At 55.3% G+C, this 56,839-nt stretch carries 58 protein-coding genes (2 of these 58 only partly in view); 42 read left to right on the top strand and 16 right to left on the bottom strand.

Annotated features, from left to right (window positions below; genetic code table 11):
- The 8 genes from CWR52_RS03865 to mdtH form a co-directional block, all read right to left on the bottom strand.
- Positions 1-429 carry the 5' portion of a cytochrome b gene (locus CWR52_RS03865; protein ID WP_104950887.1) on the bottom strand. The gene continues 138 nt to the left of window position 1, outside the view, so the window shows 429 of its 567 coding nt (coding positions 1-429); it begins with the start codon at positions 427-429; the stop codon falls past the left edge of the window.
- Positions 430-637: 208 nt separating this feature from the next.
- Positions 638-751, bottom strand: a complete 114-nt coding sequence (locus CWR52_RS03860; RefSeq protein WP_032645429.1) for a DUF2770 family protein — start codon at positions 749-751, stop codon at positions 638-640.
- 60 nt (positions 752-811) lie between these two features.
- Complete coding sequence (gene solA, locus CWR52_RS03855) at positions 812-1,930, bottom strand: N-methyl-L-tryptophan oxidase (RefSeq protein ID WP_104948881.1); 1,119 nt, start codon at positions 1,928-1,930, stop codon at positions 812-814.
- A gap of 116 nt (positions 1,931-2,046) precedes the next feature.
- Positions 2,047-2,301: a biofilm formation regulator BssS gene (bssS, locus tag CWR52_RS03850; RefSeq protein WP_003858012.1), complete on the bottom strand. Its 255-nt coding sequence runs from the start codon at positions 2,299-2,301 to the stop codon at positions 2,047-2,049.
- 272 nt (positions 2,302-2,573) lie between these two features.
- The gene (dinI, locus tag CWR52_RS03845) at positions 2,574-2,819 is read right to left on the bottom strand and encodes a DNA damage-inducible protein I (protein WP_104948880.1); all 246 of its coding nucleotides are present in this window, start codon (positions 2,817-2,819) and stop codon (positions 2,574-2,576) included.
- A gap of 74 nt (positions 2,820-2,893) precedes the next feature.
- Positions 2,894-3,940 carry a dihydroorotase gene (gene pyrC, locus CWR52_RS03840; protein WP_104948879.1) on the bottom strand — a complete coding sequence of 349 codons (1,047 nt, stop codon included), beginning with the start codon at positions 3,938-3,940 and terminating at the stop codon, positions 2,894-2,896.
- A 126-nt stretch (positions 3,941-4,066) separates the two neighbouring features.
- Positions 4,067-4,627 (bottom strand): lipoprotein, encoded by a 561-nt coding sequence (locus CWR52_RS03835; protein ID WP_045910186.1) that lies wholly within the window; start codon positions 4,625-4,627, stop codon positions 4,067-4,069.
- A gap of 123 nt (positions 4,628-4,750) precedes the next feature.
- The gene (mdtH, locus tag CWR52_RS03830) at positions 4,751-5,959 is read right to left on the bottom strand and encodes a multidrug efflux MFS transporter MdtH (RefSeq protein WP_063621367.1); all 1,209 of its coding nucleotides are present in this window, start codon (positions 5,957-5,959) and stop codon (positions 4,751-4,753) included.
- Positions 5,960-6,195: 236 nt separating this feature from the next.
- Here mdtH and rimJ point away from each other — a divergent pair, with 236 nt between their 5' ends.
- The 4 genes from rimJ to murJ all read left to right on the top strand — a co-directional run bounded on the left by rimJ (position 6,196) and on the right by murJ (position 10,031).
- A complete protein-coding gene (rimJ, locus tag CWR52_RS03825) occupies positions 6,196-6,780 on the top strand; it encodes a ribosomal protein S5-alanine N-acetyltransferase (RefSeq protein ID WP_008500822.1) in 585 nt (194 codons plus the stop codon).
- A 9-nt stretch (positions 6,781-6,789) separates the two neighbouring features.
- On the top strand, positions 6,790-7,440 hold the full coding sequence (locus CWR52_RS03820) for a YceH family protein (RefSeq protein ID WP_104948878.1): 651 nt from the start codon (positions 6,790-6,792) through the stop codon (positions 7,438-7,440).
- A gap of 2 nt (positions 7,441-7,442) precedes the next feature.
- Positions 7,443-8,366 (top strand): Gfo/Idh/MocA family protein, encoded by a 924-nt coding sequence (locus tag CWR52_RS03815; RefSeq protein WP_104948877.1) that lies wholly within the window; start codon positions 7,443-7,445, stop codon positions 8,364-8,366.
- Between the two features lie 129 nt (positions 8,367-8,495).
- Complete coding sequence (murJ, locus tag CWR52_RS03810; protein WP_048975864.1) at positions 8,496-10,031, top strand: murein biosynthesis integral membrane protein MurJ; 1,536 nt, start codon at positions 8,496-8,498, stop codon at positions 10,029-10,031.
- A gap of 59 nt (positions 10,032-10,090) precedes the next feature.
- Here murJ and flgN read toward each other — a convergent pair whose 3' ends face one another.
- The 3 genes from flgN to flgA all read right to left on the bottom strand — a co-directional run bounded on the left by flgN (position 10,091) and on the right by flgA (position 11,567).
- Positions 10,091-10,516, bottom strand: a complete 426-nt coding sequence (gene flgN / locus CWR52_RS03805) for a flagella biosynthesis chaperone FlgN (protein WP_008500818.1) — start codon at positions 10,514-10,516, stop codon at positions 10,091-10,093.
- A gap of 4 nt (positions 10,517-10,520) precedes the next feature.
- Entirely contained in the window at positions 10,521-10,814 is a 294-nt protein-coding gene (gene flgM / locus CWR52_RS03800) for a flagellar biosynthesis anti-sigma factor FlgM (RefSeq protein ID WP_008500817.1), read from the bottom strand.
- A 93-nt stretch (positions 10,815-10,907) separates the two neighbouring features.
- Positions 10,908-11,567, bottom strand: a complete 660-nt coding sequence (gene flgA, locus CWR52_RS03795) for a flagellar basal body P-ring formation chaperone FlgA (RefSeq protein WP_104948876.1) — start codon at positions 11,565-11,567, stop codon at positions 10,908-10,910.
- Between the two features lie 157 nt (positions 11,568-11,724).
- On the opposite strand from flgA, the gene flgB reads away from it, so the two are divergent.
- From flgB to flgL, 11 genes are all read left to right on the top strand, one after another.
- Positions 11,725-12,141, top strand: a complete 417-nt coding sequence (gene flgB, locus CWR52_RS03785) for a flagellar basal body rod protein FlgB (protein WP_008500815.1) — start codon at positions 11,725-11,727, stop codon at positions 12,139-12,141.
- A gap of 3 nt (positions 12,142-12,144) precedes the next feature.
- Positions 12,145-12,549 (top strand): flagellar basal body rod protein FlgC, encoded by a 405-nt coding sequence (gene flgC, locus CWR52_RS03780; RefSeq protein ID WP_014069769.1) that lies wholly within the window; start codon positions 12,145-12,147, stop codon positions 12,547-12,549.
- 11 nt (positions 12,550-12,560) lie between these two features.
- Positions 12,561-13,271, top strand: a complete 711-nt coding sequence (gene flgD, locus CWR52_RS03775; RefSeq protein ID WP_104948875.1) for a flagellar hook assembly protein FlgD — start codon at positions 12,561-12,563, stop codon at positions 13,269-13,271.
- Positions 13,272-13,297: 26 nt separating this feature from the next.
- Positions 13,298-14,506, top strand: a complete 1,209-nt coding sequence (gene flgE / locus CWR52_RS03770; protein WP_104948874.1) for a flagellar hook protein FlgE — start codon at positions 13,298-13,300, stop codon at positions 14,504-14,506.
- A 20-nt stretch (positions 14,507-14,526) separates the two neighbouring features.
- Entirely contained in the window at positions 14,527-15,282 is a 756-nt protein-coding gene (locus CWR52_RS03765) for a flagellar basal body rod protein FlgF (RefSeq protein WP_104948873.1), read from the top strand.
- An 11-nt stretch (positions 15,283-15,293) separates the two neighbouring features.
- The gene (flgG, locus tag CWR52_RS03760; RefSeq protein WP_008500810.1) at positions 15,294-16,076 is read left to right on the top strand and encodes a flagellar basal-body rod protein FlgG; all 783 of its coding nucleotides are present in this window, start codon (positions 15,294-15,296) and stop codon (positions 16,074-16,076) included.
- A gap of 57 nt (positions 16,077-16,133) precedes the next feature.
- The gene (gene flgH, locus CWR52_RS03755; RefSeq protein WP_008500809.1) at positions 16,134-16,832 is read left to right on the top strand and encodes a flagellar basal body L-ring protein FlgH; all 699 of its coding nucleotides are present in this window, start codon (positions 16,134-16,136) and stop codon (positions 16,830-16,832) included.
- 12 nt (positions 16,833-16,844) lie between these two features.
- Positions 16,845-17,942, top strand: a complete 1,098-nt coding sequence (locus CWR52_RS03750; RefSeq protein ID WP_008500808.1) for a flagellar basal body P-ring protein FlgI — start codon at positions 16,845-16,847, stop codon at positions 17,940-17,942.
- Positions 17,942-18,895 carry a flagellar assembly peptidoglycan hydrolase FlgJ gene (gene flgJ, locus CWR52_RS03745; protein WP_023292791.1) on the top strand — a complete coding sequence of 318 codons (954 nt, stop codon included), beginning with the start codon at positions 17,942-17,944 and terminating at the stop codon, positions 18,893-18,895. Before CWR52_RS03750 ends, flgJ begins: the two co-directional genes overlap by 1 nt.
- Before the next feature lie 75 nt (positions 18,896-18,970).
- Complete coding sequence (flgK, locus tag CWR52_RS03740; RefSeq protein ID WP_104948872.1) at positions 18,971-20,611, top strand: flagellar hook-associated protein FlgK; 1,641 nt, start codon at positions 18,971-18,973, stop codon at positions 20,609-20,611.
- 14 nt (positions 20,612-20,625) lie between these two features.
- A complete protein-coding gene (gene flgL, locus CWR52_RS03735) occupies positions 20,626-21,579 on the top strand; it encodes a flagellar hook-associated protein FlgL (protein ID WP_021240765.1) in 954 nt (317 codons plus the stop codon).
- A gap of 75 nt (positions 21,580-21,654) precedes the next feature.
- Here flgL and CWR52_RS03730 read toward each other — a convergent pair whose 3' ends face one another.
- Positions 21,655-22,869, bottom strand: a complete 1,215-nt coding sequence (locus tag CWR52_RS03730; protein ID WP_045910194.1) for an MFS transporter — start codon at positions 22,867-22,869, stop codon at positions 21,655-21,657.
- A gap of 145 nt (positions 22,870-23,014) precedes the next feature.
- Here CWR52_RS03730 and CWR52_RS03725 point away from each other — a divergent pair, with 145 nt between their 5' ends.
- Positions 23,015-23,917 carry a LysR family transcriptional regulator gene (locus CWR52_RS03725; protein ID WP_409337796.1) on the top strand — a complete coding sequence of 301 codons (903 nt, stop codon included), beginning with the start codon at positions 23,015-23,017 and terminating at the stop codon, positions 23,915-23,917.
- 47 nt (positions 23,918-23,964) lie between these two features.
- Here CWR52_RS03725 and rne read toward each other — a convergent pair whose 3' ends face one another.
- Complete coding sequence (rne, locus tag CWR52_RS03720; RefSeq protein ID WP_104948871.1) at positions 23,965-27,084, bottom strand: ribonuclease E; 3,120 nt, start codon at positions 27,082-27,084, stop codon at positions 23,965-23,967.
- 572 nt (positions 27,085-27,656) lie between these two features.
- Here rne and rluC point away from each other — a divergent pair.
- Positions 27,657-28,604: a 23S rRNA pseudouridine(955/2504/2580) synthase RluC gene (gene rluC / locus CWR52_RS03710; protein WP_167467774.1), complete on the top strand. Its 948-nt coding sequence runs from the start codon at positions 27,657-27,659 to the stop codon at positions 28,602-28,604.
- A 132-nt stretch (positions 28,605-28,736) separates the two neighbouring features.
- On the opposite strand, the gene CWR52_RS03705 is transcribed toward rluC, so the two are convergent.
- Positions 28,737-29,321: a Maf family protein gene (locus CWR52_RS03705; protein WP_104948869.1), complete on the bottom strand. Its 585-nt coding sequence runs from the start codon at positions 29,319-29,321 to the stop codon at positions 28,737-28,739.
- Between the two features lie 140 nt (positions 29,322-29,461).
- Here CWR52_RS03705 and yceD point away from each other — a divergent pair, with 140 nt between their 5' ends.
- From yceD to ptsG, 14 genes are all read left to right on the top strand, one after another.
- Positions 29,462-29,983 carry a 23S rRNA accumulation protein YceD gene (yceD, locus tag CWR52_RS03700; protein WP_014883375.1) on the top strand — a complete coding sequence of 174 codons (522 nt, stop codon included), beginning with the start codon at positions 29,462-29,464 and terminating at the stop codon, positions 29,981-29,983.
- A gap of 16 nt (positions 29,984-29,999) precedes the next feature.
- The gene (gene rpmF / locus CWR52_RS03695) at positions 30,000-30,173 is read left to right on the top strand and encodes a 50S ribosomal protein L32 (RefSeq protein ID WP_003857964.1); all 174 of its coding nucleotides are present in this window, start codon (positions 30,000-30,002) and stop codon (positions 30,171-30,173) included.
- Between the two features lie 80 nt (positions 30,174-30,253).
- Positions 30,254-31,288, top strand: coding sequence for a phosphate acyltransferase PlsX (gene plsX / locus CWR52_RS03690; protein WP_063621375.1), 1,035 nt, complete (start codon positions 30,254-30,256; stop codon positions 31,286-31,288).
- A gap of 6 nt (positions 31,289-31,294) precedes the next feature.
- Entirely contained in the window at positions 31,295-32,248 is a 954-nt protein-coding gene (locus CWR52_RS03685) for a beta-ketoacyl-ACP synthase III (protein ID WP_104948868.1), read from the top strand.
- Positions 32,249-32,263: 15 nt separating this feature from the next.
- Positions 32,264-33,193 (top strand): ACP S-malonyltransferase, encoded by a 930-nt coding sequence (gene fabD, locus CWR52_RS03680; RefSeq protein ID WP_045910200.1) that lies wholly within the window; start codon positions 32,264-32,266, stop codon positions 33,191-33,193.
- A 12-nt stretch (positions 33,194-33,205) separates the two neighbouring features.
- Positions 33,206-33,940, top strand: coding sequence for a 3-oxoacyl-ACP reductase FabG (gene fabG / locus CWR52_RS03675; RefSeq protein WP_008500795.1), 735 nt, complete (start codon positions 33,206-33,208; stop codon positions 33,938-33,940).
- 154 nt (positions 33,941-34,094) lie between these two features.
- Positions 34,095-34,331: an acyl carrier protein gene (gene acpP, locus CWR52_RS03670; RefSeq protein WP_003857954.1), complete on the top strand. Its 237-nt coding sequence runs from the start codon at positions 34,095-34,097 to the stop codon at positions 34,329-34,331.
- A 91-nt stretch (positions 34,332-34,422) separates the two neighbouring features.
- Entirely contained in the window at positions 34,423-35,664 is a 1,242-nt protein-coding gene (gene fabF / locus CWR52_RS03665) for a beta-ketoacyl-ACP synthase II (RefSeq protein ID WP_045910201.1), read from the top strand.
- A gap of 120 nt (positions 35,665-35,784) precedes the next feature.
- Complete coding sequence (gene pabC / locus CWR52_RS03660) at positions 35,785-36,594, top strand: aminodeoxychorismate lyase (RefSeq protein ID WP_104948867.1); 810 nt, start codon at positions 35,785-35,787, stop codon at positions 36,592-36,594.
- A gap of 2 nt (positions 36,595-36,596) precedes the next feature.
- Complete coding sequence (gene yceG, locus CWR52_RS03655; protein WP_104948866.1) at positions 36,597-37,619, top strand: cell division protein YceG; 1,023 nt, start codon at positions 36,597-36,599, stop codon at positions 37,617-37,619.
- Positions 37,609-38,250 carry a dTMP kinase gene (gene tmk / locus CWR52_RS03650; protein ID WP_045910204.1) on the top strand — a complete coding sequence of 214 codons (642 nt, stop codon included), beginning with the start codon at positions 37,609-37,611 and terminating at the stop codon, positions 38,248-38,250. Before yceG ends, tmk begins: the two co-directional genes overlap by 11 nt.
- Positions 38,247-39,251, top strand: coding sequence for a DNA polymerase III subunit delta' (holB, locus tag CWR52_RS03645; protein ID WP_104948865.1), 1,005 nt, complete (start codon positions 38,247-38,249; stop codon positions 39,249-39,251). Before tmk ends, holB begins: the two co-directional genes overlap by 4 nt.
- A gap of 10 nt (positions 39,252-39,261) precedes the next feature.
- Positions 39,262-40,056 carry a metal-dependent hydrolase gene (locus tag CWR52_RS03640; protein ID WP_045910206.1) on the top strand — a complete coding sequence of 265 codons (795 nt, stop codon included), beginning with the start codon at positions 39,262-39,264 and terminating at the stop codon, positions 40,054-40,056.
- 297 nt (positions 40,057-40,353) lie between these two features.
- Complete coding sequence (gene ptsG, locus CWR52_RS03635; protein ID WP_008500788.1) at positions 40,354-41,787, top strand: PTS glucose transporter subunit IIBC; 1,434 nt, start codon at positions 40,354-40,356, stop codon at positions 41,785-41,787.
- A 142-nt stretch (positions 41,788-41,929) separates the two neighbouring features.
- Here the strand turns inward: ptsG and fhuE are convergent, their stop codons facing one another.
- Complete coding sequence (gene fhuE / locus CWR52_RS03625; protein WP_104948864.1) at positions 41,930-44,119, bottom strand: ferric-rhodotorulic acid/ferric-coprogen receptor FhuE; 2,190 nt, start codon at positions 44,117-44,119, stop codon at positions 41,930-41,932.
- A gap of 350 nt (positions 44,120-44,469) precedes the next feature.
- Here fhuE and hinT point away from each other — a divergent pair, with 350 nt between their 5' ends.
- The 8 genes from hinT (at position 44,470) to CWR52_RS03585 (ending at position 50,559) form a co-directional block, all read left to right on the top strand.
- Entirely contained in the window at positions 44,470-44,829 is a 360-nt protein-coding gene (gene hinT, locus CWR52_RS03620; protein WP_008500786.1) for a purine nucleoside phosphoramidase, read from the top strand.
- 1 nt (position 44,830) lies between these two features.
- Complete coding sequence (locus CWR52_RS03615) at positions 44,831-45,205, top strand: YcfL family protein (RefSeq protein WP_045910208.1); 375 nt, start codon at positions 44,831-44,833, stop codon at positions 45,203-45,205.
- Positions 45,206-45,215: 10 nt separating this feature from the next.
- Positions 45,216-45,863, top strand: a complete 648-nt coding sequence (gene lpoB / locus CWR52_RS03610) for a penicillin-binding protein activator LpoB (protein ID WP_114149323.1) — start codon at positions 45,216-45,218, stop codon at positions 45,861-45,863.
- Positions 45,844-46,668 carry a thiamine kinase gene (gene thiK, locus CWR52_RS03605; RefSeq protein ID WP_104948863.1) on the top strand — a complete coding sequence of 275 codons (825 nt, stop codon included), beginning with the start codon at positions 45,844-45,846 and terminating at the stop codon, positions 46,666-46,668. The genes lpoB and thiK overlap by 20 nt, the downstream gene beginning before the upstream one ends.
- Positions 46,669-46,679: 11 nt before the next feature.
- Positions 46,680-47,705: a beta-N-acetylhexosaminidase gene (nagZ, locus tag CWR52_RS03600; RefSeq protein ID WP_104950885.1), complete on the top strand. Its 1,026-nt coding sequence runs from the start codon at positions 46,680-46,682 to the stop codon at positions 47,703-47,705.
- Between the two features lie 34 nt (positions 47,706-47,739).
- Positions 47,740-48,282: an alpha/beta hydrolase YcfP gene (gene ycfP, locus CWR52_RS03595; protein WP_008500781.1), complete on the top strand. Its 543-nt coding sequence runs from the start codon at positions 47,740-47,742 to the stop codon at positions 48,280-48,282.
- Positions 48,283-48,521: 239 nt separating this feature from the next.
- On the top strand, positions 48,522-49,826 hold the full coding sequence (locus tag CWR52_RS03590) for an NAD(P)/FAD-dependent oxidoreductase (protein ID WP_008500780.1): 1,305 nt from the start codon (positions 48,522-48,524) through the stop codon (positions 49,824-49,826).
- Positions 49,827-50,019: 193 nt separating this feature from the next.
- On the top strand, positions 50,020-50,559 hold the full coding sequence (locus tag CWR52_RS03585) for a glycine zipper 2TM domain-containing protein (RefSeq protein ID WP_008500779.1): 540 nt from the start codon (positions 50,020-50,022) through the stop codon (positions 50,557-50,559).
- 59 nt (positions 50,560-50,618) lie between these two features.
- Here the strand turns inward: CWR52_RS03585 and comR are convergent, their stop codons facing one another.
- The gene (gene comR, locus CWR52_RS03580; RefSeq protein WP_032657993.1) at positions 50,619-51,254 is read right to left on the bottom strand and encodes a TetR family copper-responsive transcriptional repressor ComR; all 636 of its coding nucleotides are present in this window, start codon (positions 51,252-51,254) and stop codon (positions 50,619-50,621) included.
- A gap of 244 nt (positions 51,255-51,498) precedes the next feature.
- On the opposite strand from comR, the gene bhsA reads away from it, so the two are divergent.
- The 3 genes from bhsA to CWR52_RS03560 form a co-directional block, all read left to right on the top strand.
- A complete protein-coding gene (gene bhsA / locus CWR52_RS03575; RefSeq protein ID WP_023616599.1) occupies positions 51,499-51,756 on the top strand; it encodes a multiple stress resistance protein BhsA in 258 nt (85 codons plus the stop codon).
- Positions 51,757-52,576: 820 nt separating this feature from the next.
- Positions 52,577-55,090 (top strand): type VI secretion system Vgr family protein, encoded by a 2,514-nt coding sequence (locus CWR52_RS03565; protein WP_104948862.1) that lies wholly within the window; start codon positions 52,577-52,579, stop codon positions 55,088-55,090.
- Positions 55,087-56,839 carry the 5' portion of a T6SS effector phospholipase Tle3 domain-containing protein gene (locus CWR52_RS03560; RefSeq protein WP_104948861.1) on the top strand. Its footprint extends 386 nt past the window's final position, so the window shows 1,753 of its 2,139 coding nt (coding positions 1-1,753); it begins with the start codon at positions 55,087-55,089; the stop codon falls past the right edge of the window. Before CWR52_RS03565 ends, CWR52_RS03560 begins: the two co-directional genes overlap by 4 nt.

The raw sequence follows: 56,839 nt of genomic DNA, 5'->3' as shown, positions 1-56,839 counted from the left end.
GACCCCCGCCGTGTCGGCCTGCGCCCCGGCATCGCTCAGTGTTGCCGGAACGTCGAACAGGCCGAAGACGTTAATCGGCTTACCGTCAGCCGTCGAAATGAGATAGCCGCTAATCAGGATGCCAAACAGCAGTGCATAGAGGGCAATATGCGCGGCGACGGCACTGAGGCGGGTAAATTTACTGTGGGTCTTTGGCGCAGCGGGCGGCGGAGAAATATGTCGCCAGATCACGCGGAAAACCAGCCCCAGCATCAGCAGGACACCAATGCTTTTATGCAACTCCGGCGCCTGGTGATACCAGCCATCGTAATAGCTGAGTGTGACCATCCAGAGCCCAAGTCCAAACATACCGTAGACGGCAAGAGCAAATATCCAGTGCAAACCTATGGATATTATTCCGTAGCGCCGGGAGGAGTTACGCAATTGCATCAGAATGTCCATTTTTCAAATTAACCGGAAAGTAAAAATGAACGGGAAGGCGGGATATTGCAACTGAAATAATTGTCTATTGATTTTTATTTTATTTATTTCAGCAATTTTGAAAAGGATCGCTGGCGCTAATTCAATCTCTTCGTGCAAGCGAAATGGTGAGTTTCAATAAAGATAAATTAACGTCAATTATTGTCAGTAAGGCTTTTCAGTAAAATACAATGTAAACAAAATCAATAATGGCCAACAGCGCCCACAATAAGAGATAGAGCATAAAATGCTCGCGAATATTATTCATCAGAAAGCTAACGATCCTGCGCATAACGCCCCGTAATGCAGTGTGAATGAAACGGGCCCCGGGACGTCCGGTGCCCGTGGCGAATTATCCGTTAAAACGCGAGAGGGAGAAGGGCGTCAGATCAAACTGCGGTGCAATACCCTGGGCAAACTGCGCGGCGATTTCACCCAGCACGGAAGCAAACTTAAAGCCGTGGCCGCTCAGGCCGGTGATGAGCAGCGTGTTGTCATGCCCAGGCAGCGTATCAATGATAAAGTCTTCATCCGGCGTGTTGTCGTAGGTACAGGCCGCGCCATACAGCAAGCCGCCGACGCCCGGAAGAATAGTGCGCAGGAACGAGAAGGCTTCCGAACCATCCTGAGGAAAGGCGCCGAAAGGCTTACGCTCTTCAGGGGAGGTGATAGCCTGGCCCCCGTTGTGTTTACCGATTTTCAGCGCGTCTTTTTCTGACGGGAAGCCGTAGAACTGGTCGCCGTTGGGTAATTCGCCGGTGAAGGCCGGGAATTTATTCTGGACGCTGTAACGACCATCCGACTGGAACCAGGAGAAGACCTTGCGCACCGGCTGGATCGGCAGATCGGGCAGCAGGCGGGTAACCCAGGTTCCCGCGCTGACCAGCAGGCGATCCGCGGAATATTCACCGTCAAGGGTCGTTACCGTGACGCCATTATCGTCATGGGTGATGGCATCCACCGGACAGTTGAACAGCTGCGCGCAGCCTGCCTTCTCGGCAAGCTCGATCCAGGTCTTGATCGCCGTTTCACAATGCAGCACACCAGAGTGGGCTTCAAAGAGGCCAATATAATCGTCCGGGACGGTAATTTCGGGCCAGCGTGCGCTAATGCCCGTCGCGTCCAGCTTCTCAACGTCCAGATTAAACGCTTTCGCGCTGCGTTCGACGCCGGCGAGAAATTCAGAATGGGCCGGGCCCAGGTTGATAACGCCGGTACGTTCGAAAATGCGGTCTTCAGTCTGTTTCGCCAGTTCGTCCCACAGCGTCTGGGCGCGAAGCACCAGCGGAACATAGCGCTCGCCTTCGCCATAGGCATGGCGGATGAGGCGGGTATCGCCATGATGGCTGCCCTCCGCATGAGGCGGAAGATGGCTATCGATCATCAGGACCTTGAGGCCCGCCTGCGTCGCGTAATAACCGGCGGCAGAACCCACGGATCCGCTGCCAATAATGATTAAGTCGTATCTCATATGCATCTCGTAAACTGATGTTTTGTTAGCAGAGTAATTAACAACGCGGGGTTAGACAAGGGAGAAATAAATAAGGCACCGCGAGGGTGCCTGTTGAGTGAAAAGTGGGCATAAGCTTAGTGCCGTTTATACTCATTTTCCTGATAGTCGCCAGATTCTATTTTTGCAATACCTGCCTCTAAAATAGAAATAAACTGACGGGCGACGTCTGTTGTTAACCACAGCGTCTGTCCAACTTCCGCTTCGTCACGGTTAAGTTGATTTGGGGTCTGGTAGTGCAAACGCAGCATCAGCGCATCGTAGCTATCTACGGTACTGATATCCCAGCCAACGAGTGGGTGGGTCTGGATGACTTCACTATTCTTTTCCATTATAACCCCCTTAATGCGTGTTAGAAGACAACGGCTTTGAGGTTCAATGCATGTTTTTCTGAAAGCAACTTCAGTATACCAAGTAATAAGGGTTCCGAAGGGAAAAATAAACAGGTGGCAACACATTTTTCTGCTTTTTAGGATTGTTCGAACAATAAAACACCATCTCGTTCACGATTTTTAAAGAAGATGCCGAATTAATTTGAACTTACGGGATTTTAGGCAAAAAAAAGCCGGGGCGACCCGGCAAAAAACACAATGAGGGAGCAGTGTTAATCCGTGATGAACCAGTCGTCAGCGCTTTCCCATGTTTCCTGCAGGATTTCGCTGATGCGATCTTTATCTTCTTTTGCGGCACCAATAACGGAAAGGTTGTTTGCCGCGGCGTAACGCACCGTGACGGCACCTGCGTTGTCAGGAAAGGTATTGTTAATACGACGGGATAATTCGCCTGCCAGGGCATCAAGCGCGCCGGCAGGCAGAACGGTAGTTTTGGCTATGGTGATTTCAATACGCATAAATGCCCCCTGTGTAATATACTGTTCATTTATACAGGTATATTATCAGTTTGACAACAAGGGGCATTGATTTTTTAACGTTTTACCGTCCAGCTTACGGTTTCACCCGCCAGGAATGGGATCAGCGTGTCATCCGTCAGGGCAATGGACTCCTCAACGTGGCTCGCTTTACGCTCCAGTTCGATGAAGGTGTCATTGACCGGCAGGCCGTAGAAGCGCGGGCCGTTAAGAGAGCAGAATGCTTCGAAATGTTCCAGCGCGTTCATCTCTTCAAATACGGTTGCGTAGCTGGTAAGCGCCGTTGGGGCGTTGAAGCAGCCTGCACAGCCGCAGCTTGCCTCTTTACGATGGCGGGCGTGAGGTGCGGAGTCGGTACCAAGGAACGCGCGGGAGAACCCGCTGGCGACCAGCTCACGCAGCGCCTGCTGGTGGATGTTGCGCTTGAGGATAGGCAGACAGTAGAGGTGAGGGCGCACCCCGCCCACCAGCATGTGGTTACGGTTAAACATCAGGTGCTGTGGCGTAATGGTGGCGGCGATGAGATCGTTGCCGTCACGCACGTACTCTGCCGCGTCTTTGGTGGTGATATGCTCAAAGACCACCTTCAGCGCGGGCAGGCGCTGGCGCAGAGGCTCCATCACGGTCTCGATAAAACGGGCTTCACGGTCGAAGATGTCAATGTCAGCATGCGTCACTTCACCGTGAACCAGCAGCGGCATACCCAGTTTCTGCATGCGTTCCAGAACCGGCATGATGGCATCAATGCTGGTGACGCCGTGGCTGGAGTTGGTAGTGGCATTCGCCGGGTAGAGTTTCGCTGCCGTAAACACGCCTTCGTTAAAACCGCGCTCCACTTCGTTAGGATCCAGTGAATCGGTCAGGTAGCAGGTCATCAACGGGGTAAAATCGTGTCCCGCAGGAACGGCATCGAGGATGCGCTGACGATAGGCTATCGCGGCATCGACGGTGGTGACTGGCGGCACCAGGTTAGGCATGACAATCGCGCGGCCATAAATTTCGCTGGTATAAGGCACGACGGTTTTCAGCATATCACCATCACGCAGATGAATATGCCAGTCGTCAGGGCGGCGGATTTTAAGAACCTGGGGTTGTGCAGTCATGGAAGCTCCGGCTTGTCAGGAATCAGTCATTAGGATGGCTGTTTTTGCCGGACACAAATCATAAGCGGAAACGTTTTCGTTTGCACACTTTTCCGTAAAAAAAAGGGCGCCGCAGCGCCCTTCAGGTTAATCGGTGAAAGGAATGATAATTTCACCCGGCTTAACCTCTATGCCTTTTGCGTATTTTTTCGCCAGGGCTTCACCCTTACTTTTGTCCTCACTTAAGACGTACGCGGGCTGCTGGTTAAAGTAATTCCGCAGCGACTGATTCAGATAGGGCATCAGGGTTTGCAGAACCGGCGCCATTTTATCCGGAGACACCTGCGCATCGACGACCTCCATCTCCTGCAGGAAAATTGCCCCTTTCTCTTTGTTGAAAACAGGGAGAGCCTTCAGCTTGAGCTTGATGTTGGCTTTCTGGTTACCAAAGAGGGAGGACATATCGAGGTCCGCATCACCGGCCAGGGTGACTTTGTTTGGCTCTTCACGTCCGATTTGGCTGGTGAGGTTTGTGAGCACAATATGCGCATCGGCAAGACCTGGTACGCCAATGTCTTTCGAGAAATTGTTATGTTTTTCCAGCGCCTGATTAATTTCCTGTTCACTGACGGTATATTGTGTGAGCTGGTTACAGCCAACCAGCAGACCGCTGACAACCAATGCCGCGGCTAAGACAATTTTCTTCATAGTGTTCCTCAACGAAAAATCGGCGCTTCTGTCCTGTTACGCCAGTATGTCAGCGTGAATGGGTAGAAACCAGCAGAAAAAACTGAGAAGTGGGGCGGGAGAGGCGCCCGCCCGAGGGAAAAGTTATGCACCCGGCTCGAGCATGCCGCTCGCGCTGCGTTTCTGACTGAACTGCCACCACAGGGCAAGGAGCGTCATAAACCCCACCGCGCCAAGCATCATCCACGGGAGTTCAGGTTGATTTAACGCTTTGCCGGCATCAAACAACCAGCCGCCCCCGGCGTAACCTAATGCCCCGCCAAGCGCCAGCCCCAGGCGGCTGAACCCCATATAGCTGCCGCGCGCACGCGCATCCGCAAGCGAGGCGCTCAGCGTTTCGCGGGCAGGCTCGGCGATGATTGAGCCAATATAGAATGTGCAAATCAGCGTAAACAGCTGCTGGAGCGTGTTCACCAGGCCGATCGGCATCATGCTCAGCGTCATCAGGAACAGTCCGGCCATCAGACGATGTTCCAGACGAAAACGTCGCTCGCTCCAGCGGGCAATCGGATAGAGCAGCGTTAACGACAGGCAGGCTTCGATGGCGTACATCCATTTCACCGCCGCGGGGGTACCTGCAATGTCGTTAACCATGATCGGCAGCATCAGCATGACCTGCACGGCCAGCATGTAATATCCCGTCAGGGTCAACACATAGGTGACAAAGCGCTTGTCATGCAGGACGCGACCAAGCCCTTCCCGGACCGGCGCTTTCACCGTCGACAGTTTCCACGCCGGCAGAAACAGGCCATTAAACAGCGCGCACAGAATAAAGAGTACCGCGCCAGCCGCGCAGACCAGGCGGAAGTCATACTGCAGCAGCCAGCTTCCCAGCAGGGCGCCGACAACCGCCCCGGCACTGTCCTGCATCATGAGAATCGAGAAGAAGCGGCCGCGGTGCTGCGGGCGAATCAGCTTTACCACCAGCGCGGTGCGGGGCGGATCGAACAGCGTGCCCCCGATACCGGAGAGGAAACAGGAGAACCAGAGCAGCCACGGCTCCTGAGCGACCGCCATCGTGGCAAACCCTGCCGCGCGCAGCAGCATACCGGTTACGATCATCGGTTTAGCACCAAAGCGGTCGGCGATGGCCCCGCCAAAGACGCCCAGGCCCTGCTGGACAAACTGGCGTAGCCCCAGGGCAATGCCGACCATTAATGCCGCCCAGCCCATCTGATCGACAAAGCGGATCGAAATAAGCGGAAAAACGACAAAAAAGCCGAGCACGACCAGCATGTTATCGACGAGCAGGAAATATTTACCCAGGCTCCTGGCCTGTGATACGCGGGACATTTTCCCTCCGGGGAAAATAAGATGGTGAGCACGCTAACATTCTGCGGTGTCGCCGCGTTTTTTCCCACCCCTGAACGCGACAATATTTTTTTATCAAAAGGGTGCTTTGATAGAGAGTTCTCATCGAAAAATGTGAAAAGAGGTGAAAATGGTATGTCACTGTTTTCACAGACGGCGCAGGCGCAGGTATAGTAAAGCTAATGGGTAAGCTGAAGTGACGGGAAGGAGTGGTATCGATGTTTGGCTATCGCAGTAATGTGCCAAAAGTGCGTCTGACAACGGACAGGCTGGTCGTTCGTCTGGTGCATGAGCGTGATGCCTGGCGTCTGGCGGATTATTACGCCGAGAATCGCCAGTTTTTAAAACCCTGGGAACCCGTTCGGGATGAGAGCCATTGTTACCCTTCCGGCTGGCAGGCGCGCCTCAGCATGATTACGGAATTTCACAAGCAGGGCAGCGCGTTTTACTTCGCGCTGCTGGATCCTGAAGAGAAAGAGATTATCGGGATCGCCAATTTTTCAAACGTGGTGCGGGGATCGTTTCACGCCTGCTACCTTGGCTACTCCATCGGTCAGAAATGGCAGGGGCAGGGGCTGATGTACGAGGCGCTGACGGTAGCGATCCGCTATATGCAACGCACGCAGCACATCCATCGCATTATGGCGAACTATATGCCGCATAACCAACGCAGCGGAAATCTGCTGGCGCGTTTAGGGTTCGAGAAAGAGGGTTACGCCAAAGACTATCTGCTGATAGACGGAGAGTGGCGCGACCACGTTCTGACGGCATTAACCACCCGGGACTGGACTGCAGGTCGTTAAGGAGAAAAGATGAAGTATCAGCTAAACGGTAAAGAAGCGCGCGTGATTGGGTGCTTACTCGAAAAACAGGTCACCACGCCGGAGCAGTATCCGCTCTCCGTCAACGCCGTGACCATGGCCTGCAACCAGAAAACCAACCGCGAGCCGGTGATGAACCTCAGCGAACATGATGTTCAGGAGGTGCTGGACGCCCTGGTCAAACGCCACTATCTGCGCACCGTCAGCGGATTCGGCAACCGCGTGACAAAATACGAACAGCGCTTTTGTAACTCCGAATTTGGCGACCTGAAGCTGAGCAGTGCGGAAGTGGCGGTCATCACCACGCTGTTGCTGCGCGGGGCGCAGACACCGGGGGAACTGCGCACGCGCGCTTCCCGCATGCATGAGTTCAGCGACATGCAGGAGGTTGAGCAGACCCTGGAAGGGCTGGCCGCGCGTGAAGACGGCCCATACGTGGTGCGTCTGGCGCGCGAGCCGGGCAAGCGTGAAAGCCGCTATATGCATCTGTTCAGCGGTGACGTTGATATTTCAGTGAAATCCAGCACAACCGATATCAATGCAGGAGATGACGATTTGGTTGCCCGCGTGGCGGCGCTGGAAGACGAGGTTGCCGGGCTGAAACAGCGTCTGGATGCCTTGCTGGCACATTTGGGAGACTGACGGTGAAAAAATTACGCGTAGGCGTGGTGGGGCTGGGCGGTATTGCACAAAAAGCCTGGCTGCCTGTTTTAGGTGCGGCGACGGACTGGACCCTGCAAGGGGCATGGTCACCCACGCGCGAGAAGGCCGAGCGGATCTGCGAAACCTGGCGCATGCCGTATGCTGCCTCATTGCAGGATCTGGCCCGCGAGTGCGATGCGGTATTTGTCCATACCTCAACGGCAACCCATTATCAGGTGGTGAGCGAACTGCTCAATTTGGGGGTTCACGTCTGCGTGGACAAACCGCTGGCTGAAAATGTTCAGGATGCCGAGCGGCTGATTGAACTGGCCGCGCGTAAAAAACTGACGCTGATGGTCGGTTTCAACCGCCGCTTCGCACCGCTTTACCAGAAGCTTAAGGCACAGTCGGGCACGCTTTCCTCGCTGCGGATGGATAAACACCGCACAGACAGCATCGGGCCGAACGATCTGCGCTTCACGCTGCTGGATGACTATCTGCACGTTGTGGATACGGCGCTGTGGCTCGCCAGCGGCAATGCGCAGCTGCAAAGTGGCACGCTACTGACGAACGAGCAGGGTGAAATGGTCTACGCCGAACACCATTTCTCGATTGACCATCTGCAGGTAACCACCAGCATGCATCGTCGTGCGGGCAGCCAGCGAGAATGCGTCCAGGCCGTCACCGACGGCGCGTTGTACGACATTACCGACATGCGTGAATGGCGTGAGGAGAAGGGTAGCGGCGTGGTGACGCTACCTGCCCCTGGCTGGCAGAGCACGCTTGAACAGCGCGGTTTTGCCGGCTGTGCCCGTCACTTCATCTCCTGCGTGCAAAATCAGACGGTTCCTGAAACGTCCGGCGAGCAGGCCATCATGGCGCAGCGCGTTGTGGAAAGGCTCTGGCGCGAGGCCATGAGTGAATAACTCGCTGTAACATCTGCGGATAGTAATTCGTTGAAATCCGGGTAGACTAAGCGCCGCTTGTAGGCTTTGCCGGGTGGCGCTTACGCTTGCCCGTCCTGGAAATCCGTATGGTTCTGGAAATTCACGTTAATGAACTTATTAAAATCGCTGGCGGCCGTCAGCTCGATGACCATGTTTTCCCGCGTGCTGGGTTTTGCGCGCGACGCCATTGTGGCAAGGGTATTCGGTGCAGGGATGGCCACGGACGCCTTTTTCGTCGCGTTCAAATTACCGAACCTGCTGCGTCGTATTTTTGCGGAAGGGGCGTTTTCTCAGGCATTCGTCCCCATCCTGGCGGAATATAAAAGCAAGCAGGGTGAGGACGCAACGCGCGTCTTTGTGTCTTATGTCTCCGGCCTGCTGACGCTGGCGCTGGCGGTGGTGACCGTCCTCGGGATGCTGGCCGCGCCGTGGGTGATTATGGTGACCGCGCCCGGCTTTGCCGATACGGCCGACAAGTTTGCCCTGACCTCGCAGCTGTTGCGCATCACCTTCCCTTATATTCTGCTGATCTCGCTGGCCTCGCTGGTGGGGGCGATCCTCAACACCTGGAACCGCTTCTCTGTACCGGCGTTTGCGCCGACGTTCCTTAACGTCAGCATGATCGGCTTTGCCCTGTTCGCCGCGCCGCACTTCAACCCGCCGGTACTGGCGCTGGCCTGGGCGGTCACCGTGGGCGGCGTGCTGCAGCTGGCGTATCAGCTGCCGCATCTGAAAAAAATCGGCATGCTGGTGCTGCCGCGCATCAACCTAAAAGATGCCGGGGCGATGCGCGTCATCAAGCAGATGGGGCCCGCCATTCTCGGCGTCTCCGTCAGCCAGATCTCGCTGATTATCAACACCATCTTTGCCTCGTTCCTGGTGTCCGGCTCGGTTTCCTGGATGTACTATGCCGACCGCCTGATGGAGTTCCCGTCCGGGGTGCTGGGCGTGGCGCTGGGGACCATCCTGCTGCCGTCGCTGTCGAAAAGCTTTGCCAGCGGTAATCATGATGAGTATTGCCGCCTGATGGACTGGGGCCTGCGTCTCTGCTTCCTGCTGGCCCTGCCAAGCGCGGTGGCGCTGGGAATTCTGGCCAAACCGCTGACGGTGTCGCTCTTCCAGTACGGGAAATTCACTGCCTTCGATGCCGCCATGACCCAGCGCGCGCTGATTGCCTACTCGGTGGGACTGATGGGGCTGATCGTGGTGAAAGTGCTGGCGCCGGGCTTTTATTCGCGTCAGGACATCAAAACGCCGGTAAAAATTGCCATCGTGACGCTGATTATGACGCAGCTGATGAACCTGGCGTTTATTGGTCCGCTGAAGCATGCAGGTCTGTCATTATCGATTGGTCTGGCGGCCTGTCTGAATGCCGGGCTGCTGTACTGGCAACTGCGCAAGCAGGATATTTTCACGCCGCAGCCTGGCTGGGGGAGTTTCCTGGCGCGTCTGATCGTTGCAGTACTGGTGATGTCTGCCGCGCTGCTTGGCATGATGTACGTGATGCCGGAATGGTCCCTGGGCACCATGCCTTATCGCCTGATGCGGCTGATGGCCGTAGTTGGCGTCGGGGTGGTGGCGTACTTTGCCACGCTCGCGGTGCTGGGTTTCAAAGTTAAAGAGTTTGCCCGCCGGACGGCATAAACGCCAAAAGGGGAGTTCACCTTAGGGTGCTCCCCACTGCATAATTTGTCGCTTAAGCGTCAAATCGAAATCTTTTTCACACCCGCAATACGTGCAGTCGCTGTCTGACCATCCGCACCGTACAGTCCGGTTTCTTTATGCGGTTTCAACACCTCAAGCGCCTGCTGATTACGCTCAATCTGACCTTCCAGTAGCCAGCCGTTATGCTGGTTAAGATCACGCAGGTGCTGGGTTTTTTCAGTAATGGTCTGCCAGCGCTCAATAATATCGTCATTGGCGCTGCGCTTAGGATCCTGCTCAGCGCGTCGCTGCTGCTCCAGATAATCCAGCGTTGCCAGAAGCGAACTTTTGTCTTCAGTAATACGCTGCAGCGCGCTGCCGTTGATGTGACCGGAAGAGAGATGCTGCTGTTCAGCGTCCATTACCGTTTTCAGGTCGTTCAGGACAACCGTCATTTGATCCAGTATTTCTGACAGTCGACTCATACGGTTAGTTACTCTGTAAGAAACTCTGTGCTTCCTGAATCAGGGCGTCAGCGATCTTGCTGGTGTCCATTTTCAGCTCACCGTTACGAATAGCGGTTTTCAGCGCTTCAACACGTTCCATATTGATATCGTTGCTGCCCGGCTGCATCAGTTTCGCCTGGGCGTCGCTCAGGGTCACGCTGGTGCTGTTGGACGTTGACGGTTTTTCCAGACGCGTTTTCTGCGCCGTAGCGTCATTCGTTTCGCGAGGTTGTACAGCGCTTACCGGCTTCAGGGCTGATGTACGATCAATGCTCATAGTGTTGTCCTCATCGAGGGTTCGCGGCGTTTGCGCCTGACATCATCATTAGTGGAATATTTATCGGCACGCGCCGCGAAATCTTTAAAAAGATTATAGGTTAATCAGAATATTCCCATCAGCATCGACGGTTCCGCTCACCACCTGGCCTGAGGACATTCTGACGCGGGCGTTTTGCGCCACCGCGGCATTGTTCAACGCTTTCCCTTCACTGTTGATGCTAAAGCCATCTCCGTTGGCCACCACCATCACCTGCTGGCCTGCTTTTACCCGCCATGCCTGACGCAGCATGGAGATCTGTATCGGCTGGCCTGGCGCGACGTCGCGCAGGCTGACGGCGTCCTGTGCCTGGTTAATATCCAGCATGGTGCGTGGCGGCAGCTGATCCAGACGGCCGCGCTTCAGCGTCACGCTGTTTGTCTGCAGCACGCTGCCGCGCGCAATGGGCACAGCAGCGACAACATAATTACCCGTCGCCTGAACGGCAACCTGTAAATAGCGTTTTTCGTTGGCGCAGCGTGCCAGCACGTTCACATTCCCCCAAAGCTTTGTGAACCCCACCACGCTGAAGGACGGCTGGTCGCACGTTGGGTACAGATTCGGTGGCGTGCGCACGGTAACGGCCACGTCATCGCTAAAGCCTGCCAGTTTTTCAGCAAAAAAAGCCGTTAGCCGATCCTGTAATCCTTCAGCCTGCGCCAGAGGGCTTAACAGCAAGAGAGCCGCCATCAGACCACGTTTTAACGTTTGCATCGCAAGTTCCACCGTTTCCAGAGTTGAACGAATTTTACCTGCAGTGGTTTTGCATCAACGGAATAAATAGCGACGCATTTTGCGCTTATTCCGTCGATAGGGGAGACCGGGTGAGATTTAAGCTGTGAACTGAAATTTTGCCATCAGCGGAGGAGACATGCTCGATAAACTCGACGCCGCGTTACGTTTTCAGCAGGAAGCGCTCAACTTACGCGCCCAGCGGCAGGAGATTTTAGCCGCCAATATCGCTAACGCCGATACCCCGGGGTATCAGGCGCGCGATATTGATTTTTCCAGTGAACTCAAAAAGGTGATGGAGCGTGGACGTGCCGAAGGAACGGGTGTTGCACTTGCCATGACATCCTCTCGCCATATTCCTGCTCAGGCGATGACCGCGCCAGCGACCGATTTACTTTATCGCATTCCCGATCAGCCCTCACTCGACGGTAACACCGTGGATATGGACCGGGAGCGTACCCAGTTTGCCGACAACAGCCTGAAATACCAGACGGGCCTGACCGTACTCGGCGGACAAATCAAAGGCATGATGAACGTCCTGCAGGGGGGGAACTGATAGATGGCCTTGCTGAATATTTTTGATATCGCCGGTTCGGCGTTAACCGCCCAGTCCAAGCGCCTGAACGTGGCCGCCAGTAACCTCGCGAACGCCGACAGCGTCACCGGACCCGACGGACAGCCTTATCGTGCCAAACAGGTTGTGTTTCAGGTCGACGCTGCGCCAGGCGCGGCAACGGGCGGCGTGAAGGTGTCTGACGTGGTTGAGAGCCAGGCGCCGGACAAGCTGGTGTATGAGCCAGGTAACCCGCTCGCGGATGCCAGCGGATACGTGAAGATGCCAAACGTGGATGTGGTAGGCGAGATGGTGAACTCCATGTCGGCGTCCCGTAGCTACCAGGCGAACGTCGAAGTGCTTAATACCGTGAAGAGCATGATGCTCAAAACACTCACTCTCGGCCAGTAAAGGAGACATGCATGTCCATCGCCGTAAATGTGAATGATCCTACGAACTCGGGTGTTAACAACACAAAGAGTACGACAGGTTCTAACTCCCTGACGGGGAGTAACGCCGCCGACCTTCAGGGCAGCTTTCTGACGCTGCTGGTGGCGCAGCTTAAGAACCAGGATCCCACCAACCCAATGCAGAACAACGAACTGACCACGCAGCTTGCGCAGATCAGTACCGTGAGCGGCATTGAGAAACTGAACACCACCCTCGGTTCCGTCTCCGGTCAGATTAACAGTGCTCAGTCCCTGCAGGCGGCAAGTCTGATTGGTCACGGCGTGATGATCCCGGGGACCACGATCCTTGCGGGCACCAGCACCACCGACGGTACATCGACCACCACCACTACGCCGTTCGGCGTTGAATTGCAGCAGGCGGCTGACAAAGTGACCGCGACGATCACCGACTCAACCGGCGCCGTGGTTCGCACCATCGACATCGGCGAGCTGAAAGCGGGCGTTCACACCTTTACCTGGGACGGCAGCCTGACTGACGGCACCAAAGCACCAAACGGGTCCTACAAAGTGGCGATCAGCGCCAGCAACGGGACGACCCAACTGGTGGCGCAGCCGCTGCAGTTCGCGCTGGTCCAGGGCGTGATTAAAGGAAGCGACGGCAACAAACTGGATTTGGGAACCTCGGGTTCCACCACACTCGACGAAGTTCGGCAGATTATCTAAGCCTTAACACTTATCAGGAGTAAGTCATGGCCTTTTCTCAAGCGGTCAGCGGCCTGAATGCTGCGGCCACCAACCTGGACGTCATTGGCAACAACATCGCCAACTCCGCGACCTATGGTTTTAAATCCGGTTCTGCTTCCTTTGCAGACATGTTTGCCGGTTCCAAAGTCGGCCTGGGCGTGAAAGTTGCGGGCATCACTCAGGACTTTACCGACGGCACCACCACCAACACCGGTCGTGGCCTGGACGTTGCCATCAGCCAGAACGGTTTTTTCCGTATGGTCGATGCAAACGGCTCGGTGTTCTACAGCCGTAACGGCCAGTTCAAGCTGGACGAAAACCGTAATCTGGTAAACATGCAGGGGATGCAGTTAACCGGTTATCCGGTTGCCGGAACGCCATCTACGGTTCAGACCGGTGCGAACCCACAGGCTATTAATATCCCGACCACGTTGATGGCCGCGAAGTCCACCACTACGGCTTCCCAGCAAATTAACCTGAATTCCACCGATACCGCACCGACCACCGCCTTTGATCCGACTAACCCGGACACCTACAACAAAAAAGGTACGGTAACCGTCTTTGACAGCCAGGGTAATGCGCACAACATGAACCTGTTTTACGTCAAAGATGCGACGCCGGCCAACTCCTGGAAAGTCTATGCCCAGGACGGCAGTGTGGCTGGCAGCACGGCGGCATTGGCCACGACCCTGACCTTCGATAATAACGGTACGTTGACCGGCGGTGGAAATATCAACATCACAACCGGAACTATTCCGGGCGCGACGCCAGCAACCTTCGCGATGAGTTTTGCGAACTCCATGCAGCAGAACACCGGTGCGAACAATATCGTGGCGACCAGCCAGAACGGCTTCAAGCCGGGCGACCTGGTGAGCTATCAGATCAACGATGACGGCACCGTGGTCGGGAACTACTCCAACGAGCAGACTCAGGTACTGGGGCAGATCGTGCTGGCAAACTTTGCCAACAACGAAGGCCTGAAATCGGAAGGCGATAACGTCTGGTCGGCTACCCAGTCCTCCGGCGTGGCGCTGCTGGGGACGGCGGGAAGCGGTAACTTCGGCACGCTGACCAACGGTGCGCTGGAAGCCTCTAACGTGGATCTGAGTAAAGAACTGGTGAACATGATTGTCGCGCAGCGTAACTATCAGTCGAACGCGCAGACCATCAAAACTCAGGACCAGATCCTCAATACGCTGGTTAACCTGCGTTAAGCGGCTAACAGGAAAGCGCAATGGATCACGCAATATATACCGCGATGGGCGCGGCAAGTCAGACGCTCAACCAGCAGGCCGTTACCGCCAGCAACCTGGCAAACGCCTCGACGCCGGGCTTTCGCGCGCAGCTGAACGCGCTGCGCGCGGTGCCGGTAGAAGGGCTTTCCCTGCCGACCCGAACGCTGGTGACCGCATCGACCCCTGGCGCCGATATGACGCCAGGGCAGATGGATTACACGTCACGCCCGCTGGACGTTGCTCTGCAGCAGGACGGCTGGCTGGCGGTGCAAACGGCGGACGGCAGCGAAGGCTATACCCGTAACGGGAACATCCAGGTGAGCGCGACGGGCCAGCTGACGATTCAGGGGCATCCGGTGATGGGGGAAGCGGGTCCGCTGACCGTACCGGAAGGCGCTGAGCTGACTATCGCCGCGGACGGCACCATTTCGGCGCTCAACCCGGGCGACCCGGCCAATACCGTTGCGCCCGTCGGACGTCTGAAGCTGGTGAAAGCGGAAGGCAAAGAGGTGCAGCGTGGCGACGACGGCATGTTCCGTCTGACCCAGGCGGCGCAGGCGACGCGGGGCGCCACCTTACAGGCCGATCCGAGCATCCGCGTGATGTCCGGCGTTCTGGAAGGCAGTAACGTCAAGCCGGTCGAAGCCATGACCGACATGATCGCCAGCGCCCGTCGTTTTGAAATGCAGATGAAAATCATCAGCAGCGTGGACGAAAACGCGGGCAAGGCTAACCAACTTCTGGCTATGAGCTAACAGGATTCCTTATGATCAGTTCTTTATGGATCGCGAAAACTGGCCTGGACGCCCAGCAAACCAATATGGATGTGATTGCCAACAACCTGGCAAACGTAAGCACCAATGGTTTCAAGCGTCAGCGCGCCGTTTTCGAAGATTTGCTTTATCAAACCATCCGCCAGCCGGGGGCGCAGTCTTCTGAACAGACGACGCTGCCATCGGGTCTGCAGATCGGTACCGGTGTTCGTCCGGTGGCCACCGAGCGTCTGCACAGTCAGGGCAACCTGTCTCAGACCAACAACAGCAAAGACGTGGCGATCAAAGGCCAGGGCTTCTTCCAGGTGCAACTGCCTGACGGTACCTCTGCCTACACCCGCGACGGCTCGTTCCAGGTCGATCAGAACGGCCAGCTGGTGACGGCGGGCGGTTTCCAGGTCCAGCCTGCGATTACCATCCCGGCGAACGCCCTGAGCATCACCATCGGACGTGACGGTGTGGTCAGCGTAACCCAGCAGGGGCAGGCCGCGCCGGTTCAGGTTGGGCAGCTCAACCTGACCACCTTCATGAACGATACCGGTCTGGAAAGCATTGGTGAGAACCTCTACACCGAGACGCAATCCTCCGGTACGCCAAATGAGAGCACCCCAGGCCTGAACGGCGCGGGCCTGCTGTATCAGGGCTATGTTGAAACCTCCAACGTGAACGTGGCAGAAGAGCTGGTGAATATGATCCAGGTCCAGCGCGCGTATGAAATTAACAGTAAAGCAGTGTCGACGACCGACCAGATGCTGCAGAAACTGACGCAACTCTAAGGTGTAGCCCGGTGCGGTAAACGCCGCGCCGGCTCCCTGTTTTCGAAGATGAAGGCAATGCAAAAAAACGCGGCGTTTCGTTATCCGATATTGACTGTTCTGGCCGTCACCCTCAGCGGGTGTGCCTGGATCCCGTCTAAACCTTTGGTCCAGGGTGCGACGACTGCCCAACCCGTTCCTGGCCCTGCGCCAGTGGTCAACGGCTCCATTTTCCAGACTGCGCAGCCGATTAATTACGGCTATCAGCCGCTGTTTGAAGATCGCCGCCCGCGTAACGTCGGCGATACATTGACCATTGTGCTGCAGGAAAACGTCAGCGCGAGCAAGAGCTCGTCGGCGAACGCCAGCCGTGATGGCAAAACGAATTTTGGCTTCGATACCGTCCCGCGCTACCTGCAGGGACTGTTCGGCAACGCGCGTGCTGATGTCGATGCCTCTGGCGGCAACACCTTTAACGGTAAAGGTGGCGCGAATGCCAGCAACACCTTCAGCGGTACGCTGACGGTCACGGTTGACCAGGTACTGGTTAACGGCAACCTACACGTGGTGGGTGAAAAACAGATCGCCATCAACCAGGGCACTGAATTCATTCGCTTCTCGGGCGTGGTTAACCCTCGCACCATCAGCGGCACCAACACCGTTCCGTCCACCCAGGTGGCGGATGCGCGCATTGAGTACGTCGGTAACGGCTACATTAATGAAGCGCAAAATATGGGTTGGCTGCAGCGCTTCTTCCTTAATTTATCGCCGATGTAAGCGAGGTGACCCATGTTTAAATCGATCTTCGCCGTGGCGCTCGCGCTGGTGGCTACGTTTGCCCAGGCTGACCGTATTCGCGATCTCACCAGCGTTCAGGGCGTGCGTGAAAACTCGCTGATTGGCTACGGCCTGGTGGTGGGGCTGGACGGTACCGGTGACCAGACGACCCAGACGCCCTTTACCACCCAAAGCTTAAACAACATGCTTTCTCAGCTCGGCATTACCGTGCCGGCGGGAACCAACATGCAGCTGAAAAACGTGGCGGCGGTAATGGTCACCGCGTCCTACCCGGCGTTTGCGCGTCAGGGACAGACCATTGACGTGGTGGTCTCCTCCATGGGTAACGCCAAAAGCCTGCGCGGCGGTACGCTGTTGATGACCCCGCTGAAAGGCGTCGATAGCCAGGTTTATGCGCTGGCGCAGGGGAACATTCTGGTCGGCGGTGCGGGTGCATCCGCAGGCGGAAGCAGCGTGCAGGTGAACCAGCTCAACGGCGGACGGATTACCAACGGAGCGATTATTGAGCGTGAACTGCCGACCCAGTTTGGCGCGGGCAACACCATTAACCTGCAACTGAATAATGAAGACTTCACGATGGCACAGCAGATTGCCGATACCATCAACCGCAGCCGCGGCTACGGTAATGCAACGGCGCTTGATGCGCGTACCGTGCAGATCCGTACCTCCACCGGCAGCAGCAACCAGGTGCGCATGCTGGCCGATATCCAGAATATGGAAGTGAACGTTCCGGTCCAGGATGCGAAGGTGATCATTAACTCCCGTACCGGCTCGGTGGTGATGAACCGGGAAGTGTCGCTCGACAGCTGCGCCGTGGCGCAGGGGAACCTCTCCGTGACGGTAAACCGATCGGCAAACGTCAGCCAGCCTGATACGCCATTTGGTGGGGGGCAGACGGTGGTGACGCCGCAAACGCAGATTGATCTGCGCCAGAGCGGCGGGTCCCTGCAAAGCGTGCGCTCAAGCGCCAACCTGAACAGCGTGGTGCGTGCCCTGAACGCCCTGGGGGCAACGCCGATGGATCTGATGTCCATCCTGCAATCGATGCAAAGCGCGGGCTGCCTGCGCGCCAAACTGGAAATCATCTGATGCTGACCGATAGCAAACTGTTGACCAGTGCAGCCTGGGACGCCCAGTCGCTCAACGAACTGAAAACCAAAGCAGGCAAAGACCCGGCGGCGAATATCCGCCCGGTTGCCCGCCAGGTGGAAGGGATGTTTGTCCAGATGATGCTGAAAAGCATGCGTGAAACCCTGCCGAAGGACGGGATGTTCAGCAGTGATTCAACGCGTCTCTACACCAGCATGTATGACCAGCAGATTGCGCAGCAGATGACAGCCGGGAAAGGCCTCGGTCTGGCTGACATGATTGTCAAGCAGACCGAAGCCGCGCAGGGCATTCAGCCTCAGGAACAGCCGCAGCAGGTACCGATGAAGTTCGACCTCGAAACGGTGACCAGCTATCAGAACCAGGCCCTGACGCAAATGGTGCGTAAAGCCATGCCGAAAGCCACGGGCAGCGGCGATGAGCCGCTCTCCGGTGACAGCAAAGACTTCCTGGCGCAGCTTTCTCTGCCTGCGCGCCTTGCCAGCGAACAGAGCGGCGTGCCGCATCACCTGATTCTGGCTCAGGCCGCGCTGGAGTCGGGCTGGGGGCAGCGCCAGATCCGCAAGGAAAACGGCGAGCCGAGCTTCAACATCTTCGGCGTGAAAGCGACTTCCAGCTGGAAAGGGCCGACGACGGAGATCACCACCACCGAGTACGAGAACGGTGCGGCGGTGAAGGTCAAAGCCAAATTCCGCGTCTACAGCTCGTATCTTGAAGCCTTGTCCGATTACGTGGGGCTGCTGAGCCGAAATCCGCGCTATACCGCCGTGACGCAGGCGGCAACGGCGGAGCAGGGGGCTCAGGCCTTGCAAAACGCGGGCTACGCGACCGACCCGAACTACGCACGTAAGCTCACCAGCATGATCCAGCAGCTGAAATCCATGGGCGAGAAGGTCAGCAAAGCCTATAGCACAGATATTGAAAATCTGTTCTGAAAGTTCTCAAGTCCCGGTGGAGGTTGCCGATAACCTTCATCAGGACTCGTGTCTGAACGTATAAAAGGAACCCCCATGTCCAGTTTGATTAACAGCGCCATGAGTGGCCTCAGTGCTGCGCAGTCGGCACTCAATACCGTCAGTAATAATATTTCAAGCTATAACGTGGCAGGCTATACCCGCCAGACCACGGTGCTGGGCGCATCTAACAGCACGCTGACCGGCGGTGGCTGGGTGGGTAACGGGGTGTATGTCTCCGGTGTCCAGCGTGAGTATGACGCCTTCATCACCAACCAGCTGCGCGCCGCGCAGACGCAGAGCAGCGGCCTGACGACGCGCTACCAGCAGATGTCAAAAATTGACGATGTGCTCTCCGATACTACCAACTCGCTTTCCACTACCCTGCAGGATTTCTTTAAGAGCCTGCAAACGCTGGTGAGCAACGCGGAAGACCCGGCCGCGCGTCAGACGGTGCTGGGAAAAGCGGGCGGTCTGGTCAATCAGTTCAAAACCAACGATCAGTATCTCCGCGACCAGGATGCGCAGGTTAATACCGCCATCTCAAGCAGCGTTTCTCAGATCAACAACTACGCGGCTCAGATTGCCAATCTGAACGATCAGATTTCTCGTCTGACCGGTGTGGGCGCGGGCGCGTCCCCTAACGATCTGCTTGACCAGCGCGACCAGCTCGTGACTGAGCTCAATAAAATCGTGGGCGTGGAAGTCAGCGTGCAGGATAGCGGTACGTATAACATCTCTTTCGGCAATGGCTACAGCCTGGTACAGGGCAGCAAAGCGAACCAGCTTGCGGCCGTGAAGTCCAGCGCTGATCCTTCCCGTACCACTATTGCCTATGTTGACGACGTGGCGGGGAATGTCGAGATCCCGGAAAAGATGATCACCACCGGTTCTTTGGGCGGTTTAATGACCTTCCGCGCTGAAGACCTGGATAAGGCCCGCAATACCCTGAACCAGATGGCGCTGGCCTTTGCCGATTCGATGAACACGCAGCATGAAGCCGGTTTTGACGCTAACGGTGATGCGGGCGGTAAGCTGTTCAACTTTGGTTCTCCGGCGGTGCTGTCCAACAGCAAGAACGGCGGATCGGCGGTTGTTACGGCCTCTGTGACAGATAGCAAACAGGTCCAGGCGACAGACTATAAGCTGCAGTTCAACGGCACTGACTGGACGATCACCCGTACATCAGACAAAACCAGCTTTACGATGAGCCCGGATGCCAGCGGCAATCTGTCGTTTGATGGTCTTAACGTCAACGTGAGCGGCACGGCAAATACCAAAGACAGCTTTACCGTGAAGCCGGTTTCCGACGTCATCATGAACATGGATCTGGCGATCAGCGATGAGTCCAAACTGGCGATGGCGTCGGTGCAGAACGGCGGCGAAAGTGATAACCGTAACGGCCAGAAACTGCTCGATCTGCAAAACGCGAAAGTCGTGGGGGGCAACAAAACCTTCAACGATGCCTATGCCTCTCTCGTCAGTACCGTCGGTAGCTCAACGGCGTCACTGAAGGTGAGCAGCCAGACGAAAGCGAATGTGGAAACACAGTTAACCAAACAACAGCAGTCCATCTCAGGGGTAAACCTCGACGAAGAGTATGGCAATTTGCAGCGTTATCAGCAGTATTACCTTGCCAACGCGCAGGTGTTACAAACTGCTAGTACGCTCTTCGACGCAATTATCAATATTCGCTAAGGTTGAGGTGAACAATGCGTATTAGCACCCAAATGATGTACGACCAGAACATGCGGGGGATCACCGATTCCCAAAGCAAATGGTTAAATTACGGGGAACAAATGTCCACCGGTAAGCGTGTCAATCGTCCGTCGGACGATCCTATCGCGGCGTCGCAGGCGATTGTTCTATCACAGGCTCAGGCGCAGAATAGCCAATTTGATCTTGCGCGTACCTTTGCAACGCAGAAAGTATCGCTTGAGGAGAGTGTCCTTTCACAGGTTACAACGGCCATTCAGAGCGCTCAGGAAAAAGTCGTTTATGCGAGGAACGGGACATTAAGTGACAGCGATCGGGCATCTCTGGCGACAGACCTGCAAGGCATACGCGATCAGCTTATGAACCTCGCCAACAGCACTGACGGTAATGGAAGATATATCTTCGCAGGGTATAAGACGGAGAATGTCGCTTTTGACCAAACCAGCGGCAATTATATCGGTGGTACTACCCCGGTTAACCAACAGGTGGATTCTGCACGAAATATGCAAATCAGCCACACTGGCACAGAGGTTTTCGCCACGTTTACCAGCAATGCAACACCGGAGCCGGGTGGTGGAACACCTGAAAAGAATTTATTCAAGATACTGGATAATGCTATCACCTCGTTGAACACACCGGTCGGTGACGATCAAGCGAAGGTCGATCAGGAAAATGCAGCTATTGATGCTGCGAACCGGGGGTTGCGTAACTCGCTTGATAATGTATTAACTGTACGGGCCGATTTGGGTACCAAACTTAACGAGCTGGATAAACTGAACACGCTCAGTAACGACCGGTCACTCGCACAGACTTCGCAAATGAGTGACCTTGTGGACGTTGACTGGAACGCAGCGATTTCCTCTTACACCATGCAGCAGGCGGCCTTGCAGGCGTCTTATAAAGCGTTTAGCGATATGCAGGGCATGTCTCTGTTCCAGCTGAACAAATAACATCTTGACCTCTTGGAACATGTCTTGAAACTGGGCATGTTTTACTGCCCAATCCGTCTGGATTGGGCATTTTTTTTATGCGGCTTCCGCCGGTACGGAGGCGACACGTGCGCTTTCTATCAGACGGATGGCCAGCGCAATGACGCCACAGACGGTGGCCAGTGCGACTACGCCCGTCCAGCCAGCCAGCGAGTAGATATTGCTGCCTAACGCGGACCCCAGCGCCATCCCGATAAAGACCACCGTAAAGAGCAGGGCGTTGAGACGACCACGCGCCTGCGGTTCAAGGCTGTACACCAGGTTCTGGTGGGCGACCAGGCTGGACTGCAAGCCCAGGTCGAACCCGACGGCAGAGATGGCGATCAGCATCAGCTGTCCATGAACGCCCAAGGCGGGCATCAGGAACATCAGGGCGAAAGAGACGGTCACAAGAACGGCACCAAGCTGCGTGACTTTTCCTGCCCCCAGTTTGTCCGCCAGCCCCCCCGCCAGTGGGGCAGCTAACGCACCCGCGGCACCGGCAATACCAAAACCACCTGCGACGGCACTACCCAGGTGGTAGCGTTCCAGCAGCATGACCGCAAGCGTTGACCAGAAGGCGCTAAAGGCAATCGACAGGAAACCCTGAGCCAGCGCCGCGCGGCGCAGCGCCGGATAGCGACGCCACAGGTGTTCCATCGAGCGCATCAGCGCGGGGTAGCTCAGCGTGGAGTGAATGGCAAAACGGGGAAGTACAAACCACATCATCACCCCAATGAACGCAATGCTCGCCGCCGCCAGTTGGTACATGACGCGCCAGCCAAACGCTTCGCCCACCACACCGCTTACGGTTCTGGATAATAAGATACCCATCAGCAGGCCGGTCATTACCGTGCCCACGGTTTTCCCCTGTTTACCTTCCGGTGCGAGAATGGCCGCGGCGGGGACGATATCCTGCGCCATGGTGGCGGCCATGCCGATGAGCAAGCTTGCCAGCAGAAGAGAATGGATCTGCCCGGTCAGGCTACAGCCGAGAAGAAACAGCGCCAGCGCCGCGCTTTTGATCAGAATTAATGTCCTGCGGTCGTGGCGATCGCCCAGAGGAAGCAGGAACAGAATGCCGAGCGCGTAGCCTGCCTGCGTTAATGTTGGCACCAGGCCCATACCTTCAATGCTCAGATGCAGGTCTGCACCCATCAGCGGCAGGAGGGGCTGCGCGTAATAGATTGATGCCACGCTGAAGCCCGCCCCCAGAGCCAGCATAAAAATCACCCAGCGGCTTACTGCATGGGGAGTCGTTGTTGTGTTCATAAGTTGTTCCTCATTCGTCGTGTGCGGCTATTTTTTATCAGTACGCCTTGCGACGGTAGCGGGCCCGGTGGTAAAACGCTTATACGTTAAACGTATAACTGAAAATGCGATGAAAAGAGCTGAGCGTATAGATAGGGTTGAGCTAATGCGGACGTTTGTGCGCATTGTCGAAGCGGGTTCGCTTTCTGCGGCGGCACGGCAGCTGGCGACAACCCAGGCCACGGTAAGCCGACGGTTGCAGTCGCTTGAAACCATGCTGGGTGTGCGCCTGATGTTGCGCACCACCCACACGACGCGGCTAACGGATGACGGCGAGCGCTGCTATCAGCACGCCCGTCGGGTGATCGACAGCTGGCTGGCGCTGGAAGATGAGGTGGGGCAGACGGAAGATGAGCCGGTAGGCGTGCTGCGGGTGCGCGCTCCCCACGCGTTTGGTCAGGATCAGCTTCTGAAACCCGTAACCGAATTTTTGCAACGCTATCCTCAGCTTTCGATTGAGTGGATGCTCAACGATCGGTCGGCAGATTTTCTCGGTGACAATCTTGACTGCGCTATTCGGGTGGGTGTGGAGGTCGATCCGGCGACCGTATCCGTGCTGCTGGCGGAAGTGCCTCGCTCGGTGGTGGCCGCGCCAGCTCTGCTGGCCCGCTTCCCGGCGGTGAATACGCCGGAGGATTTGCAGCAGTTTCCCTGGATAGCCATCAGCTCTTTCTACCAGCGCCACGTGGAGCTATTTCACGATGCTTCGCCCGCCACCGCGCGGATTGCTATTACGCCACGCCTCAGCACCGACAGCCTGTATGTTGCACGCAATACGGCACTGACCGGGCTCGGTGTGGCGGTCGTATCAAGCTGGACGGTACAGGATGATATTCGGGAAGGGCGGCTGGTGCATTTGCTGCCGGAGTGGCAGCCAGCGGCGCTACCGGTGCATCTGGTCTATCCCTGGTCCCGTTATTATCCGGCACGCTTGCGGCGTTTTCTTGAGCTGATGCGGCAGGTCATGCCGGAGGTGACCGGGATGAGAAAGCCGGTGCAGCAGCCATAAAAAAGCCGACCCAAGGGTCGGCTTTTTACTTTCAGCGTTGTTTGTCGTTATTCGACAGACTGTGGACGCGTTGCCGGTGCAGTCGCCTGATGCGTTGCACTGTGACCACCGGCTGCGCCTTTACCTTCGAAACTGAAGGCCGGGCGAACCCAGTCGCTGTGACGCGGGGCTTCTGGCACGTAATCCGGTGCCGGAGCGCGGGTCATCGGTGCTGTCGCCACGTGGGCAGCGGCTGGCGCAGAAACAACCGGCTCAGGTTTCACTTCATGCGCTTTCGGTTCTTCAACAACCGGTTCAACCTCAATCTCAACGTCCTGAACGATTTCTTCAGTGGTCGTTTCGACGATGGCTTCAGCGGTGTCTTCCACGGCGGCTACAGGTTCAGCTTCTTCAGCGATTTCCTCAGCCACCACCACATCTTCTTCAGCAATAAGCTGCGGTGCGGCATCAACCGGCGCGGCAATCACTTCCGGATGCGTGGTTTCGACCTCAGCTGCCTGAGGTGCTTCCGCTTCAACAACCTGAGGTTCAACCACGGTTGCCGCTTCAGTCACGACCTCTTCTACCGCTGCCGCAGGTGCAATGATCTCTTCCGCAACTGGCTGTTCTTCAACAACCTGCTCCGGACGCGCTACCGGGTAGCGGATCCAGACTTTGCCGGAAGCCATTTCTGGCGAAGCACAGGCAATGGTCAGCGGCATTGGCGACTGAGTCGGGTAACGCTCGTCACGATAGCGGCGACGGCGCTGACCGCTGACGCGCAGATGACGTGGGGAACGACGTGAACGGCGCGGCATGCCGGCGTTATCACGGTTTTCACCGTTTTCATCCTGCTCAACGTTGTTATCAACGACCGCTGGCAGGTCAACTTTTGCCAGCTGTGTGCCGGTTGCGCTCTCGCGGGTTTCAACCGCGACGATTGCTGACTCTTCGGTTGCTTCGGAGGCGAAGCGAACTTTCTGAGCAAGCTGGCGCTGCTTACGACGCGGCATGACCTGAGTACGTTCTTCCTGCTCGCCGTCCTGCTGTTCAACAGGCTCTTCGCGGTTCAGGTTTTTGACTTCCTGCTGTGCCTGACGCTTCTCGTCGTTACGGCGACGGTTGCGTTCACGGCGCGGCTGCTGGTCGTCACGCTGTTTGCTCTTCTCAGACTCATCGCCCGCCTGCTGGCGAATTTCACGATCTTCAACATTCTGCTGCTGTTTCTCGCGACGGTTGCGGCGGTTGTCTTCGCGTTGCTCACGGCCTTCGTTATTGTCAGAGCGGTTGTCACGGTTGTCACGACGCTCGTTGCGCTCATTACGATCGCTACGGTCATTACGGTCGCGGCGGTTGTTCTGACGCTTACGGCGGTCCTGCTGACGTTCAGGCTTGGCTGCTTTTGGCTCTTCTTTCGGCTGCTCTGGCTGAACTTCCTCACCGGCAAACATCTTCTTCAGCGCGCCGAAGAAGCGGCTCAGCAGACCCGGCTGCGCTGGCTGGGCTTTCGCTGCCGTCGCTTCTGGTTTCTGCGCCGCAGGTTTGGCCGCTGGTTTTTCCAGGGCGGCTTCCGGTGGGGCTTCTGGCATGATGAAGGTCGCTAACGCAGGCTGCTCTGGCAGCTTACGCTCTGCTGGCTCGTCATCAGATGGCAGGGCCATCTCTTCTTCGTGCAGCTTCGGCAGCAGGTAGCTGAGCGTTGACGTCTCTTCGCCTTTACGGACACGTAGCACGTGGTAGTGCGGGGTTTCCATCTGATCGTTTGGCACGATGATGCAGCGAACACCGCCCTGACGCGCTTCAATGGCACTGACCGCAGCACGTTTTTCGTTCAACAGGTAGGACGCAATTGGCACAGGCACAATCGCGTGAACCTCTTTGGTATTCTCTTTCAGCGCTTCTTCTTCAATCAGACGCAGAATCGAGAGGGACAGCGATTCGTTATCACGCACGGTACCGGTGCCGGAGCAGCGTGGGCAGACGTGATGGCTGGACTCACCCAGCGATGGGCTCAGACGCTGACGGGACATCTCCAGCAGGCCAAAGCGTGAGATATGGCTAATCTGAATACGCGCCCTGTCCTGACGCACCGCTTCGCGCAGACGGTTTTCTACCGCACGCTGGTGACGTACAGGGGTCATGTCGATGAAGTCGATAACAATCAGACCACCCAGGTCACGCAGGCGGAGCTGGCGGGCGATTTCATCAGCGGCTTCAAGGTTGGTGTTGAAGGCGGTCTCTTCGATATCGCCACCGCGCGTTGCGCGAGCGGAGTTGATGTCGATAGCGGTCAGCGCTTCAGTGGTATCGATAACGATAGAACCGCCGGATGGCAGACGCACTTCACGCTGGAAGGCGGATTCAATCTGGGATTCGATCTGATAGTGGCTGAACAGCGGGATTTCACCGGTGTACAGTTTAATTTTGCTGGTGAAATCAGGACGGCCCAGCGCGGCGATGTGCTGGCGCGCCAACTCAAGCACTTTCGGGTTATCGATCAGAATCTCACCGATGTCCTGACGCAGGTAGTCACGGAAGGCACGCACGATCACGTTGCTTTCCTGGTGGATCAGGAACGGAGCAGGGCGGCTTTCCGCTGCTTTCTGGATGGCTTCCCAGTGCTTCAGGCGGAAGCTCAGGTCCCACTGCAGCGCTTCGGCGGATTTGCCGACGCCTGCGGTACGCACGATAAGCCCCATGCCGTCAGGCAGTTCAAGGCTTGCCAGCGCTTCTTTCAGCTCGGTACGGTCATCACCTTCGATACGGCGAGAGATACCACCCGCACGCGGGTTGTTTGGCATCAGCACCAGATAGCTCCCCGCCAGGCTGATAAAGGTTGTCAGTGCGGCACCTTTGTTGCCACGCTCTTCTTTATCAATCTGAACGATAACTTCCTGACCTTCACGCAGAACATCTTTGATGTTTGGGCGGCCATGGGCGTTGTAGTTTGCAGGGAAATATTCGCGGGCGATTTCTTTCAGAGGGAGGAAACCATGACGCTCAGCACCGTAATCGACAAATGCAGCTTCAAGGCTTGGTTCAATGCGGGTGATTTTGCCTTTGTAAATGTTCGCTTTTTTCTGTTCGTGTCCAGGACTTTCGATATCCAGATCGTACAGGCGCTGCCCATCCACAAGGGCGACACGCAACTCTTCTTGCTGAGTTGCGTTGATTAACATTCTTTTCATCGTAACTTACTCGTTATTCTTACATTGACGACAAAGCTGCGGGCAAGGTGACGCTTTCCGGGGTATGAACCGATGGCCTCGTGTCTGTTCACGTCGCCAACCTCACGGTTGTCGCTCGCTTAAGAGGCGCAGAGTGTCGGTTGCCTGTATTTCATACGGAAACACAGCGCAATTATCAGGGGAATTGCCTGGGTAGAACTCTCCAGAGAACAATCCTTATACCGGGAAGTACTGCAACCCGCAGCCCGCTAACTGCCTGAAAGATCAATACGTCTTACGCCATTGCTGCGTGGATGATCGGTCAGACAAAATTGGTCATTCCGTCAACATCCTTACAAAACCTGGATTAAACACGGAAAACGGATTCATTATTCCACTGCTCGCCGGGTTATAGCAAGATGACTTTTACCAATTATCACCCGGTTACTCACAGTTTCTTCACTTCAGAATGGCGATTGGTTTAATAACCACCAAATCGGTTGCGCGAAACGGGGGACAGGCCGGATAAAAGTAAATATAAGCATAGAAAAATGAGTGGCGCTAATGGCTGTCGATATTTAGAATCGCCAACCATGAAAACAGAGACTCCAGCCGTAAAAATGGTTGCCATCGCCGACGATGAAGCGGGGCAACGTATCGATAACTTTTTGCGTACCCAGCTGAAAGGGGTGCCAAAGAGCATGATTTATCGCATCCTGCGTAAGGGCGAGGTGCGGGTTAACAAAAAACGCGTGAAGCCTGAGTATAAGCTCGAAGCAGGTGACGAAGTCCGTATTCCGCCGGTGCGCGTGGCAGAGCGTGAAGAAGAGACCGTTTCACCGAAGCTGCAGAAAGTGGCGGCCCTGAGCGATGTCATCCTTTACGAAGACGACCATATTCTGGTGTTGAATAAACCCTCAGGGACGGCTGTTCATGGCGGTAGCGGTCTGAGCTTCGGCGTGATTGAAGGGCTGCGAGCCCTGCGCCCGGAAGCGCGCTTCCTTGAGCTGGTGCACCGTCTTGACCGCGACACTTCAGGCGTACTGCTGGTGGCGAAAAAGCGTTCCGCGCTGCGTTCGCTGCATGAACAGCTGCGTGAAAAAGGGATGCAGAAAGACTACCTGGCGCTGGTTCGCGGTCAGTGGCAGTCCCATGTAAAAGTGGTGCAGGCACCGCTGCTGAAGAACATTCTGCAAAGCGGTGAGCGTATTGTCCGCGTGAGCCAGGAAGGGAAACCGTCTGAGACGAGTTTTAAGGTTGAAGAGCGCTATGAGTTTGCCACGCTGGTGCGCTGCAGTCCGGTGACCGGTCGTACCCACCAGATCCGCGTGCATACGCAGTTTGCAGGGCACCCCATCGCTTTTGATGACCGCTATGGCGACCGCGAGTTTGATAAGCAGCTGGCGGGGACGGGACTGTCGCGTCTGTTCCTGCATGCGGCAGCGCTGAAGTTTACCCATCCGAATACCGGTGAAGTGATCCGTATTGAAGCGCCGCTGGACGAGCAGTTGAAACGCTGTCTTAAGGTTTTGCGCGGCTAAGGTAAACGCAAAACGGCAACGAATGTTGCCGTTTTTAATGTTTGCTCCCTCTCCCTGTGGGAGAGGGCCGGGGTGAGGGCAGCAGGCCGCAGTGTAGTAGGCCCATGCAAGCGCAGCGCCACCCGGCGAAGGTCACATCATCAGCGGATTACACTCTTCTCGGCGTAACATCTGACACAAGGCAATCAGCGGTAACCCCACCAGCGTGTTGGGATCGCGACCGTCCAGCTTGTCGAACAGCGCAATCCCCAATCCTTCACTTTTAAAGCTCCCCGCGCAGTTCAGCGGTCGCTCACGGCGCACATAATCCATAATCTCTTGCTCGCTGAGATGACGGAAGTGTACGTCGAACGGCTCACACTCGGTTTGCAGATGGCCTGACGCGGAGTTATAGAGGGCCAGGCCCGTATAGAAGGTCACGATAGTACCGCGCGCACGCAGAAGCTGCTGGCAGGCATTTTCCTCAGTATGGGGTTTGCCGGTGATTTCGCCGTCCAGCACGCAAACCTGATCGGAGCCTATAATCAAATGCGAAGGATAGCGTGTGGCCAGCGATTGCGCCTTCTCTTTAGCAAGACGCGTCACCAGATGGCGCGGTGACTCGCCCGGCTGTGGCGTCTCATCCACCTCAGGCGCGGCGCATTCAAACGGGATCCCGAGCTTTTCCAGCAGCATTCGGCGGTAGGGAGACGTGGAAGCAAGGACGAGATTTGGCATATTTTTATCACCAGATATAGCGTATCGATGCCAGCCATTTTAAACTACAGGCCGCAATGTGTGCGAATAATTGGCAAAAGGCAGCTCTGGTTGCCTTTTTCTTTGACTCTATGACGTTACAAAGTTAATATGCGCGCCCTATGCAAAAGGTAAAATTACCCCTGACTCTTGATCCGGTTCGTACGGCTCAAAAACGCCTCGATTACGAAGGTATCTATACTTCCGATCAGGCTGAGCGTATTGCCGAATCCGTAGTCAGTGTGGACAGTGATGTAGAATGCTCCATGTCGTTCGCTATCGACAACCAGCGTCTCGCCGTTTTAACCGGTGATGCAAAGGTGACGGTAACGCTCGAGTGTCAGCGTTGCGGGAAACCGTTTGTACAGCATGTTCACACAACGTATTGTTTCAGTCCGGTTCGTTCTGACGAACAGGCTGAAGCACTCCCGGAAGCGTATGAGCCGATTGAGGTTAACGAATTCGGTGAAATCGATCTTCTGGCTCTGGTTGAAGATGAAATCATCCTCACCTTGCCAGTGGTTCCGGTGCATGATTCTGAACACTGTGAAGTGTCCGAGGCGGACATGGTCTTTGGGGAACTGCCTGATGAAGCGCAAAAACCAAACCCATTTGCCGTATTAGCCAGCTTAAAGCGTAAGTAATTGAGGAGTAAGGTCCATGGCCGTACAACAGAATAAACCAACCCGTTCCAAACGTGGCATGCGTCGTTCCCATGACGCGCTGACTGCAGTTACCAGCCTGTCTGTAGACAAGACTTCTGGTGAGAAACACCTGCGTCACCACATCACCGCTGACGGTTTCTACCGCGGCCGCAAGGTTATCACTAAGTAATCACGCGTCAGCGTGATTAGGCTTAGTGAGGAGCTCCCCGTGCAAACGGGGAACTTACCGAACCAGGCTGCGACGATACCTTGACACGTCTAACCCTGGCGTTAGATGTCATGGGGGGAGATTTTGGCCCTTCCGTGACAGTGCCTGCAGCATTGCAGGCACTGAATTCTAATTCGCAACTCACTCTTCTTTTAGTCGGCAATCCCGACACAATCACGCCATTACTTGCAAAAGCTGACTTTGAACAACGTTCACGTCTGCAGATTATTCCTGCGCAGTCAGTTATTGCCAGTGATGCCCGACCCTCGCAGGCGATTCGTAACAGCCGCGGCAGCTCGATGCGGATAGCGCTGGAGCTGGTGAAAGAAGGTCGAGCCCAGGCTTGCGTTAGCGCGGGAAATACCGGCGCGCTGATGGGGCTGTCGAAATTATTGCTCAAACCGATTGACGGTATTGAGCGCCCGGCGCTGGTGACGGTGTTGCCGCATCAGCAGAAGGGCAAGACGGTAGTGCTCGATTTGGGCGCGAACGTCGATTGTGATAGTACAATGCTGGCTCAGTTTGCCGTCATGGGATCGGTGCTGGCAGAAGAGGTGGTCGGGATCAACACTCCCCGTGTTGCGTTACTGAACATTGGTGAAGAAGAGACCAAAGGCCTGGACAGCATTCGCGAAGCAGCTGAATTGCTCAAACAGGTTCCCTCCATCAACTATATTGGTTATCTCGAAGCCAATGAGTTGTTGACGGGTAAAACGGATGTTCTGGTGTGCGATGGCTTCACCGGGAACGTGACGTTGAAAACCATGGAAGGGGTCGTGCGGATGTTTCTTTCTCTGCTGAAATCACAGGGAGAGGGCAAAAAAAGCGCCTGGTGGCTGATTTTATTGAAGCGTTGGTTACAAAAGAGCCTGACGCGGCGATTCAGTCACCTCAACCCCGACCAGTATAATGGCGCCTGTCTGTTAGGATTGCGCGGCATCGTGATTAAGAGTCATGGCGCCGCCAATCAGCGAGCATTTGCTGTCGCGATTGAACAGGCAGTGCAGGCGGTGCAGCGACAAGTCCCTCAGCGGATTGCCGCTCGCCTGGGATCTGTATTAGCTAAAAGTGACTGAGCGTACATGTATACGAAGATTTTAGGTACCGGCAGCTACCTGCCAAAACAGGTGCGTACCAACGCCGATCTGGAAAAAATGGTAGATACGTCTGACGAGTGGATTGTCACGCGCACAGGTATCCGTGAACGTCGTATTGCCGCGCCAGACGAAACCGTGTCGACCATGGGTTACGAAGCCGCACAGCGTGCTATCGAAATGGCGGGCATTGATCAAGAACAGATTGGTTTGATCGTGGTGGCCACGACGTCTGCCACGCATGCTTTCCCAAGCGCGGCGTGCCAGGTGCAAAACATGCTCGGTATTAAGGGTTGCCCGGCGTTTGACGTCGCTGCCGCATGCGCAGGTTTTACCTATGCGCTGAGCGTAGCCGATCAGTACGTGAAGTCCGGTGCCGTTAAATATGCGCTGGTGATCGGTGCTGACGTGCTGGCGCGTACCTGCGATCCGACCGATCGCGGAACGATCATTATTTTTGGTGATGGTGCGGGTGCGGTGCTGCTGGGGCAGTCCGAAGAGCCGGGTATCATCTCTACGCATCTGCATGCTGATGGCAGCTATGGCGAACTGTTGACCCTGCCTAACGCCGATCGCGTAAATCCGGACAACTCGATTTACCTGACCATGGCAGGGAACGAGGTGTTCAAGGTGGCGGTGACTGAGCTTGCACACATCGTTGATGAAACGCTGGAAGCGAATAACCTTGAACGCTCCGCCCTCGACTGGCTGGTGCCGCATCAGGCGAACCTGCGTATCATCAGCGCAACCGCGAAAAAGCTGGGCATGTCGATGGATAACGTTGTGGTGACGCTGGATCGTCACGGCAACACCTCTGCGGCGTCAGTACCGTGCGCATTTGATGAAGCGGTACGTGACGGGCGAATCAAACGGGGCCAGCTGGTCTTGCTTGAAGCCTTCGGTGGCGGGTTCACCTGGGGTTCCGCGCTGGTTCGTTTCTAGGATAAGGAATAAAAAATGACGCAATTTGCTTTTGTGTTCCCGGGGCAGGGCTCTCAAACCGTTGGGATGTTGTCTGAAATGGCAGCAACCTATCCGGTCATTGAAGAGACTTTCCGTGAAGCTTCTGATGCACTGGGTTATGATTTATGGGCGCTGACCCAGCAGGGGCCTGCCGAAGAACTGAACAAAACCTGGCAGACCCAGCCTGCGCTGCTAACCGCGTCCGTTGCGCTGTGGCGCGTCTGGCAGCAGCAGGGCGGTAAAGCGCCCGCACTGCTCGCAGGACATAGCTTGGGTGAATACTCAGCGCTGGTCTGTGCCGGTGTGATCGCGTTTGCAGACGCGGTTCGTCTGGTGGAACTGCGCGGTAAATTCATGCAGGAAGCAGTGCCAGAAGGCACGGGCGGCATGTCAGCCATCATCGGTCTGGATGATGCCGCGATTGCAAAAGCGTGTGAAGAGTCTGCTGAAGGTCAGGTTGTCTCTCCGGTTAACTTTAACTCGCCGGGCCAGGTGGTTATCGCCGGTCATAAAGAAGCGGTTGAACGTGCCGGTGCTGCCTGTAAAGCTGCTGGCGCGAAACGTGCGCTGCCACTGCCGGTCAGCGTGCCGTCCCACTGTGCGTTAATGAAGCCCGCTGCCGAGAAACTGGCGGTTGAGCTGGAAAAAATTACGTTTAACGCACCGACGATTTCCGTTGTGAACAACGTCGATGTGAAATGCGAAACCGCGCCGGAAGCTATCCGCGACGCGCTGGTTCGCCAGCTCTACAGCCCGGTACAGTGGACCAAAACCGTTGAGTTTATGGCCTCTCAGGGCGTTGAGCATCTGTATGAAGTCGGCCCAGGGAAAGTCCTCACCGGTCTGACAAAACGTATTGTTGACACCCTGACAGCCTCGGCGATTAACGAGCCGGAAGCGATGTCAGCGGCACTCTCGCAATAAAAGAGGAATACCATGAGTTTTGAAGGAAAAATTGCCCTGGTCACTGGCGCAAGCCGCGGTATCGGGCGTGCAATTGCTGAAACACTGGTTGCGCGCGGCGCGAAGGTGATTGGGACAGCAACCAGCGAGAATGGCGCTCAGGCTATCAGTGAATATCTGGGTGCAAACGGTAAAGGTCTGGTACTGAATGTGACCGAACCTGCATCTATCGAATCTGTTCTGGAAAATATTCGCGCAGAGTTTGGCGAAGTGGATATTCTGGTAAACAACGCCGGGATCACTCGCGATAACCTGTTAATGCGAATGAAAGACGACGAGTGGAACGATATTATCGAAACCAACCTGTCATCTGTATTCCGTCTGTCAAAAGCGGTAATGCGCGCTATGATGAAAAAGCGTCATGGTCGTATTATCACTGTCGGTTCTGTGGTTGGTACCATGGGAAATGCTGGTCAGGCTAACTACGCTGCGGCGAAAGCCGGTCTGATTGGTTTCAGTAAGTCGCTGGCGCGTGAAGTCGCGTCCCGCGGTATTACGGTAAACGTTGTTGCTCCGGGCTTTATTGAAACGGACATGACGCGTGCGCTGACTGATGAGCAGCGTGCGGGTACGCTGGCGGCAGTTCCGGCGGGTCGTCTTGGCGACCCTAAAGAAATCGCCAGTGCGGTTGCATTTTTAGCCTCTGACGAAGCGGGTTACATCACTGGTGAGACCCTCCACGTCAACGGCGGGATGTATATGGTTTAACCACGATGAAAAATATTTGCGTTATTAGGGCGAATGGCATCAAAATAACGTAAAATCGTGGTAAGAACTGCCGGGATTTAGTTGCAAATTTTTCAACATTTTATACACTACGAAAACCATCGCGAAAGCGAGTTTTGATAGGAAATTTAAGAGTATGAGCACTATCGAAGAACGCGTTAAGAAAATTATCGGCGAACAGCTGGGCGTTAAGCAGGAAGAAGTTGTGAACTCCGCTTCCTTCGTTGAAGACCTGGGCGCAGATTCTCTTGACACCGTTGAGCTGGTAATGGCTCTGGAAGAAGAGTTTGATACTGAGATTCCGGACGAAGAAGCTGAGAAGATCACCACCGTTCAGGCTGCCATTGATTACATCAACGGTCACCAGGCGTAAGTGAACATCTCCAGGCGGTCATTCGACCGCCTGAGTTTTATCTTTTTTAGTCCCACGAATCTCTTTTTTTATCCCTCCCTGGAGGACAAACGTGTCTAAGCGTCGTGTAGTTGTGACCGGACTTGGCATGTTGTCTCCTGTCGGCAATACCGTAGAGTCCACCTGGAAAGCTCTCCTTGCCGGTCAGAGCGGCATCAGCCTAATCGACCATTTCGATACTAGCGCCTATGCAACGAAATTTGCTGGCTTAGTAAAGGATTTTAACTGTGAAGAGATCATCTCGCGCAAAGAGCAGCGCAAGATGGATGCCTTCATTCAATATGGAATTGTCGCTGGCGTTCAGGCCATGCAGGATTCTGGCCTTGTGATTACGGAAGAGAACGCAACCCGTATCGGCGCCGCTATCGGCTCCGGGATTGGCGGTCTTGGCCTGATCGAGGAAAACCATACATCCCTGATGAATGGCGGCCCGCGTAAGATCAGTCCGTTCTTCGTTCCGTCCACGATTGTTAATATGGTGGCAGGTCACCTGACCATCATGTTCGGCCTGCGTGGGCCAAGCATTTCTATCGCTACCGCCTGTACGTCTGGCGTACATAACATCGGCCAGGCCGCGCGCATTATTGCGTACGGCGATGCAGATGCTATGGTTGCCGGCGGTGCTGAAAAAGCCAGTACCCCACTGGGTGTCGGCGGTTTCGGCGCGGCCCGTGCGCTCTCTACCCGCAACGATAATCCACAGGCGGCAAGCCGTCCGTGGGATAAAGACCGTGATGGCTTCGTGCTGGGCGACGGTGCGGGCATGATCGTACTGGAAGAGTACGAACACGCGAAAAAACGCGGTGCGAAAATTTATGCTGAAGTCGTTGGCTTCGGGATGAGCAGCGATGCGTACCACATGACGTCTCCTCCGGAGAACGGTGCAGGTGCTGCGCTGGCGATGGAAAACGCGATCCGTGATGCGGGTATTACCCCGGCTCAGATTGGCTACGTCAACGCGCACGGCACCTCTACACCTGCAGGCGATAAAGCGGAAGCTCAGGCGGTTAAGTCTATCTTCGGCGAGTCTGCCAGCCGCGTACTGGTGAGCTCCACGAAATCCATGACCGGTCACCTGCTGGGTGCGGCGGGTGCAGTAGAGTCAATCTACTCCATCCTTGCGCTGCGCGATCAGGCTGTTCCACCAACCATCAACCTGGATAACCCGGATGAAGGTTGCGATCTGGACTTCGTTCCTCACGAAGCGCGCCAGGTTAGCGGAATGGAGTATACCCTGTGTAACTCCTTCGGCTTTGGCGGTACCAACGGTTCTCTGATCTTCAAAAAGATCTGATCCTGACGTTCCGATCGCACTAAAAAAGGTCCGCTTGCCGGACCTTTTTTATTAAGGCTAATCTTCTTGTCGACTGCATGACATCCTGCCAGACTAGACGTCCACGCATAAGGAGCCACCATGTTTTTAATCAATGGCCTTGAGCAGGACACGCTGCCTGCCAGCGACAGGGCGGTACAGTTCGGGGATGGTTGCTTTACGACGGCGCGCATGCTGGATGGCCATGTTTGCTTTCTGGAAGCGCACATAAGACGCCTGCAGCATGGCTGTGAAAAGCTCATGATCCCCTTTACGCACTGGGACACCTTACGTCAGGAAATGTGCCAGCTCGCATCGGGAAAGCACAGCGGCGTACTCAAGGTTTTCATCAGCCGCGGCAGTGGTGGCCGGGGTTACAGCGCTGCATCTTGTCTCGCCCCAACGCGTATTCTTTCCGTGTCTGCTTATCCCGCGCATTACTCTCGCTGGCGAGAAGACGGCGTCACGCTGACGCTAAGCCCGGTACGACTGGGACGAAACCCAATGTTGGCCGGGATTAAGCATCTCAATCGCCTGGAACAGGTGCTCATTCGTACTCATCTTGAACAGACGGACGCCGATGAGGCGCTGGTCCTTGACAGCGAAGGGTTTGTTACGGAATGCTGTGCGGCTAATTTGTTCTGGCGACAGGGCAGGAACGTGTTCACCCCCGCGCTGGATCAGGCTGGCGTGAACGGCATAATGCGCCAATTTTGTTTGCAGCAGCTGGCACACTCTGACTTTCACGTTGTCGAAGTTAACGCAAAGGAAGAGGTGCTACAGACTGCTGATGAAGTCATCATTTGCAACGCGCTGATGCCTGTTGTGCCCGTTCGCGCCTGCGGCCAGCTACGCTGGTCGTCGCGCGAGCTGTTTCAGTTTTTAGCCCCGATATGTGAGCAAACCAGATAGTCATGAAAAAAATGTTGCGCTTTGTCCTTCTCCTCATTGTTGCGCTGGGCGTTGCTGGCGGAGCAGGCGTATGGAAAGTTCGCCAGCTGGCGGACAGCAAGATCCTGGTTAAAGACGAAACGATCTTTACCCTGAAAGCGGGAACCGGCCGCCAGGCGCTTGGGGAACAGCTCTACGGTGATAAAATTATCAATCGTCCACGGGTATTCCAGTGGTTATTGCGTGTGGAGCCTGAACTGTCACATTTCAAAGCCGGTACCTATCGCTTTACGCCGGGAATGACCGTCAGAGAGATGCTGCAGCTGCTGGAAAGCGGCAAGGAAGCCCAGTTCCCTCTGCGATTTGTGGAAGGGATGCGCCTGAGCGATTACCTCAAACAGCTGCGCGATGCGCCATATATTAAGCATACCCTGAAGGATGACAGCTATCAGACGGTGGCCGACGTGCTCAAGTTTGAGCACCCTGAATGGGTGGAAGGCTGGTTCTGGCCGGATACCTGGATGTATACCGCAGGCACGACCGATGTGGCGATCCTGAAGCGGGCGCACAAAAAAATGGTCGCTGCCGTGGATGCGGCCTGGGAAGGGCGAATGGAGGGGTTACCCTATAAAGATCAAAACCAGTTTGTCACCATGGCCTCGATTATCGAGAAAGAGACCGCCGTTGCCGCCGAGCGCGATCGGGTGGCGTCAGTATTTATCAACCGTCTGCGCATTGGCATGCGCCTGCAAACCGACCCTACCGTCATCTACGGCATGGGCGAGAGCTACACGGGCAAGATCTCCAGAAAAGATCTGGAGACGCCAACGGCGTATAATACCTACGTGATTAGCGGTTTACCGCCTGGTCCGATTGCCACGCCGAGCGAAGCGTCGCTGAAAGCCGCCGCGCATCCGGCGAAAACACCGTATCTCTATTTTGTGGCTGATGGAAAAGGGGGACACACCTTTAACACCAACCTTGCCAGCCACAATCGCTCTGTTCAGGACTATCTGAAGGCACTTAAGGAAAAAAATGCGCAGTAAATACATTGTCATTGAGGGACTCGAAGGGGCGGGTAAAACCACCGCCCGCAACGTGGTGGTGGATACGCTGAAATCGCTTGGCGTCGCCGACATGGTATTTACCCGCGAGCCGGGCGGCACGCAGCTGGCTGAAAAGCTGCGCAGCCTGGTGCTGGACATTAAATCCGTTGGCGACGAAGTTATCACTGACAAAGCCGAAGTGCTGATGTTCTACGCGGCGCGTGTACAGCTGGTTGAGACGGTGATCAAACCCGCCCTGGCCGATGGCAAGTGGGTAATCGGCGATCGTCACGATCTGTCGACTCAGGCGTATCAGGGCGGTGGACGCGGTATTGACCAGACCATGCTGGCAACGCTGCGCAATGCCGTACTGGGGGATTTTCGTCCCGACCTGACGCTCTATCTGGATGTGACCCCGGAAGTGGGCCTCAAGCGTGCCCGCGCGCGCGGCGAGCTCGACCGCATTGAACAAGAGTCGTTTGATTTCTTTAACCGCACCCGTGCGCGCTATCTTGAACTGGCCGCACAGGACAGCTCCATTCGTACCATCGATGCAACGCAATCCCTGGATGAGGTGACGCGTGACATTCAGCAAACCGTGACGCAGTGGGTGCAGGAGCAGCAGGCATGAAATGGTATCCATGGTTGCGCCCGCACTTTGAACAGCTGATCGGCAGTTATCAGGCGGGGCGGGGGCATCATGCGTTACTGATTCAGGCATTGCCGGGAATGGGCGATGATGCATTGATTTATGCCATCACCCGTTTTCTGATGTGCCAGCAGCCGGAAGGGCATAAAAGCTGCGGCAAATGCCGTGGCTGTCAGCTGATGCAGGCGGGCACACATCCTGACTACTACACGCTTGAGCCTGAGAAGGGGAAAAGCGCGCTCGGTATCGATGCCGTGCGGGAAGTCAGTGAAAAATTGTACGAACACGCGCGGCTGGGCGGCGCTAAAGTGGTCTGGCTTAAAGACGCCACGCAGCTGACCGAGGCGGCAGCTAACGCCCTGCTGAAAACTCTGGAAGAGCCGCCGGTAAAAACGTGTTTTTTCCTCTCGTGCCGTGACCCGGGACGCTTGCTGGCGACGCTGCGCAGCCGTTGTCGTCTTCATCACCTGGCGGTGCCCCAGGAATCGTGGGCGCTGAGCTGGCTTGAGCGTGAGGTGACAACGTCACCTGAGAGTGCGCTGTCCGCCTTGCGCCTGAGCAGCGGTGCGCCCGCGGCGGCGCTGGCATTGCTGCAACCTGACGTCTGGTCGCAGCGAGAAACGCTTTGCCGGGCCGTCGAAATGGCACTCAATAACCACGACTGGCTAAGCGTATTGCCTGCGCTTAACAGCGATCAGGCCGTTGAGCGTCTGCACTGGCTGGCCTCGTTGCTGCTGGATGCCCTCAAAATTCAGCAAGGGGCAACGCTGCTGACCAACCCGGACGCGTGGACACTGGTGAGTACGCTGGCGAACCGCCTCTCAGGGACGATTCTTCATGCGATGCTTCATGAAATTTGCCAGAGTCGAGAACAGCTTTTAACCGTGACGGGTCTTAATCGCGAGCTTTTACTGACCGACCAGTTACTGCGTATTGAACACTACCTGCAACCCGGCACCACACCGCCGGTTTCCCATCTCTGAGAGAGACATTATGTTTTTAGTCGACTCACACTGCCATCTTGATGGCCTGGATTATCAATCCCTGCATAAAAACGTGGATGACGTGCTGGAAAAAGCCGCCGCCCGCGATGTGAAATTCTGCCTTGCGGTAGCGACGACGCTGCCGGGCTATCGCACGATGCGCGAGCTGGTGGGCGTTCGCGATAACGTGGTGTTTTCCTGCGGCGTACACCCCCTGAACCAGGATGAAGAATATGACGTTGACGATTTGCGTCGTCTGGCGGCGGAAGAGGGCGTGGTGGCAATGGGCGAGACCGGGCTTGACTATTTTTACACGCCGGAAACCAAACCGCGCCAGCAGGCGTCCTTCCGCAACCATATTCGCATTGGCCGCGAACTGAACAAGCCGGTTATCGTCCACACCCGTGATGCGCGTGCGGATACCCTGGCGATCCTCCGTGAAGAAAACGTGACGGATTGCGGTGGCGTACTACACTGTTTCACAGAAGACAGAGAAACGGCGGGTAAGCTGCTTGATTTGGGGTTTTATATCTCGTTTTCCGGGATTGTGACGTTCCGTAACGCTGAGCAGCTGCGTGATGCTGCACGTTATGTTCCGCTCGATCGCATTCTGGTAGAGACCGATTCTCCCTATCTGGCACCGGTTCCGCATCGCGGTAAAGAGAACCAGCCCGCGATGACGCGAGATGTGGCTGAGTACATGGCCGTCCTGAAGGGCGTCAGTATCGAAGAGCTGGCCCGCGTGACGACGGAAAACTTCTCCACGCTGTTCCATATTGACCCTGCCCGCCTGCAATCTGTCTGATACACCTGTTTTTTTTAGGCTCGTAATTAATAAATAAACCGAGTAAAGTTCACCGCCTCATTTGGGGCGGTGATGCTGTATTTAGACACATTCGGACATGCTTTTTGTAAATAACTGAAAGTTTTTCGACCGTCTTAAGCTGAAACGTGATAGCCGTCAAACAAACTCACAGGGAATTATTTTACTCTGTGTAATAAATAAAGGGCGCTTAGATGTCCTGTCCACGGCACGGTACTCCCCCCGGGCCAATGCGTGAAAGCGTAAAAAAAGCACAAATACTCAGGAGCACTCTCAATTATGTTTAAGAATGCATTTGCTAACCTGCAAAAGGTCGGTAAATCGCTGATGCTGCCAGTATCCGTACTGCCTATCGCAGGTATCCTGCTGGGTGTCGGTTCTGCTAACTTCAGCTGGCTGCCAGCCGTAGTGTCCCATGTGATGGCCGAAGCAGGCGGTTCTGTCTTTGCTAACATGCCACTGATCTTCGCGATCGGTGTGGCTCTGGGCTTCACCAATAACGACGGCGTATCTGCGCTGGCTGCAGTGGTTGCTTACGGCATCATGGTGAAAACCATGGCTGTGGTTGCGCCGCTGGTTCTGCATTTACCGGCAGAAGAGATCGCTGCGAAACACCTGGCAGACACCGGTGTTCTCGGCGGTATCATCTCCGGTGCGATTGCAGCGTATATGTTCAACCGCTTCTATCGCATCAAGCTGCCTGAGTACCTTGGCTTCTTCGCGGGCAAGCGTTTCGTTCCGATCATCTCTGGTCTGGCAGCGATTTTCACTGGCGTGATCCTGTCCTTCATCTGGCCACCAATCGGCTCTGCTATCCAGACCTTCTCTCAGTGGGCTGCTTACCAGAACCCGGTTGTGGCGTTTGGTATCTACGGCTTCATCGAGCGTTGCCTGGTGCCATTTGGTCTGCACCACATCTGGAACGTTCCATTCCAGATGCAGATTGGTGAATTCACCAACGCAGCAGGTCAGGTATTCCACGGCGATATCCCACGTTACATGGCGGGCGACCCAACTGCAGGTAAACTGTCTGGTGGCTTCCTGTTCAAAATGTACGGTCTGCCAGCAGCGGCGATTGCTATCTGGCACTCTGCGAAGCCAGAGAACCGTGCAAAAGTGGGCGGTATCATGATCTCCGCAGCGCTAACCTCGTTCCTGACCGGTATCACCGAGCCGATCGAGTTCTCCTTTATGTTCGTTGCGCCGATCCTGTACGTTATCCATGCGATTCTGGCGGGCCTGGCGTTCCCAATCTGTATTCTGCTGGGTATGCGTGACGGTACATCCTTCTCTCACGGCCTGATCGACTTCATCGTTCTGTCCGGTAACAGCAGCAAACTGTGGCTGTTCCCAATCGTCGGTGCGTGCTATGCCGTTGTTTACTACACCATCTTCCGCGTGCTGATTAAAGCACTGGACCTGAAAACCCCAGGCCGTGAAGATGCGACAGAAGACAGCAAAGCGGGCGCGACCAGCGAAATGGCTCCTGCACTGGTTGCCGCGTTCGGTGGTAAAGAGAACATCACTAACCTGGACGCGTGTATCACTCGTCTGCGTGTGAGCGTTGCTGACGTCGCGAAAGTAGACCAGCCGGGTCTGAAAAAACTGGGTGCAGCTGGCGTAGTTGTTGCAGGTTCGGGTGTACAGGCAATTTTCGGTACTAAATCCGATAACCTGAAAACCGAAATGGATGAGTACATCCGCAACAACTAAGTTGTGACCCCGGGGAGACTAAGGCAGCCGAATGGCTGCCTTTTTTATTCCTGCGGTTTGTGGTGCCGGGTGGCGGCTGCGCCTTACCGGGCCTACGTGATGGGTAGGCCCGGTAAGCGTAGCGCCACCGGGCTTCTGCCACTCAGAAGTCGTAGCTCGCGCTCACCGAGACGTTCAGCGGCGCGCCATAAACCACATAAGAGCCGACGTAATCGTAATACTCTTTGTCGAACAGGTTGTTGACGTTCGCCTGCACAGCAAAATCTTTGGTGACCTGATAACGGCTGAACAGGTTAACCAGCCCGTAGCTGCCTTGCTCCGCACGGGTACGGTCAGCCGGCGCGCCATCCACATCCGTCCACACCTTGTTTTGCCAGTTCACGCCACCGCCCACGGTCAGTTCCGGCAGCATTGGCAGTTGATAACGGGTGAACAACTTCATGGTTGTACGCGGCTGATCGGAGCTGACGGCGTTGCCATTCTTATCTTCCGCAATGTAGCGGGTCGCGCCGAAGGTCAGCTGCCAGTTATCGGTCAACGCGCCGTTGAGCTCGAACTCAATCCCTTTGCTCACTACGCCGTCCAGCGATTGGTAAATCGACTCACCGCTCGGCATATAGGTATACGTATTGCTTGCTACGTTATCTTGCTCAATGCGGAAAATCGCCAGCGAGGTGGTAAGACGGGTATTGAACCAGTCTGCTTTCACACCGGCTTCGTAGCTTTTGCCCGTAGTCGGGTCGAGATAGCGTCCGCTGGCGTCCCGCTTGTCCTGGGGCTGGAAGATAGAGGTATAGCTGACGTAGGTCGACCAGTCTTCATTGATGTCGTAGACCAGGCCCGCGTAGGGCGTCACGTCATCTTTGGTACTTTCCAGACGGGTGTCCGGGGAGCCCGCAGGGTTATAGCGAATGTTATAGTTGGTATAACGCGCGCCGAGGATCAGATGCAGCGGATCGGCCAGTGAGAAGCGGGCGGAGGTATACGCTGAGGACTGGCGAATGTCGTCCTGGCTGTAGAGTTTCCACGGCGTCCACTGCGGGTCGGCAATGTTACCGTTCCAGTTCTTAAAGTTACCCACATCAACCATGCCGTAAACCGCGTCAGGCATTGAATTGTCATAATGGTTACGCTGACGACTGAAGCTGCCGCCGAACATCATTTCGTGCTGACGGCCGAAGAGATCGAAATCGCCGCGCAGGAAAGCGTCCACGGCATCCTGTTTCCGTTCGCCACGGTTCCAGCCTCCGTAGCCAACCATGCCTGCACCAGTCTCTTTATCCGGATAACCGGACATATACATCAGCTTGCTGTCGAAGTTGGTCTCCGCGTGCATGCCGTTGACGTGTGCCTCCCAGCCGCTGTCGAAACGCTGGGTCAGGTTAGCGAAGATGCGGGTGCTGTCCTTGTCCGAGTAGGCCCAGTCAGGCGCGACGGTCTGGCTACGATTGTAATTGGTTTTGCTCCCGTCGCTGTACCAGGTTGGCAGACCGCCCCAGGTTGGGTCATCGGTGTTACTTTCCTGATACTCATACCCCACAGAGAGGGTAGTGCTGTCGGTGACATCCGCATCCATCACGCCGTAGAGGAATTTCTTCCGATAGTGGTAGTTATCCACGAAACTGTCGTTATCCTGATAACCCGAAATCAGGCGACCCCGCACCTTACCGGACTCCACCAGCGGCGCCTGCAGATCCAGCACGTAGCGCTGCTTGTCCCAGCTGCCGTAGCTGGCCGAGACATTCCCTTTGAATTCATTGCTGTCCGAATGCTTACGCACCATGTTGATGTACGCTGCCGGGTTGCCCGTACCGGACATCAGGCCGGTTGCGCCGCGTACCACTTCGATACGGTCGTAGATCGCGGTATCGGCGGCGGTATCGCCAAAGTTCCACACCTCGCTGATGGAGGTAGGAAGGTCGTCATAGGCGTAGTTGCTAACGAAGAACCCGCGTGAGTAAAACACGGTACGATCGCTGTCCTGCACCTGCGCCGTTACGCCCGTGGTGTTGGTTAACACCTGACCGATGGACTGCAGGTTCTGATCGGCCATGCGCTGCTGGCTAATCACGCTGACGGACTGCGGGATATCGCGGGGAACCAGCAACAGCTTCGTGCCGGTGGTGGTGGTTTTGACGCTGTAATCTCGCTCCTGACTTGCGGAAGGATCCTGCGTTTGGTCAAATCCGCCGTCAACAATAACGGTATCTTCGGCTGTTGATGCAGCGAAAGCGGCGGCTGGCGTCAGTGCCATAGCAATGCAGCCTGCCAGCAACGAAGGCGTTGCGACAGGCTGACGTTGCCCATCCCTGGTGTGATGAATGAAAGACATGATTAAACCCTTATGAACGATGAAGAGGGTATGCGTCAGTCCCACGGACGCGGGCTGGCGTCGTTTTCTATGTTAAAAATGCGCATGAAAATGCAAATGCGAAATATACGCATTGCTATTAATGCTGTAAACAGATGTGTCGACCGCAACTGAAATAATGTTTCAGCCCATTAAGGCCCGCGAGCGGTCACTCTTCACTCAGCTGATGAGCATTCAGGAAAGAAATCGAGGGAGGAGGTTGAAAGGACAGGAGAAACTCGCTCATACTCTTGAATTGTGTCACACACCGATCCCGGGAGTGTGTTTACAGCGGACGCATCGCGCCTGATTAATCAAAAAAGGAATAGGTCATGGCTGAAGAAACGATTTTCAGTAAAATTATCCGTCGCGAAATTCCGTCGGATATCGTCTATCAGGATGAACTGGTAACGGCTTTTCGGGACATTTCCCCTCAGGCTCCGACGCACGTCCTTATCATTCCCAATATTCTGATTCCGACCGTAAACGACGTAAAAACCGAGCATGAAGTGGCATTAGGTCGTATGCTGACGGTGGCCGCGAAAATCGCCGAACAGGAAGGGATTGCAGAAGACGGTTACCGTCTGATCATGAACTGCAACCGTCATGGCGGCCAGGAAGTTTATCATATTCACATGCATCTGCTGGGTGGACGTCCTCTGGGGCCGATGCTGGCACATAAAGGTCTTTGACATGCGTAAAGGGCGTATTGCAGCGCTGGTAATGACGATGATGATTGTGGGGTGCAGCTCGCGCCCGGCGATCCCCGTGAACGATGAACAGACGCTGGTGATGGAATCCTCCGTGCTTGCCGCGGGCATCACGGCGCAACAACCCGCGCTGACCATCAGTGAAATCAATTCATCTGCCTCCTCTACGCTCTTTAATGAAAGACACGAACCCGTGACGGTCCACTACCGTTTTTTCTGGTATGACGTAAGAGGTCTCGAAATGCATCCGCTGGAGGCGCCGCGCAGCGTCACCATTCCGGCCAGATCGTCGGTAACGCTCTATGGCAGCGCCAACTATCTGGGTGCGCATAAGGTGAGACTTTATCTTTATCTCTAAGGGGTGAACCTTGATTAAAAACTTGAGCCGCTATGCGCTCGTGACAGCTTTCGCGCTGGTCCTGGCGGGGTGTGTGACCCGAACTGAACAGCCAGCGCCTGTGGAAGAGGCGAAACCGGGCACTGAACAGCCGACACAGCCAACGCAGCCGCAGCCAACCGTGCCGTCCGTACCGTCTATACCGGCACAGCCAGGCCCGATTGAGCATCCGGACCAGACGTCGCAGCCGACGCCGCGCGTGCGCCATTACGACTGGAACGGCGCAATGCAGCCCATGGTCGGCAAAATGCTGCAGGCACAGGGCGTGACGGCGGGCAGCGTATTGCTGGTCGACAGCGTCAACAACCGTACCAACGGTTCACTGAACGCGGGCGAAGCGACTGAAACGCTACGCAATGCCCTGGCAAACAACGGTAAGTTTACGCTGGTCTCGGCTCAGCAGCTTGCGGTAGCCAAACAGCAGCTGGGCCTGTCGCCGCAGGATAGCCTCGGCACACGCAGCAAGGCGATCGGCATTGCCCGTAACGTTGGCGCACAGTATGTGCTGTACTCTAACGCCACCGGTAACGTGAATACACCGGCCCTGCAGATGCAGCTGATGCTGGTTCAGACAGGCGAAATTATCTGGTCAGGTAAAGGTGCGGTTACGCAACAATGACAGCACGCGTGAAGAGATTCTGACGCGCTATTTTCCTCAGTACCGCCTTATCGCGCCGCAGGCCCACTCCGGGCTTGGCGGCGCGAGTTGCATTATAGCGCAGGGCGAACGACGTCTGGTCTTGCGGCAACATCACGACCCCTATGCGCCTGCCTCCCATTTCCGTCGTCAGTTTCGCGCCCTGAGGCGTCTTCCGTCAGATCTCGTGCCTGCCCCCCGTTTTTTCAGAGAGAGCTGGATGGCCGTCGACTATCTGGACGGTGACGTGAAAAGCGCGCTGCCGGACACGCCGGCGCTCGCGGCGATGCTGTATCATCTGCACCGGCAGCCACGTCTTGGATGGCGAATCACGTTATACCCGCTGCTGGAACGCTACTGGCAGCAGGCCGCGCCTGACAGACGCACCCCAGTGTGGCTGGCGCATCTCAAGCGGTTGCGTAAAACGGGCGAGCCGCACCCGATTCGGCTCTCGCCGCTGCACATGGATGTTCATGCCGGAAATATTGTGCATACGTCAGCGGGCATCAGGCTCATCGACTGGGAATATGCCGGAGATGGCGATGTGGCGCTGGAGCTGGCGGCAGTCTGGACGGAGAGTGACGCCGCACGGCAGACGCTGATCAGGGACTACGCCGAGGCGGCACATATCAACGCCGACGCGCTGAGGCGTCAGGTCAAACGCTGGCGGCCCTGGGTCGTCATGTTAATGGCTGGCTGGTTTGAAATGCGCTATCAGCAGTCGAGAGACAAACACTTTATTGCGCTGGCAGACGATGCCTGGCGTCAGTTACAAACGAAAGGATAAGAGAGGTGGATGTGGGTCCAGTCATGTTGGATGTAGAAGGGTTTGAGCTGGATGCGGAGGAGCGTGAAATTCTGGCGCATCCGCTGGTGGGGGGTCTGATCCTGTTTACCCGCAACTATCACGATCCGGCGCAACTGCGTGAGCTGGTGCGTCAGATCCGCGCCGCGTCGCGCAATCATCTGGTGGTCGCCGTCGATCAGGAAGGCGGCCGCGTGCAGCGTTTTCGCGAAGGGTTTACCCGCCTGCCGGCGGCCCAGTCTTTTGCCGCGCTGCTCGGCACGGAAGAGGGCGGGAAACTGGCGCAGGAGGCCGGCTGGCTGATGGCCAGCGAAATGATTGCCATGGATATCGACATCAGTTTTGCCCCGGTTCTGGACGTGGGGCATATCAGCGCCGCGATTGGCGAGCGCTCATACCATGACGATCCGCGCATTGCGCTGGCCATGGCGACCCGGTTCATTGACGGCATGCACGATGCCGGGATGAAAACCACCGGGAAACACTTCCCGGGTCACGGAGCGGTAACGGCAGACTCGCATAAAGAGACCCCGCGCGATCCGCGCCCGGAAGCAGAAATTCGCGCCAAAGATATGTCGGTGTTCAGGTCGCTTATCACTGACAACAAGCTGGACGCCATTATGCCCGCGCACGTGATTTACAGCGACGTTGACCCGCGCCCTGCCAGCGGCTCCCCGCACTGGCTGAAAACCGTTCTGCGCCAGGAGCTGGGTTTCAACGGCGTCATTTTCTCCGACGATCTGTCGATGGAAGGGGCGGCAATCATGGGCAGCTATGCTGAGCGCGGTCAGGCCTCGCTGGATGCAGGTTGCGATATGATCCTGGTCTGCAATAATCGTAAAGGTGCCGTTAGCGTGCTGGATAACCTGTCGCCGATCAATGCAGAGCGTGTTACGCATTTGTATCATAAAGGTTCATTTAGCCGTCAGGAGCTGATGGATTCGGCGCGCTGGAAGACGGTCAACGCCCGGCTTGAAGACCTGAATGAGCGCTGGCAGGCACATAAAGCCAGCCTGTAAACCCTCCCGGAAGGCGTAGCGTGGTGAGAAGACGATGATCATCTATTTACACGGTTTTGACTCAAACAGCCCTGGTAATCATGAGAAGGTGCTGCAGCTGCAGTTTATCGATCCGGATGTACGGTTGATCAGCTACAGCACGCGTCATCCGAAGCATGATATGCAGCATCTGCTCAAAGAGGTGGACAAGATGTTGCAGCTCAACGTCGACGATCGGCCGTTGATTTGCGGCGTGGGGCTGGGCGGCTACTGGGCAGAGCGGATTGGCTTCCTGTGTGACATCCGTCAGGTGGTGTTCAATCCTAACCTGTTCCCGAACGAAAACATGGAAGGCAAAATCGACCGCCCGGAAGAGTATGTCGATATTGCGACCAAGTGCGTCAGCAATTTTCGTGAGAAAAACCGTGACCGCTGTCTGGTGATCCTGTCGCGAAACGATGAGGCGCTCAACAGCCACCGGGCTGCAGAACTTCTGCATCATTACTATGAGATCGTCTGGGACGAAGAGCAGACCCACAAGTTCAAAAACATCTCCCCACACCTGCAGCGTATCAAAGCGTTTAAAACGCTGGGTTAATTCCTTGCCTGCAGGCGTCGAAGCCCGGCACGCGAAAGTGTGCCGGGCTTTCTTCTTGACCAGAATTGTCTACTTTTAAGCCATCAAAACTTGATGCATATCAATTTTGGTATGACCAATGCGCCTGACGTGGTATTCTCAATGCACCTGAATGGTTTCAGTGCTGTAACCTGTTGTTAATTAAGAGTTATTTATATAACTTTTAATTAACAATTGGTTAATAATTTGAGGGGGTCACGTTGACTACGCCATTGAAAAAGATAGTGATTGTAGGCGGTGGTGCTGGCGGGCTGGAGCTGGCGACACAGTTGGGTAAGAAGCTGGGTCGCGGTAAAAAAGCCAAAATCACGCTCGTGGATCGTAACCACAGCCACCTGTGGAAACCGCTGCTGCATGAAGTGGCGACCGGCTCTCTGGACGAGGGCGTGGACGCGCTCAGCTATCTGGCGCATGCGCGCAACCACCATTTCCAGTTCCAGCTGGGCTCGGTGGTGGACATCAACCGTGAAAGCAAAACCATCACTCTGGCAGAACTGCGTGATGAAAAAGGGGAGCTGTTGGTTCCTGAGCGCAAGCTGCCGTATGACACGCTGGTCATGGCGCTCGGCAGTACCTCCAACGACTTCAACACGCCGGGCGTGAAAGAGCACTGTATCTTCCTCGATAACCCGCACCAGGCGCGTCGTTTCCATCAGGAAATGCTGAACCTGTTCCTGAAGTACACCAGCAATATGGGTGCGAACGGCAAAGTAAATATCGCCATTGTTGGCGGCGGTGCGACGGGCGTTGAGCTGTCTGCGGAGCTGCACAATGCGGTGAAGCAGCTGCACAGCTACGGTTACAAAGGGCTAACGAATGAAGCGCTGAACGTCACGCTGGTAGAAGCCGGTGAACGCATTCTGCCTGCGCTGCCTCCGCGTATTTCCGGTGCGGCGCACAATGAACTCACCAAGCTGGGCGTGCGGGTGCTGACGCAGACCATGGTGACCAGCGCCGACGAAGGCGGCCTGCACACCAAAGACGGCGAGTATATCAAAGCGGATCTGATGGTCTGGGCGGCCGGTATCAAAGCGCCTGACTTTATGAAAGATATCGGCGGCCTGGAAACCAACCGCATTAACCAGCTGGTCACGGAGCCAACGCTGCAAACCACGCGTGACCCAGAAATCTTTGCTATCGGTGACTGCGCCTCCTGCGCCCGTCCTGAAGGTGGATTCGTGCCGCCGCGCGCGCAGGCCGCACACCAGATGGCAAGCCTGGTCCTGCACAACATTCTGGCGCAGTACAAAGGCAAGCCAATGAAGGCCTATGTCTACAAAGACCATGGTTCTCTGGTGTCTCTGTCAAACTTCTCTACTGTCGGCAGCCTGATGGGTAACCTGATGCGCGGCTCGATGATGGTAGAAGGGCGCATTGCCCGCTTCGTGTATATCTCCCTCTACCGTATGCACCAGATTGCGCTGCACGGCTACTTCAAAACCGGGCTGATGATGCTGGTGGGCAGAATCAACCGCGTGATCCGTCCGCGTCTGAAGCTGCACTAATCTTTCACTCCCTCCGGGCTCTCCGGAGGGAGTTTTTAGCATTTCATGCTGTAGATCACAGATTGAGCGCTTAAGAGTTCTCCTAAATACAATATATCTCCTCTGAACGTCCCTTTTTTGATCCTTTATCTGATTGGCGAAGCCGTGCCTCCATTGCAAAATTGTTACCAATAGCAACAAAGGAGGAAGTCCCGTGAATAAATCAATGTTGGCGGGTATAGGGATTGGCGTCGCGGCTGCGTTAGGTGTGGCTGCCGTTGCCAGTCTCAACGTATTAGATCGCGGCCCGCAGTATGCGCAGGTGGTTTCTGCTACACCGATTAAAGAAACGGTAAAAACGCCTCGTCAGGAGTGCCGTAACGTCTCCGTGACGCATCGTCGTCCGGTGCAGGATGAAAACCGCATCGCCGGTTCTGTTCTGGGCGCGGTAGCGGGTGGCGTGATTGGTCACCAGTTCGGCGGCGGCCGGGGTAAAGATGTGGCGACCGTGGTCGGTGCGCTGGGTGGCGGCTATGCCGGTAACCAGGTGCAGGGCGCGATGCAGGATAACGATACTTACACCACGACTCAGCAACGCTGCAAAACCGTCTATGACAAGTCGGAAAAAATGCTGGGCTATGACGTGACGTACAAAATTGGCGATCAGCAGGGCAAAATCCGCATGGATAAAGACCCGGGCACGCAAATTCCACTGGATGGAAATGGCCAGCTGGTTCTGAATAACAAAGTGTAAAAAAGATGTTCTCTGAATTTAGCTCCTCATGCGCTCAGGCTGAGGAGCTTTTTTTTGCTTCAGATTTTTAGTAGCTCAGGCCACAGTCGCAGCGTGGTTTCGCTAATATGCTGCAGTTTTTCCAGCGTAGCCCCTTCACGGGCGCTGATCGACATCCCCTGCAAAATACAGCTCAGGTATTGCGCCAGCAGCTGAGGGTTGCATTGCGCAGGGATTTCACCGCGCTGCTGGCGCTGAGCCAGAAATGCGCTGAGCGTCTCTTCCTGCATGGCATGCCGCGATTTCACCGTATTGGCAATCTCTTTCGAGGACGCCGCCAGGGTGGCAGAGGTGTTAATCATAAAGCAGCCCGCAGGCGTATCTTTACTGGTGAAGCAGGTCGCGACGGCGGTGAAGTAATCCCGAAGCGCCTGTTCGACGCTTTTCTCTTCACAAAATAGCTGGGCTTCATGTTTCGCCGCAAAGCGCGAAATGTATCTGTCCAGCACCGCCCTGAACAGCCCCTCTTTATTGGTAAATTCGGCATACAGCGTCGGCGCTTTGGCGCCGGTGGCTTCTACCAGATCGGAAAGCGAGGTAGCTTCATACCCATGTTGCCAGAAGAGAGTCATGGCCTTATCAAGCGCTGCATCCCTGTCAAACACTTTTGGTCGGCCACGGCTTTTCTTCGCACAACTCGTGACGTCGGTTGTCATGTGCCGTTGGTCCTCTGTTGGTTTGGTGAATAACCATTATAAAAATAAATGCAACCCATCACCAGTGCTGAATGCTTAAAAATATATTAATCATATCTATATGAAAAATAACGACTTTAAAATTAAGTTAATGGTCGTTATAAAATTATGTTGACGCGTGACCTGGATCACATTTATGATTTACCTATCGATCGTTAACTAAATAGATAACGACCTCCAAATTCATCTGCTAAAGGTAAACATCATGAAAAACGTAAAAACCCTCATCGCTGCTGCTGTTCTGAGCTCACTCTCTTTCGCAAGCTTTGCTGCTGTACAGGTTCAATCCACCCCTGCCGATCAGCATAAAGTAGGTACAATTTCCGCGTCTGCCGGGACCAACCTGGGTTCCCTGGAAGATCAGCTGGCGCAAAAAGCGCAGGAGATGGGTGCAAAATCTTACCGCATCACCTCTGTGACCGGTCCTAACACCCTGCACGGCACGGCTGTCATCTACAAATAAGCCGGGCATAAACCCTCATTTATGCCACTGCAATAAAAACGCCCTGCACTTGTGCAGTAATGCCGATCGTTTAAGAACGCTTGAACGATCCTGCCAGTAAGAGACAATCCGGGTTCAGCCCCTCTGAACCCGGATTTTTTTTCGTCTGAACACGATATGGACTTCGTTGCGGATGCTTTCCCGTCTGAACGGCATACCTTTTCCCGCACTTTGTATGCGACCAGGGAGAGCCGTCTGGCCATAATCTGATGTTTCCGACAAAGTGGTGTCCACAAATAAGGGTGGGTATCAAAATGTCAGATATGCGGAAAAATGTGCTCCGGCAGGCGAAAAGGCTGCCATGATTATTTTCTTCAGTTTAAGCAGCAGCTCGTTGCCGCCTCCTGCGAACCCGGGATACCGGGACGGATTTTATCTTCATATAATGTTGGCATATAAAATCCCCCATACAAAAAATGCCGTATATTCTTTTCGGGCGACGAACCAGTTTAATATTTATTGCTGTTCATCAGGGAGGAGCGATTTATATCAGGAAAAACGGCCGAATAACCCTTCAGCGGCGGTTCCTGAATATCTGATGATGTATTCACAGGAAAAGAACGTCGTCCATATTGTTACCGACTGAATTGTTATATACGGAGCGGATATTATCCCTGATTTTTATTTGTGGCGTGATTGTTTTTTGTTTTATTTATTTTTAAACTGAATGATATGTATTTTGTAACATTATGTGATGTGTTACGGAATGGCATTTTATTCAATGGCCTGTGAGTGTATTGTTTTTTAATAAACAGCCATTCTTTATCAGGGATATTTTACGATGAAAGGACCGTCAGGCATTGTTCAGCAACAGAATACGTTAAACCGTTATTTACTGTATTTTCCACGAAGCAAATCTTTTTTACCGGATGTTCACTCTTTTACCGGGGAAGAAGAACTCAGTAAGCCCTATCGCTACACCATCCGCTTTACCAGCCCGGCATCAAACATTGCCGTCAACGATGTCCTCAATCAGAGGGCGGAGTTTATTCTGCGTGCCCCGAATCCGAAAGCTGGCTGGCACAATCAGGAGCCCTGGCTGCCGGTGCGCCAGATTAACGGGGTGATCACGTCGTTTGCCCGTCTGAAGTCATCTGCCGATGAAGCCCTTTACGAGTGTGTGCTGGAGCATGATCTGGCGCTGCTGGACCGGAATTACCGTTCGGCCGTATACATGAATGTGTCAGTGCCAGAGCTCGTCACGAAGCTGATGAAAGAGAGCGGGCATTTTGAAGGTTACAACATTGATTTTGACCAGTTGAGCCACAGCTACCCCAGCCGTGAAATGATTATTCAGTGGAAGGAAACCGATCTTCAGTTTATCCGCCGTCTGCTGGCCGAGGTAGGGATCTGGTTCCGCTTTGAAAACCATGACAAGGTACAGGGCGAAACGGTGGTTGTCTTTGGTGATGGTGGGCGCCGCTATGTTTTCAGCGATAAGAGGCTTCCGTACGTTCGCCATTCCGGCATGACCAGCCATGAAGAATATATTACCGAGATTGAAGAACAATACGAACTCATTCCCGAAAGCGTGCTGGTACGTACGTATAACTACCGCGATCCCTTGTCGCCGCAGGCGGATAAAACCATTTTCGATAATGATATTCCCGACGGAATAACCAGCGGCAAACAGTATCACTATGCCGATCATTATCTGGAGGACGGCGATTTTTACGGTGAAGAGGCGGAAACAGCCACGTTCTGCGCACGCCTGCGCTATGAGCGCCTGCTGAACAAACAGAGTGTGCTGGGAGGGACAACCAGTGACCCGACACTGTTGCCGGGTGTGATGTTCCACCCGACAGGGGATATTCCTGACGGATTTAAACACGGTTTTCTTGTCACCACAATGACGCTATCCGGCAGTCGCGCACAGCACTACCGCGCCATCCTGAAGGGGATCCCTTATCTGAACGGCTACAGCTATCGTCCGGAATATCTGCCGCGACCGGTGATTCCCGGTACGGTACCTGGGCGCGTGGCAGCCATGAATCAAGATCACACTTATGCCGGAGTCGATGCCCAGGGCCGATACCGCGTGAAGTTTGATTTTGACCTCGACGAGAAACGTGACGGATTTGAAAGTGCGCTGATGCGTCTGGGCAGACCGTACGGCGGGGATGTGTTTGGTTTTCATTTCCCGCTGCTGGACGGCACAGAAGTGGCTGTAGCCTTTGAAGGCGGCGATCCGGACCGGCCCTTTATTGCGCACGTCATGCATGACGGCAAGCACCCTGATCTGGTTACAAACCGCAACGACACCCGCAATGTGATCCGCACTGCTGCTTCGAACAAAATCCGCCTGGAGGACCGCCGCGGTCAGGAACACATCAAGATTTCCACGGAGTACGGCAAGAGTCAGGTTAGCGCTGGCCACCTCGTTGACGCGGAGGGAAAACAGCGCGGTGAAGGTGTGGAAGCGCGTACTGACAATCACATGGCGCTCCGTGCCGCGAAAGGAGTGATGATCACTACGGAGGCGCAGCCGCGTGCTGCGGGTAAGCAACTGGATATGACGGCCGCCATTGCGCAACTGGAGAAAGCGTTGTCGCTGGCAATGACGCTGCAACAAAGCGCACTGACAGCCGGGGCCAGTAATGTGGAAACCGACCGGCAAAGTCAACTGAGCCAGACACTGGCTAACCTTACCGGCGCGGGCCTGCTGACCTATGCCGACAAAGGTCAGGCGCACGTCACGCCGGACAGTCTGCAACTGTCTGCCGGGAAAGATGTGATTATTACGGCAGGCCAGGATACCAGCGTAAACGTGGTGAAAAAGTTCTCGCTGGCCGTCGGGGAAAAATTCTCGCTGTTTGCCCGCAAGCTTGGCATTCAGATGATTGCCGGGGCCGGGGATATCACGACGCAGGCTCAGCGCGGTGCCATGCACATGCTCTCGCAGAATGATTTCACGATGGCGAGTACCGACGGGCAACTGAACGGCAGCGCCAGACAGGGCATACAGCTGGTCTGTGGTGGAGGCGGGATACGCATCAGTCCGAACGGACTGGTCACTATCTTCTCGCCAACGGGAATTGAACTGAAAGGACCCAGTCTGAAGTATGACGGCCCGGAAAGCGCACAGGTCACGGTCCCGCCGTTCAATAAGGGGGCATATAAGCTCCGCTACCAGCTGCACGCCGGAGACGACCCGGAGCAAATTCTCGCAAACAAAAAATTCCGGCTGACCAGCTCGGCCGGAAAAGTGGTGGAAGGCATAACGGACAGCAACGGTCATTCATCGTTGCTCGATGCCGATGACCTGGATACTTATAAAATGGAGTTAATGGAATGACGGAAGCCAGACAAAGCCCGTATGCCTCGCGGGTCATATCAGAAGGGGATATTCCGGTACACAAAGATTTGGGTGAGGTGGCCCAGACCCGTCGCGTTGGCGTGCCGCGTCCGATGCCGGGAATTGTGATCCTGGTTCATGGCGTGAACGACGTGGGTGAAGCGTACCAGAATCAGGAGAAGGGCATTCTTGCGGGCCTGAGTAAGCGTCTTAATCGTCAGGATTTTTACGCGCATGAATGGGGGGAGTACCGCATTACCCATCCTGGCCGTTCGCCTGTTATCCCGTTTTACTGGGGGTACAAGCCGGTCACTCATGCTGATTACGTTGCAGACCAGCAACGCTACAGGGAAGAGGTTTACAGGCAGGGAAACAGTGCGCATCTGGCGTTTGATGCCTATCAGGAGAATGACGAGAAGAAAAAAGCCGACTTGGGCAATGACGGGAAAAGTACGCTTAAGTTCCAGAACGATAACTTTGGTAACGCGCTGGAAGCGAATTTTTCCAAAGGGGGCGGCACCTTTGCCAACGCCACAACAAATATCCCCGATATGCTGGGGCCGGGTGCGGGCGGCGCGGCGCTGGCCGCTGCCGGATTTGCCTCGTTTCATATGAATGGTGGCGATTTTACGCATCCTATCTACGACAACCCGCATCGAATCTACCAGTTTTTTGCCGCCCAGCGTCTGGCTGATTTGATTCTGACTATCCGCCGAACCCCAGAGACAGCAAAGGATGTGATCAACGTGGTGGCGCACAGCCAGGGAACAATCATTACCATGCTGGCGAATATGCTCGTCAAGCAAGAAGGAATGGATCCAGTTAACTGCGTCATTCTGAATCACTCGCCGTATTCGCTTGAAGAGCGTTTACTTGAAAACGCCCAGACCGGCCATCATCAAACGGCGTTCGCCCGTCAGGAGACGTTTAAACACTTCTGCGCATTGATGGCGACCCAGTACAAAGGGAAAAGCCTGTCAGAGACTGATATGCAGGCAATGGAAGCCAGCTGTGCCGCGCGCAAGCCTTCAGATAACCCATTACGTCAGGATGCTAAATACCGGCGTGATAACAACGGCAAAGTCTATAACTACTGGTGCCCGCAGGATGGCACGGTTTCTCTGCAAAATATCCAGGGATTCGGCTGGCGGGGCATTCCCGATAAGTTAGCTGCTGGCATTCCTAACCTGCGTCAGCGTGTATTCTGCCAGCACCGCTGGGTCGGCCGTCTGGAGACGGAGCCGTTTAAGATGACACCGGAGCGAAAGGGGGATTTCAGTACCACGCCGGTGATGAACGCAGGCTACTCGTACAGCGATGTGGTGATTAACGGCGAAGAGCTGCCGGAGCCGTTTATTTTCAAACTCATGGGGCAGGATAACCATCCGGATAACGATCCGAAAACCAGTGATAAACCGTACACCGCGTATATCGACCCGGACAGTCCTGACGCTTACATTTCCTATTCAGCTAAAGCCAGTGCCATTTCGCGCAGGGCATCGGCTACCTATGCGCTTAGTAGCTATCAGCGTATCAGCTGGCAACCGGGCCATGTATTAACGCCTAACGAGCTGCAGGTGGAAAGTTTTGACCGGGGGCATGAAGTTATTCGCGGTGAAGTGACGGGAACGAGAGATTTTTCTCAACTGACGCTGACCTGGCTTAAATCCCGTGATGAACTTGAAAAGGAGTGGCAGAAAACCGATCCGGTAGGCTACAGCCAGCATTCTTCTATTGTCGCCAGTGAAT

This window comes from Enterobacter sp. SGAir0187 (assembly GCF_002952735.2).
Classification (GTDB): Bacteria; Pseudomonadota; Gammaproteobacteria; order Enterobacterales; family Enterobacteriaceae; genus Enterobacter; species Enterobacter quasiroggenkampii.
This window is presented reverse-complemented; position numbering and strand designations above follow the sequence as displayed.

Excerpts from the sequence above, each read along its gene's own strand:
- CWR52_RS03860 (WP_032645429.1), bottom strand. The coding sequence starts at position 751 with ATGCGCAGGATCGTTAGCTTTCTGATGAATAATATTCGCGAGCATTTT.
- solA (WP_104948881.1), bottom strand. The coding sequence starts at position 1,930 with ATGAGATACGACTTAATCATTATTGGCAGCGGATCCGTGGGTTCTGCC.
- bssS (WP_003858012.1), bottom strand. The coding sequence starts at position 2,301 with ATGGAAAAGAATAGTGAAGTCATCCAGACCCACCCACTCGTTGGCTGG.
- dinI (WP_104948880.1), bottom strand. The coding sequence starts at position 2,819 with ATGCGTATTGAAATCACCATAGCCAAAACTACCGTTCTGCCTGCCGGC.
- pyrC (WP_104948879.1), bottom strand. The coding sequence starts at position 3,940 with ATGACTGCACAACCCCAGGTTCTTAAAATCCGCCGCCCTGACGACTGG.
- CWR52_RS03835 (WP_045910186.1), bottom strand. The coding sequence starts at position 4,627 with ATGAAGAAAATTGTCTTAGCCGCGGCATTGGTTGTCAGCGGTCTGCTG.
- mdtH (WP_063621367.1), bottom strand. The coding sequence starts at position 5,959 with ATGTCCCGCGTATCACAGGCCAGGAGCCTGGGTAAATATTTCCTGCTC.
- rimJ (WP_008500822.1), top strand. The coding sequence starts at position 6,196 with ATGTTTGGCTATCGCAGTAATGTGCCAAAAGTGCGTCTGACAACGGAC.
- CWR52_RS03820 (WP_104948878.1), top strand. The coding sequence starts at position 6,790 with ATGAAGTATCAGCTAAACGGTAAAGAAGCGCGCGTGATTGGGTGCTTA.
- murJ (WP_048975864.1), top strand. The coding sequence starts at position 8,496 with ATGAACTTATTAAAATCGCTGGCGGCCGTCAGCTCGATGACCATGTTT.
- flgN (WP_008500818.1), bottom strand. The coding sequence starts at position 10,516 with ATGAGTCGACTGTCAGAAATACTGGATCAAATGACGGTTGTCCTGAAC.
- flgM (WP_008500817.1), bottom strand. The coding sequence starts at position 10,814 with ATGAGCATTGATCGTACATCAGCCCTGAAGCCGGTAAGCGCTGTACAA.
- flgA (WP_104948876.1), bottom strand. The coding sequence starts at position 11,567 with ATGCAAACGTTAAAACGTGGTCTGATGGCGGCTCTCTTGCTGTTAAGC.
- flgB (WP_008500815.1), top strand. The coding sequence starts at position 11,725 with ATGCTCGATAAACTCGACGCCGCGTTACGTTTTCAGCAGGAAGCGCTC.
- flgC (WP_014069769.1), top strand. The coding sequence starts at position 12,145 with ATGGCCTTGCTGAATATTTTTGATATCGCCGGTTCGGCGTTAACCGCC.
- flgD (WP_104948875.1), top strand. The coding sequence starts at position 12,561 with ATGTCCATCGCCGTAAATGTGAATGATCCTACGAACTCGGGTGTTAAC.
- flgE (WP_104948874.1), top strand. The coding sequence starts at position 13,298 with ATGGCCTTTTCTCAAGCGGTCAGCGGCCTGAATGCTGCGGCCACCAAC.
- CWR52_RS03765 (WP_104948873.1), top strand. The coding sequence starts at position 14,527 with ATGGATCACGCAATATATACCGCGATGGGCGCGGCAAGTCAGACGCTC.
- flgG (WP_008500810.1), top strand. The coding sequence starts at position 15,294 with ATGATCAGTTCTTTATGGATCGCGAAAACTGGCCTGGACGCCCAGCAA.
- flgH (WP_008500809.1), top strand. The coding sequence starts at position 16,134 with ATGCAAAAAAACGCGGCGTTTCGTTATCCGATATTGACTGTTCTGGCC.
- CWR52_RS03750 (WP_008500808.1), top strand. The coding sequence starts at position 16,845 with ATGTTTAAATCGATCTTCGCCGTGGCGCTCGCGCTGGTGGCTACGTTT.
- flgJ (WP_023292791.1), top strand. The coding sequence starts at position 17,942 with ATGCTGACCGATAGCAAACTGTTGACCAGTGCAGCCTGGGACGCCCAG.
- flgK (WP_104948872.1), top strand. The coding sequence starts at position 18,971 with ATGTCCAGTTTGATTAACAGCGCCATGAGTGGCCTCAGTGCTGCGCAG.
- flgL (WP_021240765.1), top strand. The coding sequence starts at position 20,626 with ATGCGTATTAGCACCCAAATGATGTACGACCAGAACATGCGGGGGATC.
- CWR52_RS03730 (WP_045910194.1), bottom strand. The coding sequence starts at position 22,869 with ATGAACACAACAACGACTCCCCATGCAGTAAGCCGCTGGGTGATTTTT.
- CWR52_RS03725 (WP_409337796.1), top strand. The coding sequence starts at position 23,015 with ATGCGGACGTTTGTGCGCATTGTCGAAGCGGGTTCGCTTTCTGCGGCG.
- rne (WP_104948871.1), bottom strand. The coding sequence starts at position 27,084 with ATGAAAAGAATGTTAATCAACGCAACTCAGCAAGAAGAGTTGCGTGTC.
- rluC (WP_167467774.1), top strand. The coding sequence starts at position 27,657 with ATGAAAACAGAGACTCCAGCCGTAAAAATGGTTGCCATCGCCGACGAT.
- CWR52_RS03705 (WP_104948869.1), bottom strand. The coding sequence starts at position 29,321 with ATGCCAAATCTCGTCCTTGCTTCCACGTCTCCCTACCGCCGAATGCTG.
- yceD (WP_014883375.1), top strand. The coding sequence starts at position 29,462 with ATGCAAAAGGTAAAATTACCCCTGACTCTTGATCCGGTTCGTACGGCT.
- rpmF (WP_003857964.1), top strand. The coding sequence starts at position 30,000 with ATGGCCGTACAACAGAATAAACCAACCCGTTCCAAACGTGGCATGCGT.
- CWR52_RS03685 (WP_104948868.1), top strand. The coding sequence starts at position 31,295 with ATGTATACGAAGATTTTAGGTACCGGCAGCTACCTGCCAAAACAGGTG.
- fabD (WP_045910200.1), top strand. The coding sequence starts at position 32,264 with ATGACGCAATTTGCTTTTGTGTTCCCGGGGCAGGGCTCTCAAACCGTT.
- fabG (WP_008500795.1), top strand. The coding sequence starts at position 33,206 with ATGAGTTTTGAAGGAAAAATTGCCCTGGTCACTGGCGCAAGCCGCGGT.
- acpP (WP_003857954.1), top strand. The coding sequence starts at position 34,095 with ATGAGCACTATCGAAGAACGCGTTAAGAAAATTATCGGCGAACAGCTG.
- pabC (WP_104948867.1), top strand. The coding sequence starts at position 35,785 with ATGTTTTTAATCAATGGCCTTGAGCAGGACACGCTGCCTGCCAGCGAC.
- yceG (WP_104948866.1), top strand. The coding sequence starts at position 36,597 with ATGAAAAAAATGTTGCGCTTTGTCCTTCTCCTCATTGTTGCGCTGGGC.
- tmk (WP_045910204.1), top strand. The coding sequence starts at position 37,609 with ATGCGCAGTAAATACATTGTCATTGAGGGACTCGAAGGGGCGGGTAAA.
- holB (WP_104948865.1), top strand. The coding sequence starts at position 38,247 with ATGAAATGGTATCCATGGTTGCGCCCGCACTTTGAACAGCTGATCGGC.
- CWR52_RS03640 (WP_045910206.1), top strand. The coding sequence starts at position 39,262 with ATGTTTTTAGTCGACTCACACTGCCATCTTGATGGCCTGGATTATCAA.
- ptsG (WP_008500788.1), top strand. The coding sequence starts at position 40,354 with ATGTTTAAGAATGCATTTGCTAACCTGCAAAAGGTCGGTAAATCGCTG.
- fhuE (WP_104948864.1), bottom strand. The coding sequence starts at position 44,119 with ATGTCTTTCATTCATCACACCAGGGATGGGCAACGTCAGCCTGTCGCA.
- hinT (WP_008500786.1), top strand. The coding sequence starts at position 44,470 with ATGGCTGAAGAAACGATTTTCAGTAAAATTATCCGTCGCGAAATTCCG.
- CWR52_RS03615 (WP_045910208.1), top strand. The coding sequence starts at position 44,831 with ATGCGTAAAGGGCGTATTGCAGCGCTGGTAATGACGATGATGATTGTG.
- ycfP (WP_008500781.1), top strand. The coding sequence starts at position 47,740 with ATGATCATCTATTTACACGGTTTTGACTCAAACAGCCCTGGTAATCAT.
- comR (WP_032657993.1), bottom strand. The coding sequence starts at position 51,254 with ATGACAACCGACGTCACGAGTTGTGCGAAGAAAAGCCGTGGCCGACCA.
- bhsA (WP_023616599.1), top strand. The coding sequence starts at position 51,499 with ATGAAAAACGTAAAAACCCTCATCGCTGCTGCTGTTCTGAGCTCACTC.
- CWR52_RS03565 (WP_104948862.1), top strand. The coding sequence starts at position 52,577 with ATGAAAGGACCGTCAGGCATTGTTCAGCAACAGAATACGTTAAACCGT.